The organism is Tolypothrix sp. FACHB-123, from assembly GCF_014697075.1.
Lineage (GTDB): Bacteria > Cyanobacteriota > Cyanobacteriia > Cyanobacteriales > Nostocaceae > Aulosira.
This window is the reverse complement of the sequence record NZ_JACJRE010000063.1, coordinates 1-41,000: the sequence shown is the minus strand read 5'-3', so window position 1 is coordinate 41,000 and position 41,000 is coordinate 1. Positions and strand designations below refer to the sequence as shown.

The following is a 41,000-nucleotide window of genomic DNA, read 5'->3' as shown; positions in this document are numbered from 1 at the left end:
TTTTAGCGATCGCTCTCTTCACCAGTTATATATAGTTCTCTTGTACTACTCAAAACACACCTCTACTTAGCACTTTTCTCTATTTAGATGCGTTTGCCCTGAGCAATGAATAATGCCACCAGAGAATCCTTGATTGCTAAAGAAGAAATTACACGGGCTTTTGCGAATAAAAATTACTGACAAGGACTCCAAGCGCAAGATAAAAGAGCAATCCTTAATGGCTGCGTTAAAAAAATTTGCGTAGATGGTAACTTTGTCATAGCCATTGAGTATCGTTACTAAATTAACATGAGTTTGAGGAAACTAAAAAATAGTAGAAGTAATCAATATTCACTTGGATTACTTGGCTTGGATTAGGAATTTTACAAATCGGAACACCTTCATTCTATCTATTAATATGGATATTCGGTAGTAAAAACCTAAATACATATCAACTATTTAAATTGGTCGATCTGAGCCATTAATCATTAAAGCTGCTCTTTTGCCCGTTACCAACAATACCTAAAATATTTATCGAAGAAAGTTTCAAGTGATCTAAAGCCTGTTGTATTTTTGAAGAATCTGTTTTATCAATCCTGGCTACTAATAAAATGCCATCAGTATTTGGTGCTAGTAAGCTAGCGTCAGCTAAGCCCACAATAGGTGGTGTGTCATAAATTACTAGATCAAAGGTATTATGGAAATCTGCCATCATGCGCTTCATTTTCTTAGACGAAAGCAACTTTGTGGGATCAGGAGGTACGGGTCCAGCTGTGATTACAGATAATTGACTCATAGAAGGAAGTTTCCGAATTACTTCCCCTGGTGGTAAATTCGTAGAAATTAAATTACTCAATCCCCAGAGGTTATTTAAACCAGAAAGGCTGTCAATCACAGGTTGACGCAGATTTGCATCTATAAGTAGTACTCTTTGACCCATTGCTGTAGCTATTTGAGCCAGATGGAAAGCAACTGTAGATTTACCATCACCAGACATTGCTGAACTAATAATGATGGAACGCATTTGGCGATCGCCATTGAGAAGTTGAATGTTACTATAGAGTACCCGTAAAGCTTCCAAAAATTTTACAGAATGGTTGCTGTAGTCTTGATCCGGTATGACTGCCAATCCAGGAATAATGTTAGGTGGCAAATCAGGTATCCTTACTAAAGGAATATTTCCTTGGATAGTAGTGGATTGAGTAATTTGGAGTTGCTTTTCAAAAGGAATATTTCCTAATAATGGAAGTTTCAGCTTTTCTTTAAGATCATTGGCACTATGGTATGTACTGTCAAATTTCTCAACTAGTAAAGCAACGCCGATTGCCAATACTAAACTTGTGGCCAATCCCACTAGTAAATTTCGGGCGGTATCAGACGTGGTTACAGGTTGTTCAGGGTCAAAGGGCTTTTGAAGCAATTGCCATCCTAACTCTGTCTGGGATACTCGAATTTGGAGGTTTTCACGGGTAGATAGAAATTTATTGAGACTATCTGTAGTCAGCTGTAATTTACGTTGCAGTGCATTATACTGCCTTGCTAGTGCTGGCAGTATCTTACGTCTTTGTTGAAGTTTTTGTATAAGTTTGTCTATCTCTTGTCTTTGCACTTCTAGAGTCTGGACTTGAACCGCAGCCTCTGAAAGTTTTACATCCAAAAAGCGTTGTCCTTCATTGTGTAGCAAGGGTAGTAAACTTTCACGTTTATCCTTCAATGCTTGGAGAGTAGGATTATTTTCTTGCAGACGTGTTGACTCTTGGGCAATCTGAGCATCTAGTTGACGAATCTGGGACAGTACCTGCTGATATAAATTGCCATTATTCATAACAGCCGCAGATCCATCTTTTCCCTTTAAAATATCAAAGTTAGAGCGAGTTCGTCCTAACTCCATCTCAACCTTTTCTCGTTGCTCAGATAAAGCGGCGATTTGGTCATCAATGCGCTTGGCCTCGACTTCTGGGTCGTTAAATGTGTAATTTAGCCGAAAAGCTTGCAATTCTTTTTGAATCTGATCAACTCGATTTTGCAACAAGGGCAGTTGTTTTTCAATAAACTGAATTCCTTGACGTAATTTAGTTTGGCGTCTTTCCTGGCTATAATCTATAAATTCCTGAGAAATTTTATCTAAAACAGCTTTAGTTTTCTTGGGATCTTGACTCCGATACCTCACTTCTATAATCTTAGTTTCACCTAAGCGATTAATCTGCAAAGCATTCATGATATCGTTATAGGTGAGGTCTGGATAAGAGACTTGCAACTGTTTAATCAGGCTACCCATAAGTTCAGGGCTTTTAAGAACCTGAATTTGGCTATCATAATCTAGTCCACTGGTGTTGTTTGATTTAGGGTCATTGACGACATCCACTACTTTGCTGTCATCGTTCACAGGTTCCACTAATAGCTGAAAACTGCTTTCATATTCTGGTTGCTTCTGGTTCAACTTCAGATTGACGCTATTAATTACCATCACAACAGTAGCTACTCCAGCAACAACTAGCGCTCGCCTTCTCAAAAGACTGAGAAAATCATCAACACTCCAATCATTTCCCGAATCTTCAGTTTCCAAAAAAGGTTGTGACTGCTGAGATTTCGGTACAGCGTTCATATTCCGGTCATATTCTGAGAATTGATTAGATTGATTCTTCATTGTGTTAAGACTTAGTAATTAGTATTTAAAACTTGCTAATTGATCAGTTAAGTATCGAATAACAGCCTAAAAAACTATGTAATGATGCAGCAACTAACAGTTTAATTGATAGATAAACGAACGTTGGCTTAAATTTAGGCTTTTCCAAAAATTAATAATTTTCTCAGGGTCTTGACCACAGATCTACAAGAGTATGGTTTTTAGCGAGCACCAGTATATTTAATGAGGCAATATAGGAAATAGGGCTGATTATTAGCTGGTTGATTGAGCTAGTTTGATAGAATTTTTAAGTAAAATGAAAGATAAAATTATAAATCACTAACATCTAAATCAATAATTTTTTTTAATATCATTGATCCCTAGCGAAAAGATTACTTTACTATCTAAATTATCCTGTTTCTCTTATAGAGCATTTTTGTAATTCTACTACATTAATAGTTAGTCCAAAAATATTTATTTATATGTCCTTCGGCTGGAAATTGCTACACAGCCTTCTAAAAGGGGATTTTTACGTTACTTATTCTTAAAGGTAAGTTTAAAGTATTCTATTTTACATATAGGACTCATACTTGATTTTTGAAATATATGTAGGGGAGCCACTGCTCCCTTACAGGTTTCCTGGCTCTCTCAGTAGCGTTGGGTAATGCCCACTGAAACCCTGAGTATGGTGGGCATTGCCCAGGCTGTTGACTTTGTTGGTTTTTAGTAAACTTGTACCATATCTATTCATTTTTGTTAAAAGCCTTCTCAGTACGGGGTTTCAGGCATGATGAAAGATCAGAAATTTTGCATGAACAATACCCAAAAAAGGCAGAGAGTGAACACCATAGGCATTGCTCACCCTACAGATACGGATATTTTTTCAAAAATCAAATTGGATTATTACATAACCTATTTGTATAACGTTAAGCAAGTAATTTATCTTACGCAAGTTTGGAAGATACTTAAGCTAACTCATTAGATTTTAGCTCCTAATTGCAGAGTTTACATAAATACAAGTAGTAAATATTCAAATATAAAGTATATAAAAATACTAAACTCATTTTTGAATTTAAGCAAAAACATTTAAAAAATATTTGCATTTTAAAAAAGAATAATGAAGTCCTGACAAAGCTGCCATTAAATAAAGATCATATGTAGTATTTTTCCGAAAATATAAAGTTATGGTAAAGTACGCATATACACTGGAAACATGGTATTTTAATTGAAGATTGCTTGCCATAAACATATAAGTATAGAAAAACTTTATGTTCCTATGGCTTAATAATTCCTTGTTAAAACCAGTACACCAAAAAAGGTGTTTTTGTACGTTCTATATCAGTGTGTAAATACCCGTTTCGCAAATTGTAACCAACCGAAACTTATCAATTAGAACTACTAATATCCATTGTGAAGAAATCTAAACTGAATTTTAAATCCTACACAACTCCAGGGCGAACGCACTGGAGTTCTGAAACTCCTGCTGGATCAAGATATTGACGAAAAAATAGGCTAAATCATAAAATGCCGAAACCCTTACTGTTAATGAATTCTTACCCTTTAGATGCGTTTGCCCTGTACATAATTCCTAGTGAAGTAAAGATAATCAAAAGCTCAGAGTATTAAAGACTAAAGCCGAGTTAACTTCTTTACCAGGTAAAGATTTTGTTTTAATAATCAGATTCATCCGACTTAAATAATTGTGTTCCCTTAGCTGCCTCGATTTTTCATATCTTCTGTATCAGTTAAGTCAAATAATTCTGTCAATAAGTTTGAAAGCCTTGTTGTTCAACAATAATAGGCTTTATTCTTAACATTTAAGTTTTAGAGTTTAAATTGACTATAATCGCCTAAAAACCTGATTTAATGGCAAAATCATTTAATTTTATGAAAATTTCTGCATAAAACTGCTGAATAATCAATTTTTTATTATATAATTATTCGGTAAACCTTTTTACTAAACTCTATAGTAAAAAGACGAATAGAGTAATATCTATTGTTTTGGGTTTTTGTAAATTTGCGTTTTGCTAATTATATTTTTGAAAGAAGATATAGCAGTATATAAGATGACGCATTTACTAATAAATACATCTACGAAAAATAAAGAAAAATTGGCTATTTATCTATGCAAATTAGCATAGAAATTCAAATGTTTTCATTAGCATCTTCGGCAACATTTATACCAAGGAATATAGGCGATGAGACTTAATGAATGGATTAATCAGAAATTGTTGTCATCCATTTCTAATCAATTAAAATCTAAGCATCAGAATTCTTTTGAGGCTCCAAAATCCTTACAATTGTCTGTGATCACCCAGTTCTTCCCCCCAGATTATGCAGCTACGGGACAGTTAATTGAAGAACTAGTAAGGCACTTAGGACAGCAAGGAATAGGTGTTGAGGTTTTTACCAGTCAACCTGGATATGCGTTTCAATCAGATACGGCTCCATCTGTTGAGCATTTAGGTCGAGTGCGAATTCAGCGATCGCGCACGGCTCGACTCTGGCCGGGACGAATTCGTGGTAAGGCGATTAATGGTGTCTTATATACTTTGCGTGCAGCACTTTATTTAATTAGAGGCTGGCGTCGCAGTAATTTATTGTTGCTAACTACAGCTCCCCCATTTTTACCAATCGTCGGATATTTAGCTCATACCTTTTTCCGGCTTCCTTATGTCTGCATCCTCTATGACTTATATCCAGATATTGCGATCGCTTTAGGAGTCATCTCTAAACATAATTGGATGACACGATTGTGGCAGAACCTCAATAAACAGATTTGGTTGAACTCCAAGGGGATCGTAGTTCTCAGTCCGGCTATGAAACAACGAATAGTGGCAAACTGCCCACAAATAGCCAATAAAGTATCTGTGATACACAGTTGGGCTGATCCCGAATGGATTATGCCAATTGCCAAACATAAAAACTGGTTTGCTTGGAAGTATAATCTCGTTAAAAAATTTACCGTACTTTACTCCGGTAATATGGGTCGCTGTCATGACATTGATACCATACTGCAAGCTGCTCAATATCTGCATGATGAGCCAATTCAGTTTGTCTGCATTGGTAGTGGAGCAAAACGTAGCGAGCTGATGGAGGAAGTGAAACTATTAGGATTGAACAATTTCTTGTTTCTACCCTATCAAGATCAGCAAGTGCTTCCCTATTCCTTAACTGCTTGCGATCTATCACTGGTGAGTGTTGATGCCTCTACAGAGAGCTTAGTCGTCCCTAGTAAGCTGTATTCAGCCTTAGCATCAGGACGACCAATAGCAGTAATTTGTTCACAGGAATCATTTTTGAGAGAGATGGTTGCAGAAGCTAATTGTGGTGCCACTTTTGATAATGGCGATGGCCATAGTTTAGCTCAGTTTATTCGCTTACTTCGTAACGATCGGCAATTAGGGGATCGCATGGGTAAGGCGGGTCGGCAATATTTGCGATCGCATTTCACACCAAAAATCATATCTAAGCAATACCTTGATGTTTTGCAACAAGCAATATTGCCTGAAAGTGTGGCAACTATGTCGCAGAACCATAGAAAATGAAAGTTTCTACTTTCTACAATTAATTAGCTAATTCAATCAGTTATTCGCTTCTTATTAGCTGAAACTCAATATTTTTTCTGTCGTACTCATGCTTGATTCAGTAAAAATCGTGAATTGGAACGCTTTGCCTATGTCATAAACATTTCAATAAAACTACTGCTAGATATTAGAGTTAAAAGGAGGTTAATTTATCATTCTAAATACGCAAAAATAATCTCTATAATTGCGGATTTTTTAAATTTTGAGTTTTAGCGTTTGTACAATTGCGTGAGCTATTGTCAACTTAAAGCTCATAATAGAGGTTGTTAGCTAGATACATTTTAAATTCTAATTCAGTTCTAAAAAGCAATTTTAGAGCTTGTTTTTGATGACTAAAAATTAGAATTATTGAGTTTAAAAAAAATTGTAAATTAGGAAAATCATGTTATATTTATATGTGGTAACAAACAAGAAATATCACTCTAATTTAATGTTAGCCAGTTATTTAGTAGTAGTTCATCAGTTAATTTAACCTTTTATTAACTTAATTTCCATAATTTGATTTACAAAATCAATTACCCAGGAAACTCTGAGCACAGAATAACTAAATAATTTATTGTTTATGTAGGAGATGGGCTTTGATGGTCTTATTGATCTCAGTCCCTCCAAACCTAACCTTCCTGATTGTGTTGTCTATTTACTGATATGGGAGGTCAAATTGCAGAGAAGGTGTGACCGAAATCGGAAACGTTCAAAAAGACGTGCTATCTACTGTCCATATCACGGCTGCTATCTCGATAGTGTCAGTCAAAAATATAAACTGTTTGCCAATCAAGCTGGACAGTTGCAGCAACGAGGTATGAATCGGCGGAATGCATTGATGTTGGTAGCAAATCACAGTGCTGTACCTATAGAGGGAGAATGGTTAGAGGCTTTTTGGTGTGACCAGTGCCAGCAAACAAAGTGGTATCACGTCCATCGGTGCGGTGAGCGTACCTATAATCTTTCTCTAGCACCACTAGAGCTTTGGCAGCAAGTAACAGGAGTAATAAATCCTGAGGGGAACCCTTCTGTAGGAGAGTTTACTCGCAGACAAGCAAGAGTACTTGGCGATAAAAGCATCAAAGATTTTCATTTTGTAGGTCAGCATTAACCTATCTCACGTAATTTTACAGGTGGCATCGTAATTTTTTGTATGTCATTAAGAGTGAAGCAAAGCAATCACAAAATCTCTACCTTAGAGTAAGTTCATGCGATTGTTATTATGCACTAAAGCTATGCAAACTTCGTGCCTCCACCCTGCGGAAAGTAAGCAAAAACTACTAAATTAAAATCAACTGTAATTATAATTATTTACCCGTATACAAGACATAGAAATTTAACATATAAATAAAGCCCATTAAATCATGAATATGAATATGAATTTGTATGATGCTGAAAAAAACTAAAGTTGTGTATCGACCTGAAAGTCGAATCAGACATCCGCTACAATTATTTCGAGAAATGTGGCGAGACTTATTAGCATCACGAGAGTTAGCTTGGCGGTTGTTAGTTCGTGACATTAGTGCTCAATACCGTCAATCTTTATTAGGAATTTTCTGGGCATTTATCCCGCCAGTAATTACAGCAGCTGGTTTCACTTTGGCAAAAAACAATGGGATTGTCAACATTGGTAATACAGAACTACCCTATGCAGCCTATGTAATGTTTAGCATGTCCCTGTGGCAAACCTTTATCGAAGCTTTAAATGGCCCAGTCCAAGCAGTAACAGCAGCGAAGGCAATGTTAGCGAGAATTAACTTCCCTCGTGAATCATTGATTGTTGCTAAATTAGGCGAAGTATTTTTCAACTTTGCCATCAAGCTCATCTTAATTGTCGGCTTATTTATCTGGTTTAAAATTCCCGTAACCTTGAGTATAATTTTAGCGCCAGTAGCATTAATTCATTTAATATTTCTAGGAACATTTATCGGGTTAATTTTAGCCCCAATAGGCACTTTATACCAAGATGTGACCAAAGGGTTAACACTAATTACTGGATTTTGGTTGTTTCTCACACCCGTAGTTTATCCAATACCCTCTGATGGTATATTTGGCGGTATTGTGAAGCTAAATCCTGTGACTCCTTTGTTAGTGACGACGCGAGAATTAGCAACAACAGGTGTTGTCTCAAATCCAATAGGGTTTTGGGTAGCGAGTGGAATTGCATTAATTGGTTTGCTAGTAGCCTGGGTTTTTTATCGACTGGCAATGCCGTTTATTGTGGAGCGTATGAGTTCTTAAGATGAGTGACGAAGTCTTAGTCAAAGTAGAAAACGTTTCCAAGAAGTTTTGCCGTAGTTTGAAGAAGTCTCTGTGGTATGGGGTGCAAGATATTGCGACGGAAATCACGGGACGTAAGTTTGATCATTCTCTGCGACCAGATGAGTTTTGGGCAGTGAATGATGTATCGTTTGAACTACGGCGGGGAGAAGGTCTGGGACTAATTGGCCGAAATGGGGCAGGTAAATCAACATTGTTGAGAATGCTCAACGGTTTAATTAAGCCAGATAGGGGCTACATTGAGTTAAATGGCCAAGTAGGCGGATTGATTGCTTTGGGAGCAGGATTTAACCCGGTGCTAACGGGGCGAGAAAATATTTACGTGAATGGGTCAATTTTAGGACTGAGCAAAAAGGAAATTGACACTCGATTTGATGAGATCGTTGCCTTTTCTGAATTAGAAGAGTTTATTGATGCGCCGGTGCAGGGCTATAGTTCGGGGATGCAGGTGCGTTTAGGCTTTGCAGTGGCGGCGATTTTGTTGAAGCCGGATATTTTGCTGCTGGATGAGGTACTGGCGGTAGGGGATATTGGATTTACGATTAAGTGTTTAAATGTGATGCGGCAGCTTGCTGATCAATGTGCCGTGATTTTTGTCACCCACAGCATGCAGTATGTATCTACCTTTTGTAATCGGGTAATGGTGATGAAACAGGGGCAACGTATTGCTGAAACACGAAATGTTGGGGAGGGAATTGAAGCTTATCTAGCCTTGTTTGCGGTAGATAAAAATGTGGCGGGGACTGGAGAAGCTTCGATACCGTTGGTTTTGCTGAAATGCCAGGAAACCAATGAGACGGGTGTTGACGGGGTGCGGGTTCCGCATGGAGCATCTCTGCTTTTGGAAGTTGAGATTCAGACTCATCGCGAGGCGCAACTTTGGATTCAGATTGATACCCAGGGGTTTGTGCCGGTTATGGCATCAAGGGTTTTAGATGAGCAAGGAGATAATTTGCGTTTGCCATCTGGAAGGCATCGGCTCAAGTTAGACCTGGGCAAGATCGAGTTCAATGCGGGGCTATACTCAATAGTGCTTGGTGTGAGCGATCCAGTGACCCGAATTAGCCTTTGCCGTCATCAGGGAATCGCATCTTTTCAGGTTGTTTCCAACAGCGTGGAGTGGGGATATATGGTGCGGAATCTTACAGCAACTATCACAGAAAATTCCAATGAAGAATAAAATTAAGCCGCAAATTATTGGAAATATGATTGCTATAAATTTCGACATTAAAAAAGATAACAACTTCACTTATAAATAACCCTGGATTTTCTCATAGCGAATGTTAGATAGGGCATGTGGCTATTGAGCAATTTACTGTTGCTACCTCAAGTTTGGATAGCTATCTATAAGACATGATAGGCTATTTTCCTGAGTACAGAAAATATTTAACTATCTCAATATTATAAGCAATGATTAAAAAAACTTACGTAAAAGATTTAGCAATCTTTGGCGGAATTCCTGCCTTTGATGAAAAGCTCTATGTAGGTCGTCCTAACATTGGTAATCGCGATCGCTTATTAGAACGTATCAACGACATGCTTGATCGCCGTTGGCTTTCCAATAATGGTGCTTTTGTTCAAGAGTTTGAGCAGCGGGTCGCTGACTATTTAGGCGTCAAGCACTGTATCGCTGTATGTAATGGCACTATTGCTTTAGAGTTGGTGATTCGGGCACTAGAGCTTAAGGGGGAAGTGATTGTTCCTTCGTTTACCTTTATTGCTACGGCTCATGCACTGCAATGGCAAGAAATCACACCTGTCTTTTGTGATATTGACCCTAAGACACATACGCTTAATCCTTGGCGGATCGAGTCTCTGATTACACCTCGCACCACGGGAATCATTGGGGTGCATGTTTGGGGACAACCTTGTGATATTGATAACTTGAGAGAAATTGCTGATAAACACCACCTCAAACTAATGTTTGATGCCTCCCATGCCTTTGGATGTTCTCATAACGGCAGAATGATTGGCAACTTTGGCAGTGCTGAAGTGTTTAGTTTTCATGCAACTAAATTTATTAATAGTTTTGAAGGAGGAGTGATTGTTACCAATGATGACGAGTTAAATCAAAAAATTCGCCTGATGAAAAATTTTGGTTTTTCTGGGTTTGATAATGTTATCTACCTTGGTACTAATGGGAAAATGCCTGAGGTTTCTGCGGCTATGGGTCTTACTTCTCTGGAGAGTTTGGAGGAGTTTATTAAGGTCAATCAGCATAATTACAAATGTTACCAGGAAGGCTTGGCTGGTATACCTGGGGTATCGTTGTTTCCTATGGATGTCTCTGAGAAGCGTAACTGTCAGTATGTTGTGTTAGAGATAGATGAATCTCAGACTATGGTTAATCGAGATTTGTTAGTTAAAATACTCCATTCTGAAAATGTAATCGCTCGACGGTATTTCTACCCGGGTTGCCATCGTATGGAGCCATATCGCTCTTACTTTCCTCATGCTGGTTTATTGCTACCAGAAACAGAAAAGCTGAGTCAAAAAGTTTTGATATTACCAACAGGAACATCTGTTTCAGAAACCGATATTAGCCAAATATGTCAAATCATCCAATTTGTAGTTAAAAATCAAATCACAAATTCTAAGTTAAGCATTAATTGAATTAATGTTATGACTGATAAAAGATAGTTGTTGATAGATTTTAACGTACATGAATGTAGCATTAACTGCAATTGGGTCTATGTCATCCGAAGCTGTCATCAGCTCATTGAGAAAAAACCATTTCCATAAAATTATAGGTTTTGATATCTATCCTCAAGACTGGATAGCTACTTCAAAACTAGTTGATTTATTTCATAGAGTACCTTTAAGTAAAGACAAAGAATATATAGAAACAATTTTAAAAATTTGTTTGCAAAATCAAGTAGAATTTCTTATTCCCTTGACCGATCCTGAAGTAGACATTTTATCTGTTCATGTCGAAAGATTTAAAGAGAATGGAATAAATCTATGCATATCAAATCAAGACTCTGTAGCAATAGCGCGAGATAAACTAAAGGTTTTCAACTTTTTCAAAGAAAGTAATGAAATATTAACCATACCAACTTTTGAAAAATTAGATGAAATTAATACAAATATTTTTAAAGATGTCATTGCAAAGCCACGCAGAGGTAGAAGTTCTGAAGGAGTTATAAAGTTTAGCAAAATAGATAATCTGAAAAATTATCTCTTTGATAGAGATGATTATATTTTTCAGCCTATTATTGAAGGTACTTTTATAACGGTTGATACTATTAGGAATGACAATGGCAATCATGTTTCTATTTCACGCAAAGAGTTATTGAGGACGAAAAACGGTGCAGGTATAGTTGTAGAGCTTTTTAGAGATAAGCAATTGGAGAAAATAGTTAATAATATTACTGATTACTTAGGCATAAGTGGTTGTATAAATATAGAGTTTATTTTATATAATGGCAAATATCTGTTAATGGATATCAATCCAAGATTTTCAGCTGGAATAGGCTTTTCTATTATTGCTGGTTATGATTTTGTAGGAAATCACCTAAAATGTTTTCAAAGTATTTCCATAGATGAAGAAGTGAATTATGAATCAAGAATCCTGTCAAAAAGATATGTAGATATCATAAACAATTAAATAGATCGTAAATAAGTATAAATTGAGGATGCAATAATGGAATTATTAAGTAATAAAAAATATTGGAATTTGGAGTGGGAAAAAATTTTTGATCGTTACCAAAACGATCCGAGATTTGCATATTATTTATATGCAGTATTAGAGGATAACGAGAAAAAAATTTTGGAACTTGGTGCTGGCAGTTTTCGAGATATGCAAAAACTAAATAAATGGGGACTTGAATGCTATGGTATTGATTTTTCTGATAAATCGGTTGAAAAGGCTAAGAAGCAATTTCCAGAATACAGTGATTTAATAATTCAATCTAATGCTTTTGACTTGCCTTTTGATGACAAATATTTTGATGTTTCCTATCATAATGGATTTTGGAGTTGCTTCTCAGATAACGATATTAAGTTGTTGGCATATGAGCAAGCAAGAGTTACCAAAAAAAGAATGATTATAGCTGTACATAATGCTCATAATCCTGCTTTTATAGAGTACTTTAATAGACTAAAAGTAGATGATCCACTTTATTCTGCAAGATTTTTTACCATTTCAGAAGTTACTTCTATGATAGAGACTTGTTGCTCTGAGATTCAAATTATTCCTGTTGGAAAAGGAAAAAAATTTTATGAAGATTACTTGATTAATTTAGGCTTGGGAGCACGAGATAACTTAAGAAAGTGTTTCGAGTATCATAAAATGGATTTGCTAGAGACAAGTGAAAGATTGCTTTGTATTGGAAAAGTAAAGTAAGAATTAATTATATTATGTCTGTAACTTTAATATCTGAAGAGGAAATTCTATCAAGTTGGGGGGAATATTCTACTCCTTTAGTCAGTATATGCTGTACTACTTATAATCATTCAAGGTTTGTTCAAGATGCATTAGAAGGTTTTTTAATGCAAAAGACAACTTTCCCCTTTGAGATAGTTATTTTTGACGATGCCTCAACTGATGGTACACAAAAAATAATTGAAGAATATATGGAGAAGTATCCAAATTTATTTGTGCCTTTTTTACAGAAGGAGAATTTATGGCAGGGTAAAGGTATTTCTGGTACATTTACTATTGCTTTCCCTAATGCACGAGGTAAATATATTGCCTTGTGTGAAGGTGATGACTACTGGATAGATCCCTACAAGCTGCAAAAGCAGGTATATTTATTAGATAAACATCCTGAATATTCAATATGCTTTCATAATGTTACAGAAGTTTATGAAGATAAAACTCAAGAACCCCAGAACTCTATTTGCTGTTATCCAAAACAAATATTAGATATTGAGGATTTATTGTATCAAAACTTTGCTTATACATGTACAGCAATGTTTCGTAGAAGTTTATTTAGCAAACATAAATTTCCAGATTGGTATTTGCGACCAGGCTTAGTAGAAGCAGCAGATTATCCCCTTTGGATTTTTAATGCTGAGCATGGTAAAATTGCCTATCTTCATGAGGTCATGGCTGTTTATAGACATCATAGTGGAGGATTTTGGTCTACAAAAGATAAAATTCACCAACTGAAAAATACAATTAGAACTAATCAGTATATAAATAAATATTTAAATTTTAATTATCAAAAAATTATTAAGTCTAAAATATCTTATTTTTATTATGAAATTGCTTTAGAATACCAAATAAAAGGCAATATTGCACAAGCAAGAAAATATTTTATTAAATGTTTGTTTGAATTTCCTTTTAATCGAAGAGTTTCAAAAAAACAATTACTAAAACAAATTATTTGTTGTATAAATAATAAAAATATGTTTTTGATATTTAAAAGCGGTATCAAAATTGATTAAATCAATAATCATTATAATAAATACGCAAGAGTAAAATTAGAAAGCGTTGCTAATTTAATTATGAATGTTAAACCTTTGATATCCGTAATTATGCCATTTTTAAACACTCAAAAGTATATTCAAGAATCTATTGAGAGTGTTCTGGCTCAACACTACACCAATTGGGAATTATTATTGATTGACGATGGTTCTACTGATGGAAGTACAGAAATAGCCAAGCAGTATGCTCAACAATATCCCGAAAAAATACACTATTTAGAACATGAGGATCATCAAAATCGAGGAGCCAGCGCTTCTCGTAATGTTGGTCTTCGCAATTCTAAAGGCTCTTGCATTGCTTTCTTAGATGGTGATGATATTTGGTTACCGTTCAATCTAAGTCTTTTGGTTGGGCATTTGAATTCCCATCCTGAAGCAGCTATGGTATACGGGCCGACACAGTGGTGGTATAGCTGGACAGACAATTCTGATGATATGGCTCATGATTATGTTTGCGATTTAGGTCTTCAAGCTAATATTCTGTACAAACCACCAGCATTATTTATTCCTTACTTTCTAAAACAATCAGCTATTACACCTTGTACCTGTAGTCTTCTAATTCGACGTGAGGTAGTTGAGGCTATAGGAGGATTTGAGGAAAGTTTTCGATACGTTTATACTGACCAAGCATTTTACGCAAAGGTTGCTCTGAAATCAGCAATTTTTGTAATTAGTGAATGTGGTGCGAAGTATCGACAGCATCCTAATTCAAGCTGTGCTGTTGTAGAAAAAACGGGAAAAGCTTTTGCTGCTCGGTCAAAGTTTTTACATTGGGTTGAGAAATATTTGTCCGAACAAAAGGTTGAAGAGCCTCAAATTTGGCAAGCACTCGAAAAAGCTTTATGGCCTTATAACCATCCATTTCAGAATAAATTAATAACATATGTACAAGATGGTGTTAGTCAAATAAAGATGCTGGTGAAGTCTATAGTAAGGAAGACATTACCTGTCGAAATCCGTAATTGGTTACGAGTGCAATGGCAAGAAAAAGGGTAACTAATTAATATTAGTTTTTAGATCAAATAATTTTAATTCTGCACTCATAAAAATTAGACGAATAACATGAAAGATAAACTCATTCAACAAATCCAAGATAAAACCGCCGTGATTGGTATTGTGGGTTTAGGCTATGTTGGATTACCTTTAATGCTTAGGTTTGTAGAAGCTGGTTTTCATGTACTTGGTTTTGATATTGACAAAAATAAAGTTGAGCAACTGAATAAGGGCAAAAGTTATATAAAACATATTAACCAAGAATTGATATTTCAAGCTCAAAAAGCAGAAAAATTTGTAGCAACTTCTGATTTAAGCCGCGCACATGAACCTGATGTGTTGATTATGTGTGTCCCCACACCACTTGGAAAACACCACGAGCCTGATCTATCCTTTGTTATCAATACTATTAACTCTTTAATTCCTAGTTTAAGAGTTGGGCAACTATTAAGTTTGGAAAGTACAACTTATCCTGGTACTACAGAAGAAGAAATTCTACCAAGAATAGAAAAGCAAGGATTTAAAATTGGTGAAGATATCTTTTTAGTCTACTCTGCTGAACGTGAAGATCCAGGCAATAAGCACTTTTCTACTCAAACTATTCCTAAAGTTGTTGGTGGTACAACAAAGTCATGTTTAGAAGTGGGAGTAGCCTTATATGAAAGTGTGATTAACAAAGTTTGTCCTGTTTCTTCTACAAAAGTAGCTGAAATGACTAAGCTACTAGAAAATATTTATCGTGCTGTAAATATTAGTTTAGTAAATGAGTTAAAAATTATTACCGATCGAATGGGAATTGATATCTGGGAAGCGATTGAGGCTGCTGCAACAAAGCCCTTTGGTTTCACTCCATTTTACCCTGGGCCTGGTCTTGGTGGTCATTGCATTCCCATTGATCCTTTTTATCTAGCTTGGAAAGCTAAGGAATATGGAATCAACTCTCACTTTATCGAGTTAGCTGGTGAAATTAATATTAAAATGCCTGATTGGGTGATTGGTAAGCTTGTAGAAGCGCTCAATAATCAGGGTAAAGCTTTGAAGGGTTCAAAAGTTTTAGTATTGGGAATAGCATACAAAAAAAATATTGATGATACACGAGAGTCGCCAGCAGCTGAGTTAATGGAAATACTAAAACAAAAGGGAGCTATTATTTCCTACTCCGATCCTCATATTCCAGTTTTTCCTCAAAAAAGGGATTATCAGTTTGATTTAAAATCACTTGAAATTAATGTTGATACTTTATCTCAAATGGATTGTGTTTTATTAGCTACAGACCACGATCAGTTTGATTACGATTTTATTCAAAAGAATAGTTCGCTTATTGTTGATACCAGAGGACGTTATCGTCATCAATATTTTGCAAATGTAGTTAAAGCATAAAATTTTCTCCATATTCTGAGAAGTTGACGTTCTTAAATTGGGTAGAGAAATATTTATCTAAACAAGAAGTTAAGGAGAAAAAAGTCTGGCAAGCACTCAAAACAGCCTTACTTCCTTACCATTATCCTCATCTGTATTACATCTCAAAACGCCTTCACTATCTAAAGGGACGTATGAAAGCAGTTATAAAATCAATTGCCAGACAGACATTACCTGCCTCTGTTAAGGTCAAACTAAAGTCTCAGTTGCAAGGAGTAGAATATACTCCTCCAGTAGGAGAGGTAAAATTTGGTCATTTGCGACGGGTAAAACCTATTAGTCAGTACTTCGGTTATGATCGAGGTCTGCCAATTGACCGTTATTATATTGAAAATTTTCTTTTTCAGCAGGTTGAAGATATTCGTGGACGTATCTTGGAGATAGGTGATAATTTTTATACTACAAGATTTGGAGGCGATCGCGTTACCAAAAGTGATGTGCTACACGTCAAAGACGGTAACCCAGATGCAACTATTGTTGGTGATTTAGCTAATGCTGAAAATATTCCTTCAAATGCATTTGATTGTCTTGTACTAACACAAACTCTGCATTTAATTTATGAGCTCCCGGCTGCACTCAAAACCATCTACCGCATATTAAAACCAGGTGGTGTGGCTTTAATTACCGTTCCCGGAATTACCCAGATTAGTGTTGATGAGTGGAAAGATTACTGGTGTTGGAGTTTCACTGCTATATCTGTGCAAAAGCTGTTTGATGAATTCTTTCCCCAGGCAAATGTGCTGATTAATACCTATGGCAATGTACTAGCAGCAACTTCCTTGCTCCAGGGATTAGCAGCTGAGGAACTGCAAAAACAAGAGTTAGATTATCACGACCCAAGTTATCAAGTTTTAATCAGTGTTAGAGCAGTGAAACCAGAATAAACGCTATGGGAATACGTGGATTCGGCAGATTACAGCAAGTTCGGCAACGAATTGCATCAAAGGCGCTGATTTTAATGTACCACCGTGTTGCTGAAGTAGATTTAGACCCTTGGGGACTATGTGTAACTCCTCACCACTTCGCTGAACAACTGGAAGTTGTGCAAAAATATGCTTATCCTTTGAGCCTGAAACAGTTTGTGCAAGCTTACCAGAATGGCAAGATTCCAAACCGAGCAGTTGTGATCACCTTTGACGATGGTTATGCAGATAATCTCCATAATGCAAAACCCCTATTAGAAGAATACAACACTCCAGCAACAGTATTTGTCAGTACTGGTTATATAGGACAAGAGCGTGAGTTTTGGTGGGATGAGTTAGAGCGACTACTGTTGAAACCGGGTAAATTACCAGAAAAGCTTTCCTTGACTATTAACGGTAGTGTTCATCAGTGGGAGTTAGGTACAGCAGCAGATTATAGTTTAGAAAAATATCAGCGCGATCGCACTTGTAAAGCCTGGGAAGCTGCGCCAGGTTCACGAATGCATTTTTATTACACAATTTGGGAAGTATTGCGACCTTTAAGTGACAGTCAGCGGTTGAAAGCGTTAAAAGATATCCTTACTTGGAGTCATGCTCAACCTACTGCACGTCAAACGTATCGTCCGCTGTTTCTTGAAGAAGTATCTACATTAGCTGATGGAAAATTAGTAGAAATTGGCGCACATACAGTTACCCATCCCTTTCTCTCAGCGCAATCAAAAGAATTGCAACGATATGAAATCGAGCACAGTAAAACTTACTTAGAAAAAATTTTAAATCGTTCAGTCACCAGTGTTTCCTATCCTTTCGGCGATCGCACCACGGAAACCATTGAACTAGCTCGCTGTGCTGGATTTGACTGCGCCTGCTCTACTGCTCAAGGTCTTGTCTGGTACAAGAGTAACCGCTTTGATTTGCCTCGGTTTGCCGTTGAAAATTGGAATGGAGAAGAATTTGTTAAGCAATTACTGAGGTGGTTTCATGAGTGAACAGATAAATAAGAAACCGTTAGTTTCTTGCATCATGATCTTTTTAAACGCTGGGGAAAAGTTCTTCATCGAAGCCATAGAAAGCGTTTTTTCCCAATCCTATGATAATTGGGAACTTTTGCTAGCAGATGATGGTTCAAACGACGAGAGTACTGCTATTGCTTGGCGATATGCTCAAAAATACCCAGACAAAGTGCGCTATCTAGAGCACGAAGCTCATCAAAATCGCGGTATGAGTGCAACACGCAATTTAGGTATTCGCCATTCTCAAGGAGAGTACATTGCTCTTCTAGATGCAGATGACATCTGGTTACCACAGAAACTAGAAAAACAATTAGCAATCTTGGAAGCACAGCCTGAAGCCGCTATGGTCTATGGCTCTACTTTGATGTGGTTTAGCTGGACGGGTAATCCTGAAGATACTCAGCGGGATTTTGGACGACGTTTAGGTGTGAAACCTGATACGTTGGTACAACCGCCAAAACTTCTTAAGCTCTTCTTAGAAGACAAAGCATCAACACCAGCTACTTGTAGTGTACTCATGCGACGTGAGCTAGTCAAGAATGTTGGCGGTTTCGAGGAGTCCTTCCGAAGTATGTATGAAGATCAAGCCTTTTTTTACAAGGTCTCTCTTCACGCACCTGTCTTTATTGAAAGTAGTTGTTGGGACAGGTATCGGCAGCACTCAAATAGCTCTTGTTATGTCGCACAAGCTTTAGGACAGTACAATCCCTCACAACCTAATTCTGCCCATTTATCTTTCCTAAATTGGTTAAAAAACTATTTATATAAAAAAGAAGTGAAGGATAGTGAAGTTTGGCAAGCTTTGAATAAAGCTTTGTGGCCTTATAATTACAAAAAATTGTATGAATTGTCACAATTTTATCAACATATTAGGCAGTCTGTTAAAAAGAAGATAAAACAATTTATCAAGCTGCCATTAAAAATGAATTCAAAACTGAGAGAGAGTAATTTTTGATAAATTTATTGAATATACATATGAAATTAATCATTAGTGTTATCATTTGCACTTACAATCCCCGGCGCGATTATCTTGACAAAGTGCTAGCAGCACTAAAATCACAAACGTTGTCACTAGAGCAATGGGAATTATTGTTCATTGATAACGCAAGTGATCAATTTCTTTCTTCAGAAATCGATATTACCTGGCATCCTAATGCTTATCATATTCGAGAAGAACAACTAGGTTTAACACCTGCTCGGCTACGTGGAATTAAGGAGGCTAAGACCGAAATACTAATTTTTGTAGATGATGATAACGTTTTAAATTCTGACTACTTAGAAGTTGCTTTACAAATTAGTAAAGATTATCCCTTTATCGGCGCTTGGGGTGGACAAATTAGACCAAATTTTGAAATTGAACCACCAGAATGGACTAAGCCATATTGGCCAATGTTGGTAATTCGAGAATTCGAGCGAGATAAGTGGTCGAACTTGCTACATCAGCATGAAACAACACCCTGTGGTGCTGGACTTTGCATTCGCAAATTTGTAGCTGAAAAGTACGCTGAATCACTATCTATTCAAACTGAGAGAATTAAATTAGATCGTCAAGGTAAGCAATTAACTTCCGGTGGAGACTCAGACTTGGCTTTTACCGCCTGTGATATGGGTTTAGGCACAGGTCAATTTACAGCACTCAAAATGACTCATTTGATTCCAGCTTTCCGCCTGCAATTGGATTATCTTGAAAGATTAGCAGAAGGAATGACTTACTCTCATACAATTGTTAATTCGATTCGAGGCCAAATACCCAAAAAACCGTCTTGGCGAAAGAAGCTGTTTCAATATTATATTCGTTGGCGGTTAACTCCTAATCAACGTCGTCTTCACGATGCCTCCATCAGAGGTCTAGATATGGCTTTGAAGTCCCTAACTTCTTGAGTGTCGTAGAAGGAAGCCTAGAACTCCAGGTGCGCGAAGCATAAATATTGTAGGGTATTACACAAATGAAGAAATTACTTGTCACTGGCTCCTCAGGGCTGATTGGTTCTGAGGTTTGTTTATATTTTGCTAATCAAGGCTGGGCAATTTATGGTGTTGATAATAACCAAAGAGCCGTTTTCTTTGGTTCTCAGGGAGACACTCGCTGGAGCCAACAGCGGTTACAGTCCTTAATTAAAGGATTTGTGCATTATGAAGTGGATATTCGCGATCGCCAAGCTATCCTAGATCTCATTGATAGCCTCAGACCAGATGCGATCGTCCATGCAGCAGCACAACCTAGTCACGATCTCGCAGCAACAATTCCCTTTGAAGACTTTGACACCAACGCTGTCGGTACATTAAATCTTTTGGAAGCCACTCGTCGATTTGTTCCAGAAGCGCCTTTTGTGCATATGTCTACCAATAAGGTATATGGGGATGCACCTAACGAGATTCCAATGGTGGAGTTGGAAAAGCGCTGGGACTACGCTGACCCAATTTATCAGTATGGTATTCCCGAATCATTGCGTATTGACCAATCCAAACATTCCCTATTTGGTGCTTCCAAAGTTGCTGCCGATATTATGGTACAAGAGTATGGCCGATACTTTGGTCTCAAAACTTGCTGCTTGCGTGGTGGTTGTCTGACAGGCCCTAATCACTCTGGCGTGGAATTGCATGGATTTCTCAGTTACTTAGTTAAATGCAATCTTGAGAAAAAGACTTATAAAGTATTTGGTTATAAAGGCAAACAAGTTAGGGATAATATCCATTCTTATGATGTAGCACATTTTATCGAAGAGTTTATCCAGACTCCTCGTAGTGGTGAAGTTTACAATCTTGGAGGCGGTAAAGAAAACACATGCTCAATTTTAGAAGCATTTGATATCGTTGCTTCTCTAACTGGCAAAAATATGGAGTATGAGTATGTAGACAAAAACCGTGAAGGTGACCATATCTGCTACTACAGCGATTTACGTAAAATGAAAACACACTATCCTAACTGGTCGATAACCAAATCACTACAGACAATATTTACAGAGATTGTAGCAGGCTGGTTAAGCAGAAATCAGTAGTTCTTCAAAGATAGTTAAAACTAACGATAAATGAGTAACTTGCCACGACTTTTAATTGTTAGCGAAGCAACTCTTAGCTTAAATGGCAAAGGAGTAAACCGCACGCTGGCTAATCTATTTGATAATTATCCCTCTGATCGCTTGATGATATTTGCTCCAGCAGAACAAATGCGAAATGAGCCAACTGCACCACAATGGCAACAGCAATCTTGCTCTTTCCGCGAACATTATATTTCACCCCTACGTAATAGATTTGGCTTTTTAGTGAAGTCATTTATAAATTTCATAAATTTGCAACTGCTGGATTGGTTACCAATTCCTAATAAAGTAAAAATAGCAAAATTTGCGCCAGAAGCAATTCTTATCTGCCCTATAACACCTTTATGTCTCTTGATGGGATGGAAAATTAGCAAGCAATTCCAGTGTCCATTTCTAATTTATTTCATGGATGATTGGGTGGCTGATGATAATACTCGTTGGTTATCAGGAAGTGTACAGAATGTCACTGCCCAACTTCTGAGAAACTCAACTGGGTGGCTGATGATTAGTGAGCAATTACAGGAGAGTTTAGTTAGTCGATATCAAGTTACACCGAAGAATTCCATCATTGTGCATAATCCTGTCGAATTATTAGAACAATATGCTCCTGACTTTAATGTTATTGAAGGAGAACCTTTCAGAGTAGTTTATGCTGGCTCAATCTGGCAAATGCATTACGATGCAGTCGCTGTTATGGCAGAGGCTATTTTTCAATTAAGAACTGAGGGTAAAGCCATTGAGCTTATTTTACATACCGACCAGTCTTTTTGGGATTGGTATAAAGAAAAATGGGAGCTATGGCAAGTAACTAATGGTGATTTCATTCCTTATGAAAAATTGAACAATGCTTTAATTAAAGCAGATTTACTACTAGTTGCTTCGTCATTCTTGCCAGATTATTATCATATGACTCAGTGTTCAGTGCAAACAAAAATAACTGACTATATGGCATCAGGTAGACCTATTTTATCTTGTGGACCTACTTACTCTGCCTGTAATCAATTTGTCAAAAAATGGAATTGTGGTCTTGTTTGTGAAACCAACAACGTTTCGGAAGTTAAGCTTTTTGTGGCAGAACTAATGGAAAATCGAGACAAGAATCAAAGATATGCAAAGGTAGCATATGATGTTTTAAAACAAAACTTTGAAAAAAATAAGGTTAGTAGTGAGCTATATCAGTGGATTTCTAAAACCACTCTAAAGACAAGCAAAGAAATTACTCGCATCTGAGGAAGTGAGTATATTGGCGCATACAATTTTTTATAAAGTTAGTACATGTATGAATATAAAAACTACATTTTCAGTAATTATTCCTACCTATGATCGCAATGATTTACTAGCAAAATGCCTAAATTGTCTTGCTCCATCTGTACAAACATTGCCCGCAGATCAGTATGAAGTCATTGTCACAGATGATGGCTCCCAAACTACTGCTGAGGAAATGATTCGGCAACAATACCCTTGGGCAAAGTGGGTTGCTGGTCCACGCAAAGGCCCAGCTGCTAATCGCAATAATGGGGCTAAGTATGCTCAAGGGAAATGGTTAGCTTTTACTGATGATGATTGCTTACCCGACCCTCAATGGCTAGAAGTTTATGCTAAAGCTACAGTGGCTGAACCCTCTTGTTTAGTTTTTGAGGGTAGGACTTATGTTGATCGCCCCAAAAAAACACTAAGTGAAATCTCTCCTGTGAATGAAACAGGAGGATATTTATGGTCATGTAATTTTGCAATTCAACTGCAACTATTTCAGTCTTTAGGTGGTTTTGACGAGCGATTTCCCTACGCGGCTATGGAAGATGTGGATCTGAGACTAAGGCTCACAAAGATAGAGCGCAAATTTATTTTTGTAAATTTAGCCTCGGTATGCCATCCTTGGAGAACTAAAGGTGGCTGGAGAAAGCTCAAACAGCATCAGGAATCAGTATTAATTTATCTATATATTCATCCAGAAGAGTTAGTTAATATTAATTTTAAAACTTATTTAAAGAATAATTTATATAGTTTTATAAAATTTACAATACCAGAATCTTTAATATTTAAAGGACATGGAATTAAAGAAGCATTTTTAGAACATATAGCCAATTTTCACATGGCTTTTAGATTATACAAACAGTTTCACTTCAATACAAATAAAATTAACTAAATTATTAATTATGCGAAACAATAAAGCGTCTGCTAATTCTATTAATAGACCTTGGTTAATGAATGTTAGACCCTTATGGTTAAGAGAAACTTTATTTTGGAAGTTGTATGCAAATACTACAAATACGAAATATTTAGACTTATTTAATAAAAGTAATTTAGAATTTTCTCCTCATATCTTTTTGCACTTAATGCCAACAGATATAGCTCATAAATCTATTGCCTTCTTGGGATTTTATGAATTACCTGTTTCTAGGCGTGTGATAGAACTAGCAAAGTCTGGAGGTTTAATGATTGATGTTGGTGCTAACTATGGTTATTATTCATGTCTTTGGGCTGCTACTAAAGATAATAACAGAGTGATTGCATTTGAAGCATCTCCCAAAAACTTTGAGGCTTTAAAATTGAATTTGCAAAGTAATAGTATTATTCATCAAGTAGATTTACAAGAGACAGCTGTAGGCAAAGAGAGTGGAAGTATAAAATTCGATTTGGGACCTAATGATCAAAGTGGATGGGGAGGGATAGTTTTCCAATCCCAGGATCGAACTATTGAAGTCCCGGTTGTTTCACTTGATGATTTTTTACTCAACAATGAGTGCCAACACATCGATGTTCTAAAGATAGATACAGAAGGTGCGGATACTTGGGTACTCCAAGGAGCAGAAAAATTATTGCGATCGCACAAAATTAGCCATATTTTTTTTGAAGAGAATGTTGTTCGTATGTCAAAACTCGGTATAAAACCTGGTGAGGCACAAAAGCTTCTCCAAGATTACGGTTATTATATCGAAAGTTTAGGTGGAAATGAGTGGTACGCAAGAATTTAGTGAGAAAACGATTCAGATTTAATAGATTCATTCAAGACGGTAAAAAGTGACGCTCAAAAATCAACCTATCAAAATTATCCAAATTGTTCCACAATTGCCGCCATCCATTAATGGTTTAGGTGATTATGCCCTGAATTTAGCACGTCAGTTGCAAAAAGACTACAAAATAGAAACGCACTTTGTTGTTGGCGATCGCAACTGGAATGGCCCAGTAGAAATTGAAGGATTTCCTGTGAGCAAAATTAGTGATCGCTCTGCTGATGCATTGCTAACTTTATTGTCAAGCGATCGCACCTCTGCTGTATTGTTGCATTATGTAGGTTACGGCTATGCCAAGAAAGGCTGTCCGGTGTGGCTGCTTGAAGGTTTAGAACGTTGGAAAACCAACTCTGCTAACTCTCGGTTGGTAACTATGTTCCATGAAGTCTATGCTTCCGGTTCACTTTGGACAAGTGCTTTTTGGTTATCTCGTTTGCAAAAAAATTTGGCTGTCCGATTGGTTAAATTAAGCGATCGCTGTCTAACTAGCAAAGTAAGTTATGCTGAAATTCTCTATAAACTTGCACGGGTTAAACAAGGCTCTATTACTTCACTCCCTGTATTTTCCAATATTGGAGAACCAGAGTACGCTCCACCTCTAGCTGAACGTACTTGCCGGCTTGTAGTGTTTGGTAGCCGCAACTCAAGGCTGCAAGTATATCAACAATGCCGTGCAGGTTTGGCATTAATATGCCAAGCTTTAGAAATTCAAGAAATATATGATATCGGTGTTTCTACTGGTTTAGATCTGTCTGAGATCAACGGTATTCCTATTGTGGAAAAAGGAGTTACTCAAGCATCAGAGATTAGCAAGATTCTACTAAATTCTGTAGCAGGCTTTTTAAATTTTCCCCTACCACCATATTTAGCAAAATCAGGTATTTTTGCTGCTTACTGTGCTCACAGGCTTATTCCTTGTATGGTTTCTTTCAGCACCACACCAAGAGATGGTCTTCAAACAGGTAAACATTATTGGTCTGTTGATAGCCAAAGTAAGCATTTATGCTTAGAAATGGCACAAGAAATTGCAAACAATGCTTATGCCTGGTATCAAACCCACAGCCTGACCGTGCAAGCAAAAATTTTTAAAGATCAGCTTAATCTTCCACTTCAGCAGAAATTAGATTAGCTCAAGTAGTAGTTTTATCCATCGCTATGAATTTCTCTAATATTTCCAATAAAAACCTGCTAGGTCAGTTATTGCGTTTTCCTTTGAAAGTAATTCCACCTGCAACAATCATGCCTATTTTGCAGGGAAAACTAAGGGGTAAAAAATGGATTGTTGGTTCAGGTCAACATGGCTCTTGGTTAGGGAGCTACGAATATGACAAGCAAATTCTCTTTCAACAAATAGTTACACAGAGAAGTGTAATATACGATATAGGAGCACATACTGGCTTCTATGCACTCTTAGCATCAGTTCTAGTTGGAGCTAATGGAAAAGTAGTTGCCTTTGAACCAGATCCTCGTAACCTTTTTTATCTTAAAAAACATTTACAACTCAACCAAATTCAAAATGTAACAGTTATTGAAGCAGCAGTTTCAGATTCCTGTGGAAAAATGTTCTTTGAAGGAAGCACTTTTCTCGGACAATTACCATCTCAGGGAAATATCGAAAGTAGTTTTCTCGGACGATTATCATCTCAGGGAAACATCCAAGTTAAGACAGTTGCTATAGATGAATTGATTAATAAAGAGCAAATTCCGATACCAAATTTCCTCAAAATTGATGTAGAAGGTGCAGAACTGTTAGTTCTTTCTGGAGCCAAACAAACTTTGAGCAAGGCTCACCCAACAATTCTTCTGGCAACTCATGGAGCAAAAGTTCACCAACAATGTTGTGAATTTCTAAAATCACTAGATTATAAGTTAGAAGCAATTAATGGAGGAAGTATTCAGGAATCTTGTGAACTCATTGCTTACTTCAACAACTAAAAAGCAGTAAAAAACTTATGAATGTTCATAAATTCCGCGTGTTAGTCATAGCTTCTCATCCTGTACCTTATTCAGTTCCTCTTTTTCGGCTAATGGCACAACATCCAAAATTGGATATTTTGGTAGCTTATTGTAGCTTACAAGGTGTTAAAGCAGAATTTGATTCTCAATTTGGTGTAGAGATTGCATGGGACATACCATTACTAGATGGTTATCCTTGGATTCAAGTCCAAAACAATTATGGTAAACCCAGACTGGGTAATTTCTTTGGATTAATAAATTTAGGGCTATGGAAACTTATAAGTCAAGGAAGTTTTGATGCTGTAATTTCCTATACAGGTTATTCTTACGCCAGCTTTTGGATTGCTGCAATAGTAGCTAAATTGAACAGAATATGTTTTATATTTAGTACAGATGCCAGTACGATACAACCTCGCGATCGTAAACAATGGAAAAATTCTTTAAAGAAACTTTTACTACCATCTATATTTACACTGGGAGATTTCATACTGGTTTCTTCAACGCCGGGGAAACAGATGGTTCATAGCTTAGGAATTCCTGAAGATAAAATCGTATTAACTCCATCTTCAGTTGATAACGATTGGTGGAGTTCCCAAGTTACCTTAGTAGATGTAAAAGCCATACGGGAGCAGTGGAATATTCCAGAGAATGCACATGTTATTTTATTCTGTGCTAAACTTCAACCCTGGAAACGCCCACATGATTCTTTACGAGCATTTGCCAAAGCTAATGTTTCTGGTAGTTATTTAGTATTTGCTGGCGACGGTCCATTGCGCTTAGAACTGGAAGCAGAAGCGAAAGCTTTAGGAGTAGCAGAGCAAGTTAGGTTCCTTGGTTTTGTCAATCAGTCCCAGTTGCCTTCTGTATATCGCTCTGCTAATTTGTTTGTCTTTTCTTCAGAATATGAACCTTTTGGTGTTGTTGTTAATGAAGCAATGCTCTGTGGTTGTCCTGTAGTAGTAAGCGATCATGTCGGCGCACACTACGATTTGGTAGAAAATGGAGAAACTGGCTTCGTTTACCCTTGTGGCAGTATAGATGCACTAGCTGAGATATTTCAGACAGTACTACTAGCAGACAACAACGAACTTTTAAACAAGATGAGTGCTGCTGCTGTTAAGAGAATGGAGTCTTGGTCACCACGTGAAAATGTAGCAGCTCTAGTACAAGGATTAGAAAGATCTGTAGCTATCAAACCCACACTTCCTTCTTCATGTCAATAACTCAGTGTGAAACTTGTCATACACAAACCAATAAAATTAATTGTTCAAATTCAGATTACTGAGTAAAGAATGCTAAATCACCAATTATTAGAACGTACAATTTCAGGGCTACATGATAACCTATCGCGCTCGCTTCCTACACTCAATCATGATACACCAGTTCTTGATATTGGTTGTGGTACGGGTGCTTGGCTGGAACGTCTAGCGAGCCTTGGCTTTAGCCAACTACATGGAATTGATCTAGAAATTGAACAATTTAGCACAAAAAAAGCAACTTGCTCACAAGCCAACATAGATTACGATGACCTGGGCTTGGGATCAAGAAAATTTGGCTTAATTACCTCTATTGAGGTTATAGAACATTTAGAAAACCCTGGTCGTCTTTTTTATCATGTAGCTAAACATTTAGACACAAATGGATTTTTTCTACTGACTACTCCAAATATTCACTCAATCAACTGTAGATTAAAATTTTTAATTACTGGGAAGATGGCATCATTTGATGAAAAAGGAGATCCAACCCATATTTATCCAGTTTTACTGCACAGCTTGTCTAGAATTCTGGCACGTTATTCCCTAGAGATTGTAAAACAGTGGAGTTATCCAGATAAAGGCTCTTTGATTTATCGATCAAAAACACAAATGATATCCACTATTTTGAACTTATTTTTACCAAATCAGGTGCCTGGTGATACTTTGTGCTTACTACTACAAAAAAATGCTAGCTGATAATTTTATATAAAAATTTATGAAAATTCTTATATATTCTCCTTTATTTTATCCTAGCGTTGGTGGGTTAGAAACAATAATTTCAACTTTAGCTCATGAATTTACCTATCAGGGACACCAAGTCAAGATAGTCTCACAAACTCCAGCAACAAACTCAAAAATTTTTCCATTTGAAGTCATCCGAAAACCTAGTTTACAACGAGTATTCAACCTGATTAATTGGTGTGACGTTTATTTTCAAGGCTGTGTAAGTTTAAAGGGTCTTTATCCCCTAATATTTGTCCCTCGTCCTTTGATAATAACTCATCACGCTTGGTATCAGCGTGTCAATGGAAATCTAGGTTGGCAAGATTATCTCAAGAAGTTTGTTACTCGTTTTGCGACTAATATTTCAGTAAGTCATGCTTTAGCTGCAACTATACCAGCACCATCCAGTGTAATTCCTAATTCTTACCAGGAAGATATATTTTATGAAATCCCAGAAATTATTCGCAACCGAGAACTCGTTTTTTTAGGGCGGCTAGTTTCTGATAAAGGAGTCAATTTACTACTGGATGCATTATCTCAACTCAAATCGATGGGACTTTCTCCCCAATTAACAATTATTGGTAGTGGACCTGAAGAACCTATATTACGCCAACAAGCAAAAGACTTAAAAATTATAGAGCACGTTAGTTTCGTGGGAGTTAAAGTTGAGCATGAGTTAACCCAATTATTAAATGCTCACCAAATTATGGTAGTTCCATCTATCTGGAATGAGCCTTTTGGCATTGTTGCATTAGAAGGCATTGCTTGTGGTTGTGTGGTTGTGGGTTCTCAAGGAGGTGGTCTAAAAGATGCTATAGGTTCTTGTGGTGTGACATTCCCCAACGGAGATGTACAGGCATTAACACAAATTCTATTTAATTTATTACAAAATCCTGAGCAACTTGCTACCTACAGAAATAATTCGCCATCTCACCTTTTACGGCATCAGAAATCAACAGTTGCTACAGCTTATCTAGAAGTAATTGAGGCAGCAATTCGGTGAAAGAGTACGTCGGAATTTTAGCTCCCTTTGCTATTATACTTATTGTCTATCTCTCTGTTCAAAACTGGCGGACTTCTATAAAAACTGTACTGGTGTTGGTGATACTTGAGGGTGTTTTGCGGAAATGGGTTATACCCCAAGCCAGTCAGTTCATCTATTTTTTAAAAGATATTGTAATTATAGGGGCTTATCTTCGTTATTACTTTTTCTCATCTACTGAAAAAACCTTTCGTATCAAAGGCAATTCGGCAGCTGAAGCTATTGCTGCGATGATGTTACTATTAACAGGTTGGTGTATTTGGCAATGTTTTAATCCCAACTTGGGTTCTCCTATTATCGGTATTTTCGGGATTAGAGGCTACTTGTTATACATTCCTTTAGTATGGATGTTGCCCAAACTCTTTCGTTCTGAAGAAGAATTATATCGATTTCTGCGTTCTTACCTGCTGTTGGTCATTCCGGTGGGGCTATTAGCAGTAGCACAGTTCTTTAGCCCCCCCTCAAGCCCCCTCAACGTCTATGCCCAAGATTTGAAATTAGATGTTGCAACCTTTGGCGATGGAAATTCTACAAATGCTCGCGTAACAGGAACTTTTTCATACATAGTTGGCTATTCAGTTTATGCAATTATTTCCTTTGGATTTTTAGTTCCCCTATTAGCAGTTCAGCAATCCCGATGGTGGCGCTGGGCAACAATTGTAGAGTTAATGCTAATTATTGTTACATCGTTCATGAACGGTTCCCGAACTCTTTTTTTCGGTGAAATTTTGTTTTTAATTGGTTATTTTGGCGCACAGTTAATAACTAACCTAAAAACAGGAGTGGCCTTGATTAAAAAGTTTACTGTACCTTTTATGATTACAGCTATTGCGGTTGTTACTTGGTTTCAATCTGCTCTCAATTCTATACTATTCCGTATCAATGCTAATAATGATATATCTGCTCGCACTTCGGGAGGCTTTATTGAACCGTTTGAATTTATGAAGTTAAAAGGACTGGATAGCTATGGTGTAGGCGCAACCCACCAAGCAACTTCAGCATTACGTAGTATCTTAAATTTACCTCCTACAGAGACTATTCCTGTTTACTATGAGTCGGAAATGGGTCGAATAGTTTTGGAGATTGGTCCTACAGGCTTTTTTCTGTGGTATCTGCTGAGACTCATACTCATTTATTTACTGTGGCACACATTCCTTAAATTAAAGCGCCCTCTGCTGCGACAGCTAGCGCTGTCAGCTTTTTTGATTCATACGCTTCAATTTAATGCTCAGCTTGTGTTCAATCATACTCTCCTAGTCTACTACTGGTTCCTAGCAGGGTTTATTTTCCTTCTACCCCGACTTGAGCAGATAGAGAATTGGAAACAACAGGAATTACTTGAATGACCCAGCTACCTCTCGCCCTAACACACCCTACTGGTAATCCTTTCGCCCGCAATGCTGCAATCTCATTAGCAGAAGCAGGTCTACTTCAGGAAATAATTACAACGATCGCATACAACCCTCAAGGAAGTATCAGTTACTACCTAAAACTGCTTCCTGAGCAAATTAGTCATTCTATTACTAATGAACTAGGGCGGCGTACCTGGTTTCCTCCAAAAGGTGTAGCCTTACGAACCCACCCTTGGGGTGAAGCATTGCGGATGACTTTAGTTAAAACTGGACTTAGTAGATATTTTGGGTTTGGCCCTCAAGGCCCCATCGATTGGCTTTATGCTTCTCTCGATCGCCATGTTGCTAAACATCATCTCCAGGGTTTGGCAGCAGTTTATGCTTATGAAGATGGTGCAGCTACTACCTTTGAATTTGCTAAGGAACAAGGTATTTTATGCTTATATGACTTGCCCATACTGTTTTATCGCATGGCACGGGAGATTCAACAAGAGGAGGCTGAGCGTTTTCCAGCATTGGCAGCATCACTGCAAGCAGTAAAAGAACCTGAGTGGAAGTTGAGACGCAAAGAGCAAGAAATTGCCCTAGCCGATTATATCTTTGTTGCCTCATCAATTACTCAAAAATCTCTACTCAGAGAAGGAGTTAGTTCAGAAAAAATAACAGTCATCCCCTATGGTGCACCGATTGATTATTTTCGACCTCAACCCAAACTAGATTCTACCTTTCGTGCATTGTTTGTTGGTCGTGTAGGACCTCGTAAAGGAGTTCACTACTTATTACAAGCATGGCAAGATCTGCAACTTCCACAGACAGAGTTAATGCTAGTAGGTGTTAACGAATTTCCAGAAAGTTGGCTTTCCCAAATTCCTCATGGAGTTCATTACATTCCCTCAGTTCCCCATACTACTCTTAATCAATACTACAGTAATGCTAATGTATTTGTTTTTCCTTCCTTAGTAGAAGGCTTTGGACTGGTACTTCTAGAAGCGATGGCTTGTGGTATTCCTGTAATTACAACCCCAAACACCGCAGGAGCAGACATTATCATTGATGGTGTAGAAGGCTTTATCGTTCCTATTCGCGATCCAGAGGCTTTGAAAGAAAAACTTGAGTGGTGCTACTCCCATCCTCAAGAATTAGCAGAAATGGGAAGAGCAGCTCGTTGTAAAGCAGAACAGTTGACGTGGGGTTTGTATCGTCAAAAATTAAGTACTAAAGTCAAAGAAATACTGAGAATTCGATATTAAACGTTACAATCACAAACATGATTATAAAAATATCATAATTAAGCTAATAAATTTATTACTTCAATAAAGATAAAGTATAATTGTATACATGGTATATATGTTATGAAATAATGTTTACTTTATCGTTTTTAGACATAAGTAGTAGCCAAATAGTTAATGAGCTTAAAAGCAACGGATACTTTATTTTTGAACAAGCATTAACTGAACAGTACGTTGAGCAACTATTGCAAGAGGTAAATTTTCAGCAAATTCTAGTTAATACCAATGATGTCGGTGTAGTTTATGCTTATAACCAAAAATTTTTAACCCATTGCTTGGCTAGCTCTAAAAAAGCTTATGATGTTATCACTTCTCAAAAAGTTTTAGATATTTGCCAAGAATATTTTGATGCTAGTTATAAGCTAACTAATCATAGGATTTTTCAAAATAGTAAACATGCACATATGCCTTGGCATACAGACAACAATCTCCAGATTGGCAGTAAGATAGTTGGCAAACATAATATGCCAGGGCTATTATTTCTATTTTATCTGTCCGATGTTACTAAAAATGCCTTTCAATATATTCAAGATTCTCACACTTACTCTCATAAATATAATAATGAAATTTATTTGAGTGATAGTTTTATTAATGGAAACTATAAGAAAGATATACTAACATTTCCTATGTGTCGAGGAAGTATAATTATATGTAATATTCATGGAATACATAGATCTGAACCTTTTCAGGATAAAAATTATAGCAGAACAAACTTACTGTTCCAAGTTGATCAGATTGGTAGTGAAAATATAGGGCATGGTGAAAAAAATCTAGTTAATACTGAGTATCTTGATAATTTAACCCCAGAATTAATGGATTACTTGGGATTTAACTTTAAGAGAAATTACCCGCCATTTCCTAGCACGTCAGTTGCAACTATGACACCTAATGATATCTTGCTACTGCAAAAGCAGTTGCTACCGCAAACATTAAACGCTTTTGCAAAAAATATAGTCAAACATATTTTGCCCAATGAGCTAATAACTAATGGTAAGCGAATGCTGTGGCATCTGAAATCAAATCGGTTAAATATCAGTAAATTTTCTAATAAGCAATGAAGGTTCTGTTGATAGGCAATTATCAACCAGATCGTATCAAAAGTATGGATCTGTTTGCTTCTATGTTAATAAATTACTTAACCCAGTTTGGCATTCAAGTAAGTGTAATTCGCCCAACTCCCTGGTTAGGTAGTCTTTGTCAATCCTCAAATGTATTGAGCAAATGGTTAGGTTACGTCGATAAGTTAATTTTTTTTCCACCAAAATTACATGAAGCATTATCATGGGCTGATGTCATCCATATATGCGATCATGGTAATGCTATTTATACAAAATATTTGCAGAACATACCTCATGTTGTAACTTGTCATGATTTATTAGCAATTCGTTCTGGTTTAGGGGAATTTTCAGAATATAAAACAGGATGGACTGGTAAAATATTACAGCAGATGATTGTGAGGGGTATAAATAAAGCTCAGAAAGTTGCTTGTGTTTCAGAACAAACAAAAAGTGATTTAGTACGTCTGAGTTCTTTGAAAGAAAATGCTATATCTGTAATTCCAGTGGGTTTAAACTATGCCTATAGTCCTATGCAACCCCTAGAAGTTAAGCAATACTTGCAAGCTTTAGGAATTCCTCAAGATTGTCGTTTTCTGATGCATGTAGGGGCAAATCATTGGTATAAAAATCGCTTGGGAGTTTTATTTATCTTTGAGCAATTGATGCTTAAGCTAAAAGAATCAGAATTTTATTTGGTGATGGTAGGCAAACCCATGACTAATGATATGCATAAATTTATTCAAACCCATAATTTAACTCAAAAAGTAATAGAGCTTGTAGAGGTTAAAAATGAAGATTTACAAGCTCTTTATTCTGCTGCTACTGCTTTAATATTTCCTTCACTACAAGAAGGTTTTGGTTGGCCTATTATAGAGGCTCAAGCTTGTGGTTGTCCTGTATTTACATCCAATCGTCCGCCAATGAATGATATAGGGGGAGAAGCAGCTATATATATAGAACCAGATAATCCTGAGCAAGCGGCGGAGAAAATTATTGACTATCTTCCTAGACTAGAAACATCTATAGTCAAAGGATTTGCTAACTCTCAAAAATTTACAGCAGAGAAAATGATTAGAAGATATATAGAACTTTATCGGCAAGCGATCGCGGAAAGAAATATACAAATATGATCACAAATAAACGCTTCTAAAAAACTTACTTATTTAGATACAATCCAACCTCATTTATTCGCTTATTTTTCCTTTTTTAAGGAAAAATAAGAGTAAATTGTTGTTTTTTGTGTTTGTCTATCAAATCAAAAATCACAAAGAATGAATGTTTTGGTTGCTAAATTGCAGTAGTCTGTGCATCTACCTGTGTTGCTGAAATTATAAATGATCGTGCTAATAACTAATCTTACTAAAAAATGAGTCTGTGAAATTGGATCTATTTTAGGTGTGCATAACTAATAGCTAAATATCCTAATTATTATTAATTGGATTTTATTTACTCGCATATTAATTATGCGAGTGGAAATTTACCATGTCAACAATATTCTAGACTAACAGAATCAATCTCATCATTAATTAGCCAGGGAGCATAAATGATCAATTTTAAGTTTGTTAGTACATCAAAAAGCGAACAAAATGGAGTTTATAAAAATTCAAATTATCAGAAACATCGGCATTTACATTTATGGTTTCCTAATATGTTTGAATTTAAAGGTGGAATTCAAGTTTATTCATCGTTTCTTTTAGAAGCATTACAAGATTTATATGTTAATAGTAAATATGATGTATTTCTAAAACATGATACTTGCTGTTTATCAAATTTTGATTTATTTCCTAATACCAAATTTCACTTTGCAGGAAAGTGGAATCAAACTTTACGAACGCTTGCCTTTGCTAGTCAAATTTTAGGGCATGGATTTTGGCAGCGCCCTAGCTTGATTATCTCTTCTCATTTGAATTTTACGGTAGCAGCCTATTTGCTCAAACAGCTAACTGGCATTCCTTACTGGGCTGTTGCTCATGGTGTAGATGCTTGGAATATCACAAACCCGGCGCTAAAAACTGCTCTGTTTCATGCCGATCGCATTTTGGCAGTTAGTGAATATACACGCGATCGCCTCTTGAAAGAACAAAATCTTGATCCCGCTAAAATTTCGCTTTTGCCCAATACCTTCGATGATAGTAAGTTCCGCATTAAACCTAAGCCAGAAAAACTGTTGCAGCGTTATGGATTACAAGCAGAACAGCCGATAATTCTTACCGTTGCTAGGCTTGACATTCAAGAACGATACAAAGGATATGACCAAATTCTCCTAGCTCTACCGGAGATTCGGCGTCATATTCCTAATGTTCACTATTTGATAGTTGGTAAGGGAAGCGATCGCACTCGGATTCAACAGTTAATTACTCAACTGAATCTGCAAGATTGTGTGACATTAACTGGATTTATTGCCGATGAAGAACTTTGCGATCATTACAATCTCTGCGATGTCTTTGCTATGCCAAGCAAAGGTGAGGGGTTTGGCATTGTTTATCTAGAAGCATTAGCTTGTGGCAAACCCACCCTAGGAGGCAATCAGGATGGAGCCATTGATGCCCTTGCTCATGGTGAACTGGGAGCTTTAGTTGATCCCGATGATGTAGAGGCGATCTCCAAAACCCTGATTCAAATATTGCAAAGGATTTATCCACACCCAGTCATGTATCAACCTGAAATTTTACGTGAGCAAGTGATTGAAAAATTTGGTTTTGAAACCTTTCGCCAAACTCTTGCTGATTTAATGCAAAACTCTCTGTTAGAAGGTGGAGTATGAAAGTTCTACATGTTATTCCTTCAGTTTCTCCGGTTCGTGGTGGGCCAAGCGAAGTTGCTTTGAACCTTGTCAAGATGTTGAGAACCATTGGAGTTGATGCTGAAATTGCCACAACTAATGACAACGGGCCGGACGATATTTTAGATGTACCCTTGAATCAGAAAGTTGAGTATAAGGGAGTACCAGTTTGGTTTATGCCTCGGTTTTCACCACCAATCAAAGAGTTCCTATTTTCTGCCGATTTCTCTAACTGGCTTTGGCAACACATTCGTGATTATGATATTTTAGATAACCACTATCTTTTCTCCTATGCTTCTACTTGTGCTGGTGCGATCGCCAGATTGCAGGGAGTTCCTTATACAGTTAGGACAATGGGTCAACTTGCTCCTTGGGCATTAACTCAAAGTCGCTTGAAAAAGCGTTTGTACTCACTGCTAATTGAGAAGCATAATCTGAATCAAGCAGCTGCTATTCATTGCACCTCAGTCGGGGAAGTGGAGGATGTTCGTAACTTTGGCATTCAGACTCCAACAATAAATTTACCTTTAGGTGTGCCCATACCCCCAACTTTGACTGAAGCTAAGCAGAAGCTACATCATATATACGGCATACCTATGGAGACACCTATTATATTGTTCCTCTCTCGACTCCACGAGAAAAAACGCCCGGACTTATTACTCCACGCACTCAGCAAACTTAAGGCTCAAAACTATGACTTTCACCTAATTTTGGCAGGCTCAGGAGAAGCAAATTATGTCAATTACCTAATTAATTTAGTATCATCCTTGGGTTTGACAACTCAGACATCGCTACCAGGATTTGTTGTCGGTGAAGACAAAAATTTGCTACTACAAGGCTCAGATATGTTTGCTTTGCCATCCTTCTCCGAAAATTTTGGTATAGCTGTTGCAGAAGCTATGGCTGTGGGATTGCCAGTGATTATTACTCCTGAAGTACAAATTGCACCAGAAATTACAGCATCATCCGCAGGTATGATTATTGAAGGAGAAGTAGATACGTTAGCTGCTGCGATCGCACAGTTGCTGACCTACCCAAAATTACGAGAGCAATTGGGTACAAATGGCAAATCGCTTGTAAGTAATCGATATTCCTGGAGTGCTGTCGCTCAAAACCTGACCTCTAGTTATAGTGCGATTATTAAAGGAAAACTTTTGCCAGAATTTATTGTAGACTCAAGTGCAAAAGTCTAAATTGGCAAAATCACGCCGTTTTATTTGTTTGGCAATCTTAAGTTGCCTGTTAGTATTGTGCAGCATTATTCCTCTACGAATAGAGCTAGCCTCTCGGCAAGCCCCTCGTCCTCAAGCAATCTTTACCCTCGGTGGTTGGCGCGATCGCGAAGAATTCACAGCTGAATTTGCTAAATGGTATCCATCTTTGGAAATTTGGGTATCTTCAGGGTCACCACCAGATGTCGCATACAAAATTTTTCAAACCGCAGGTATTCCTAAAAGCAAGCTTCACCTGGACTATCGCGCTACTGACACTCTTACTAACTTTACTACTTTGGTTTCAGATTTTAAAGAACGCCAGATTCACCATCTTTTCTTAGTTACCTCTGACTATCACATGCCCAGGGCTAAGGCGATCGCGTTTTTCGTCTTGGGTAGCCAAGGGATCACCGTTACCCCACTTCCTCTAACATCTAATCAACCCAAAGAACCACGCCTTCGGATTCTGCGAGATATTGCGCGTTCCCTATTGTGGATTTTCACAGGTTATACGGGAGCAAAACTCTAATATTCACTTTGCATCTATAATTATGCGCCTAGATCAATATACTGTCGGTACTTATACCCCAGGTGCACCATACTGGAAACAACTTCTCTGGTATTTTATCGGGTCGCCTTTGGTTGAGAGTTATTGGCTTCCCATGTCAACAATGAAAGTTTGGATACTGCGGAGATTTGGTGCCAGCATAGGTCAAAAAGTCCGCATTAAACCAGGGGTTAAAGTAAAATTTCCCTGGCGCTTAACTGTTGGAGATTTTGCTTGGATTGGGGAAGATACTTGGATTGATAACCTTGCACCTGTAGTAATTGAGAATCATGTTTGTATATCCCAAGGCGTTTATCTCTGCACTGGCAATCATAACTGGAATTATTCTGATTTCAAACTTATTCCTGCGCCAATTTGCATTCAAGAAAGTAGTTGGATTGCAGCCAAATCGGTAATTGGCCCAGGAGTAACAGTTGGTAAGGGTGCAGTGCTGACCTTAGGTGGAGTAACTGGCCGTTCTTTAGATCCAATGATTGTTTATGCTGGTAATCCTGCTCAGCCTATCAAGAAAAGATTGAATTTTTAATTAAAAAAATAGCAACAGCACAATAACAATTTTCTGAAGGAAGCGTACCAGTATCTACTAGTATATTCATGCAAAAAAAATTGACATCCACACTAGCCAATGGCTATATTTTAGATTTTTTTAATTTTTGATCGTCACTTAATTTTAGATTAAGAATTAATCTCTCCTTGTAAAAAAGATTCTCGAATATGGTTTTTATTTTCTTTTATATCATTCATTTTTTGATTTTAAATTAACAAAATAATCGTAAAATCACGCATTTTCTCACTCATTATTGATATTTAAAAATGATATTATTTTTTTGTAATCAAAGAAATTTTGGTTATGTAATATATCTATTAATTTAATATAAATTTATTGTAAACTTTGGTCAATAAATACTAAAATAAATCAGCACTGTAGCATAATAAACATGATACTTAAGTAAAGAAAATTACTTAATATGAAACAACCGTTGAATGCATTGTTTGTGTTATCTGCAATGGCATTGGCACCTATTGCTATAGGTTTAACCCAAACACCTGCTTCCGCTCTATCATTACAATTAAACAACATCAATTTTGTTGATGGTGGTACAGCAACAGGCTCCTTTGACTACAATACAGCAACAAACACAATATCAAACTGGAATATTCAAACTACAATTGGTAGCGTTTTAACGTCAGGATTTAACTATACAGGCTCCACCAGTACAGCGTCGGCTCCACCTCCAACAGCATTTTTTAATGCTATAAATGATCGCGTTTTTGTCTTCTCTGGTAATGCACGCGTTCTTGCCATGGTCTTATCTAATCCAGTAAACAATACACCTGGAGCGAGTTTTCAAATAAAGACTCTTGGTGAGGGTAATATTTCCAACGCTAATATTGCTACTCTTTTTAGCGGAGGAGCTATCCAGTTTCAGGGTGCCGGACAAGGAAGATTAGCTGAATCTGGCGGTACAGTTAATGGTGTTCCAGAGCCGGAGGATATAATGGGTCTTGGAGTTGCTTTAGGTGCTCTATTTTTATTGGGTAAGACTTACTACAAGAAGAAACAGATACGGCCTGTTTCAAATATCTGATTCAAACATCTGAATCATATCTGCTGGAAATTTGATTTCCTTGAGATGCATCAACACCCTATTACCTGAATAGGTTGAGCTTGATCATATCTTAACGGTCTTAACATTTAATGGTGAGGTGTGTTGAGTATATTTTTGTTTGATAGCTAGGTTAATTAAGCTATTTTTAACCTAGCCTTATTCTAAATATAAGAATAGCATATTAATCATGAAATCTCCATTACTTGAGCGCAGTTTTATTAAAAGATTTAGCAATTTAAAACTTAACCAATTGTTAGTATTAGGAATAGTATCCGGTTTAATTGCTATTCATTTGAGCCTAACGATTCATCATGGAATGAGCCTATTTCTTTGGAGTATTTTATTTTCGTTAGCGATATTATTTTTAATTGGGCAAAAACGGTCTCAATTAAATGTAAGTAGTAATATTTTTTGCACTTTATTAGGGCTATCTTTAATTACAATAACTCTTGTTCAACTTTGCTTATCGCCCAGTTATTTATTTCTAGGTTTTTCGCCTTTAATCTCAGCATTGGGTTTAATATTGATGGCTTCTGGTTATCAAGGATTAAAACAGTACAAGCAGGAATTAATATTACTATTTTTTTGGCAAATTCCTTTTTTCTTCCTGAGTTATGCTATTGATATAACTAGTTTTACAGTCAAATTTGCAACCTATATATTATGGTACTTCGGATACCGAGTAACTATTCATGGATTTTATATTGTACTGCCTGCAGGAAGTATAAATGTTTATGGTGGTTGCTCAGGCTGGGATACTATCCTTAGTTTGCTAAGGCTTTCAGTAGTATTTTTAATACTCTTTCCTCTAGCAGGTATAAAAAAAAGAATTATAGTGCCTTTGATATTTATGCTGATTGGATTTGTGATTAATGGATTTAGAGTTGCTTTAATGGCAATTTTAACGGCTGCTCAAAACCAGCAAGCGTTTGAATATTGGCATACAGGTAAGGGTTCTCTGATTTTTTCAATGATTGGTATCAGTCTATCTTCTTTATTTTATTATTTATTAATTTTACGAGAAAATCCAGAAACTAAATTGCCATATTTAGAAGGTTTAGATAGGTAGTCTTAATATAATGGACTGGAAACAAGCGCATTTTTGTATTTTAAATCTCACCTTTTTAGGAGTAATATTGGTACTTTTAAAATCTATATTTGCTCCAGGAAAATTCCAAATAACAGCTAAAACTTATAGTTTTCCTGAAAGTGTTATTTTACCAGAATGGCAGTTTCAATCTAGTTACCCGCTGTCAAACTTAAGAGGGAGAATTTACCAATATAAGCGCGACAAAATTAACTTACAAATTGAAATGCAGTATGAGTTTGGCGCTAACGAAGAACTATTTCGTCAATACAATCCCAAAATTAACTCTGCCAACAAAACGGCTGCAATTATCCGTGAAAAAAATAAAATAGGCGCATACAGTTTATCAATTGAAAAAAATCGCGCATATTTACGTTCTTGCATCAATCCTTATGCTCCCGCTGTTATAACTAAAGAACAGTTTGTCTATAATCGTTATACTTTCGATTTACGGTTAGATCGTCTGCTACCAGTATTTTTACAGCAGGAGCCAGTACTGAATAGACAGTGTTTTTGGGCACACTTATCTGTTCCTGTTCAAAATTCATCTTCTGAAAATGCCTACCAAGTTTTAGAAAATGCTTGGATTTCCTGGTATCCTTATTGGCATTCTCGGTTTCCTTAAGTTTTGAATAACTATTCAATAGACTAAATCCATTTTATTAAATTAATAATATTTTGGTTCTTCAGTAGCTATTATGCCAAATTATTAGTTATAGCACTCATATAAACACAAAAAAAGCATCTTTATTTTGCCAAAAGCCTTATATGTATTGACA

Annotated in this window: 35 protein-coding genes; 34 read left to right on the top strand and 1 reads right to left on the bottom strand. The window is 36.8% G+C overall.

Annotated features, from left to right (window positions below):
- Nucleotides 1-460 precede the first annotated feature (460 nt).
- Entirely contained in the window at nt 461-2,626 is a 2,166-nt protein-coding gene (locus H6G41_RS28235) for a polysaccharide biosynthesis tyrosine autokinase (RefSeq protein ID WP_190750842.1), read from the bottom strand.
- Between the two features lie 2,177 nt (nt 2,627-4,803).
- Here H6G41_RS28235 and H6G41_RS28230 point away from each other — a divergent pair.
- The 34 genes from H6G41_RS28230 (at nt 4,804) to H6G41_RS28065 (ending at nt 40,846) form a co-directional block, all read left to right on the top strand.
- Nucleotides 4,804-6,153, top strand: coding sequence for a glycosyltransferase family 4 protein (locus H6G41_RS28230; protein ID WP_190750840.1), 1,350 nt, complete (start codon nt 4,804-4,806; stop codon nt 6,151-6,153).
- A 697-nt stretch (nt 6,154-6,850) separates the two neighbouring features.
- Nucleotides 6,851-7,285, top strand: a complete 435-nt coding sequence (locus H6G41_RS28225) for a hypothetical protein (protein ID WP_190750839.1) — start codon at nt 6,851-6,853, stop codon at nt 7,283-7,285.
- 275 nt (nt 7,286-7,560) lie between these two features.
- Entirely contained in the window at nt 7,561-8,415 is an 855-nt protein-coding gene (locus tag H6G41_RS28220) for an ABC transporter permease (protein ID WP_190750837.1), read from the top strand.
- A gap of 1 nt (nt 8,416) precedes the next feature.
- Nucleotides 8,417-9,634, top strand: a complete 1,218-nt coding sequence (locus H6G41_RS28215; RefSeq protein WP_190750834.1) for a polysaccharide ABC transporter ATP-binding protein — start codon at nt 8,417-8,419, stop codon at nt 9,632-9,634.
- A gap of 230 nt (nt 9,635-9,864) precedes the next feature.
- Nucleotides 9,865-11,067 (top strand): DegT/DnrJ/EryC1/StrS aminotransferase family protein, encoded by a 1,203-nt coding sequence (locus H6G41_RS28210; protein ID WP_190750832.1) that lies wholly within the window; start codon nt 9,865-9,867, stop codon nt 11,065-11,067.
- A 79-nt stretch (nt 11,068-11,146) separates the two neighbouring features.
- The gene (locus H6G41_RS28205; RefSeq protein WP_190750830.1) at nt 11,147-12,061 is read left to right on the top strand and encodes an ATP-grasp domain-containing protein; all 915 of its coding nucleotides are present in this window, start codon (nt 11,147-11,149) and stop codon (nt 12,059-12,061) included.
- A gap of 36 nt (nt 12,062-12,097) precedes the next feature.
- The gene (locus H6G41_RS28200; protein ID WP_190750828.1) at nt 12,098-12,799 is read left to right on the top strand and encodes a class I SAM-dependent methyltransferase; all 702 of its coding nucleotides are present in this window, start codon (nt 12,098-12,100) and stop codon (nt 12,797-12,799) included.
- Between the two features lie 14 nt (nt 12,800-12,813).
- A complete protein-coding gene (locus tag H6G41_RS28195) occupies nt 12,814-13,845 on the top strand; it encodes a glycosyltransferase (protein ID WP_190750826.1) in 1,032 nt (343 codons plus the stop codon).
- Nucleotides 13,846-13,905: 60 nt separating this feature from the next.
- The gene (locus H6G41_RS28190; RefSeq protein WP_190750824.1) at nt 13,906-14,880 is read left to right on the top strand and encodes a glycosyltransferase family A protein; all 975 of its coding nucleotides are present in this window, start codon (nt 13,906-13,908) and stop codon (nt 14,878-14,880) included.
- 66 nt (nt 14,881-14,946) lie between these two features.
- Complete coding sequence (locus tag H6G41_RS28185) at nt 14,947-16,257, top strand: nucleotide sugar dehydrogenase (protein WP_190750822.1); 1,311 nt, start codon at nt 14,947-14,949, stop codon at nt 16,255-16,257.
- Between the two features lie 23 nt (nt 16,258-16,280).
- Nucleotides 16,281-17,180, top strand: coding sequence for a methyltransferase domain-containing protein (locus H6G41_RS28180; protein ID WP_199316356.1), 900 nt, complete (start codon nt 16,281-16,283; stop codon nt 17,178-17,180).
- A gap of 5 nt (nt 17,181-17,185) precedes the next feature.
- Nucleotides 17,186-18,208: a polysaccharide deacetylase family protein gene (locus H6G41_RS28175; RefSeq protein WP_190750820.1), complete on the top strand. Its 1,023-nt coding sequence runs from the start codon at nt 17,186-17,188 to the stop codon at nt 18,206-18,208.
- Nucleotides 18,201-19,187: a glycosyltransferase family A protein gene (locus tag H6G41_RS28170; RefSeq protein WP_199316354.1), complete on the top strand. Its 987-nt coding sequence runs from the start codon at nt 18,201-18,203 to the stop codon at nt 19,185-19,187. The genes H6G41_RS28175 and H6G41_RS28170 overlap by 8 nt, the downstream gene beginning before the upstream one ends.
- A gap of 20 nt (nt 19,188-19,207) precedes the next feature.
- Nucleotides 19,208-20,113, top strand: a complete 906-nt coding sequence (locus H6G41_RS28165) for a glycosyltransferase (protein WP_190750818.1) — start codon at nt 19,208-19,210, stop codon at nt 20,111-20,113.
- 65 nt (nt 20,114-20,178) lie between these two features.
- Nucleotides 20,179-21,231, top strand: coding sequence for an NAD-dependent epimerase/dehydratase family protein (locus H6G41_RS28160; protein ID WP_190750816.1), 1,053 nt, complete (start codon nt 20,179-20,181; stop codon nt 21,229-21,231).
- Nucleotides 21,232-21,261: 30 nt separating this feature from the next.
- Nucleotides 21,262-22,500 carry a glycosyltransferase gene (locus H6G41_RS28155; protein ID WP_190750814.1) on the top strand — a complete coding sequence of 413 codons (1,239 nt, stop codon included), beginning with the start codon at nt 21,262-21,264 and terminating at the stop codon, nt 22,498-22,500.
- Between the two features lie 49 nt (nt 22,501-22,549).
- A complete protein-coding gene (locus H6G41_RS28150; protein ID WP_190750812.1) occupies nt 22,550-23,416 on the top strand; it encodes a glycosyltransferase family 2 protein in 867 nt (288 codons plus the stop codon).
- Between the two features lie 10 nt (nt 23,417-23,426).
- Entirely contained in the window at nt 23,427-24,245 is an 819-nt protein-coding gene (locus H6G41_RS28145) for an FkbM family methyltransferase (protein WP_190750811.1), read from the top strand.
- A gap of 46 nt (nt 24,246-24,291) precedes the next feature.
- Entirely contained in the window at nt 24,292-25,413 is a 1,122-nt protein-coding gene (locus H6G41_RS28140) for a glycosyltransferase family 1 protein (protein WP_308796612.1), read from the top strand.
- Between the two features lie 26 nt (nt 25,414-25,439).
- Nucleotides 25,440-26,219, top strand: coding sequence for an FkbM family methyltransferase (locus H6G41_RS28135; RefSeq protein ID WP_190750810.1), 780 nt, complete (start codon nt 25,440-25,442; stop codon nt 26,217-26,219).
- A 17-nt stretch (nt 26,220-26,236) separates the two neighbouring features.
- The gene (locus H6G41_RS28130) at nt 26,237-27,463 is read left to right on the top strand and encodes a glycosyltransferase family 4 protein (protein WP_190750809.1); all 1,227 of its coding nucleotides are present in this window, start codon (nt 26,237-26,239) and stop codon (nt 27,461-27,463) included.
- Nucleotides 27,464-27,532: 69 nt separating this feature from the next.
- The gene (locus tag H6G41_RS28125; RefSeq protein WP_190750808.1) at nt 27,533-28,192 is read left to right on the top strand and encodes a bifunctional 2-polyprenyl-6-hydroxyphenol methylase/3-demethylubiquinol 3-O-methyltransferase UbiG; all 660 of its coding nucleotides are present in this window, start codon (nt 27,533-27,535) and stop codon (nt 28,190-28,192) included.
- 19 nt (nt 28,193-28,211) lie between these two features.
- The gene (locus H6G41_RS28120) at nt 28,212-29,222 is read left to right on the top strand and encodes a glycosyltransferase family 4 protein (RefSeq protein ID WP_190750807.1); all 1,011 of its coding nucleotides are present in this window, start codon (nt 28,212-28,214) and stop codon (nt 29,220-29,222) included.
- Nucleotides 29,219-30,607, top strand: a complete 1,389-nt coding sequence (locus tag H6G41_RS28115; RefSeq protein ID WP_190750806.1) for a hypothetical protein — start codon at nt 29,219-29,221, stop codon at nt 30,605-30,607. Before H6G41_RS28120 ends, H6G41_RS28115 begins: the two co-directional genes overlap by 4 nt.
- Nucleotides 30,604-31,863 carry a glycosyltransferase family 4 protein gene (locus H6G41_RS28110; RefSeq protein WP_190750804.1) on the top strand — a complete coding sequence of 420 codons (1,260 nt, stop codon included), beginning with the start codon at nt 30,604-30,606 and terminating at the stop codon, nt 31,861-31,863. The genes H6G41_RS28115 and H6G41_RS28110 overlap by 4 nt, the downstream gene beginning before the upstream one ends.
- Nucleotides 31,864-31,973: 110 nt before the next feature.
- Nucleotides 31,974-32,960, top strand: coding sequence for a phytanoyl-CoA dioxygenase family protein (locus tag H6G41_RS28105; protein WP_190750803.1), 987 nt, complete (start codon nt 31,974-31,976; stop codon nt 32,958-32,960).
- Nucleotides 32,957-34,090, top strand: coding sequence for a glycosyltransferase family 1 protein (locus H6G41_RS28100; RefSeq protein WP_190750802.1), 1,134 nt, complete (start codon nt 32,957-32,959; stop codon nt 34,088-34,090). Before H6G41_RS28105 ends, H6G41_RS28100 begins: the two co-directional genes overlap by 4 nt.
- A gap of 518 nt (nt 34,091-34,608) precedes the next feature.
- Complete coding sequence (locus H6G41_RS28095) at nt 34,609-35,724, top strand: glycosyltransferase (protein ID WP_242038079.1); 1,116 nt, start codon at nt 34,609-34,611, stop codon at nt 35,722-35,724.
- A complete protein-coding gene (locus H6G41_RS28090; protein WP_190750800.1) occupies nt 35,721-36,935 on the top strand; it encodes a glycosyltransferase in 1,215 nt (404 codons plus the stop codon). The genes H6G41_RS28095 and H6G41_RS28090 overlap by 4 nt, the downstream gene beginning before the upstream one ends.
- Nucleotides 36,922-37,485: a YdcF family protein gene (locus tag H6G41_RS28085; RefSeq protein WP_308796608.1), complete on the top strand. Its 564-nt coding sequence runs from the start codon at nt 36,922-36,924 to the stop codon at nt 37,483-37,485. The genes H6G41_RS28090 and H6G41_RS28085 overlap by 14 nt, the downstream gene beginning before the upstream one ends.
- Before the next feature lie 22 nt (nt 37,486-37,507).
- Complete coding sequence (locus tag H6G41_RS28080; RefSeq protein ID WP_190750799.1) at nt 37,508-38,050, top strand: WcaF family extracellular polysaccharide biosynthesis acetyltransferase; 543 nt, start codon at nt 37,508-37,510, stop codon at nt 38,048-38,050.
- Nucleotides 38,051-38,492: 442 nt separating this feature from the next.
- The gene (locus H6G41_RS28075; protein WP_190750798.1) at nt 38,493-39,113 is read left to right on the top strand and encodes a hypothetical protein; all 621 of its coding nucleotides are present in this window, start codon (nt 38,493-38,495) and stop codon (nt 39,111-39,113) included.
- 208 nt (nt 39,114-39,321) lie between these two features.
- Entirely contained in the window at nt 39,322-40,203 is an 882-nt protein-coding gene (gene crtA / locus H6G41_RS28070; RefSeq protein ID WP_190750796.1) for a cyanoexosortase A, read from the top strand.
- Nucleotides 40,204-40,213: 10 nt separating this feature from the next.
- Complete coding sequence (locus tag H6G41_RS28065) at nt 40,214-40,846, top strand: cyanoexosortase A system-associated protein (RefSeq protein ID WP_190750794.1); 633 nt, start codon at nt 40,214-40,216, stop codon at nt 40,844-40,846.
- Nucleotides 40,847-41,000 lie beyond the last annotated feature (154 nt).

Excerpts from the sequence above, each read along its gene's own strand:
- H6G41_RS28230 (WP_190750840.1), top strand. The coding sequence starts at position 4,804 with ATGAGACTTAATGAATGGATTAATCAGAAATTGTTGTCATCCATTTCT.
- H6G41_RS28100 (WP_190750802.1), top strand. The coding sequence starts at position 32,957 with ATGAAGGTTCTGTTGATAGGCAATTATCAACCAGATCGTATCAAAAGT.
- H6G41_RS28065 (WP_190750794.1), top strand. The coding sequence starts at position 40,214 with ATGGACTGGAAACAAGCGCATTTTTGTATTTTAAATCTCACCTTTTTA.
- H6G41_RS28170 (WP_199316354.1), top strand. The coding sequence starts at position 18,201 with ATGAGTGAACAGATAAATAAGAAACCGTTAGTTTCTTGCATCATGATC.
- H6G41_RS28205 (WP_190750830.1), top strand. The coding sequence starts at position 11,147 with ATGTCATCCGAAGCTGTCATCAGCTCATTGAGAAAAAACCATTTCCAT.
- H6G41_RS28095 (WP_242038079.1), top strand. The coding sequence starts at position 34,609 with ATGTTTGAATTTAAAGGTGGAATTCAAGTTTATTCATCGTTTCTTTTA.
- H6G41_RS28210 (WP_190750832.1), top strand. The coding sequence starts at position 9,865 with ATGATTAAAAAAACTTACGTAAAAGATTTAGCAATCTTTGGCGGAATT.
- H6G41_RS28075 (WP_190750798.1), top strand. The coding sequence starts at position 38,493 with ATGAAACAACCGTTGAATGCATTGTTTGTGTTATCTGCAATGGCATTG.
- H6G41_RS28135 (WP_190750810.1), top strand. The coding sequence starts at position 25,440 with ATGAATTTCTCTAATATTTCCAATAAAAACCTGCTAGGTCAGTTATTG.
- H6G41_RS28090 (WP_190750800.1), top strand. The coding sequence starts at position 35,721 with ATGAAAGTTCTACATGTTATTCCTTCAGTTTCTCCGGTTCGTGGTGGG.
- H6G41_RS28165 (WP_190750818.1), top strand. The coding sequence starts at position 19,208 with ATGAAATTAATCATTAGTGTTATCATTTGCACTTACAATCCCCGGCGC.
- H6G41_RS28200 (WP_190750828.1), top strand. The coding sequence starts at position 12,098 with ATGGAATTATTAAGTAATAAAAAATATTGGAATTTGGAGTGGGAAAAA.
- H6G41_RS28190 (WP_190750824.1), top strand. The coding sequence starts at position 13,906 with ATGAATGTTAAACCTTTGATATCCGTAATTATGCCATTTTTAAACACT.
- H6G41_RS28185 (WP_190750822.1), top strand. The coding sequence starts at position 14,947 with ATGAAAGATAAACTCATTCAACAAATCCAAGATAAAACCGCCGTGATT.
- H6G41_RS28110 (WP_190750804.1), top strand. The coding sequence starts at position 30,604 with ATGACCCAGCTACCTCTCGCCCTAACACACCCTACTGGTAATCCTTTC.
- H6G41_RS28195 (WP_190750826.1), top strand. The coding sequence starts at position 12,814 with ATGTCTGTAACTTTAATATCTGAAGAGGAAATTCTATCAAGTTGGGGG.
- H6G41_RS28080 (WP_190750799.1), top strand. The coding sequence starts at position 37,508 with ATGCGCCTAGATCAATATACTGTCGGTACTTATACCCCAGGTGCACCA.
- H6G41_RS28160 (WP_190750816.1), top strand. The coding sequence starts at position 20,179 with ATGAAGAAATTACTTGTCACTGGCTCCTCAGGGCTGATTGGTTCTGAG.
- H6G41_RS28125 (WP_190750808.1), top strand. The coding sequence starts at position 27,533 with ATGCTAAATCACCAATTATTAGAACGTACAATTTCAGGGCTACATGAT.
- H6G41_RS28220 (WP_190750837.1), top strand. The coding sequence starts at position 7,561 with ATGATGCTGAAAAAAACTAAAGTTGTGTATCGACCTGAAAGTCGAATC.
- H6G41_RS28175 (WP_190750820.1), top strand. The coding sequence starts at position 17,186 with ATGGGAATACGTGGATTCGGCAGATTACAGCAAGTTCGGCAACGAATT.
- H6G41_RS28150 (WP_190750812.1), top strand. The coding sequence starts at position 22,550 with ATGAATATAAAAACTACATTTTCAGTAATTATTCCTACCTATGATCGC.
- H6G41_RS28155 (WP_190750814.1), top strand. The coding sequence starts at position 21,262 with ATGAGTAACTTGCCACGACTTTTAATTGTTAGCGAAGCAACTCTTAGC.
- H6G41_RS28145 (WP_190750811.1), top strand. The coding sequence starts at position 23,427 with ATGCGAAACAATAAAGCGTCTGCTAATTCTATTAATAGACCTTGGTTA.
- H6G41_RS28215 (WP_190750834.1), top strand. The coding sequence starts at position 8,417 with ATGAGTGACGAAGTCTTAGTCAAAGTAGAAAACGTTTCCAAGAAGTTT.
- H6G41_RS28235 (WP_190750842.1), bottom strand. The coding sequence starts at position 2,626 with ATGAAGAATCAATCTAATCAATTCTCAGAATATGACCGGAATATGAAC.
- H6G41_RS28130 (WP_190750809.1), top strand. The coding sequence starts at position 26,237 with ATGAATGTTCATAAATTCCGCGTGTTAGTCATAGCTTCTCATCCTGTA.
- crtA (WP_190750796.1), top strand. The coding sequence starts at position 39,322 with ATGAAATCTCCATTACTTGAGCGCAGTTTTATTAAAAGATTTAGCAAT.
- H6G41_RS28105 (WP_190750803.1), top strand. The coding sequence starts at position 31,974 with ATGTTTACTTTATCGTTTTTAGACATAAGTAGTAGCCAAATAGTTAAT.
- H6G41_RS28120 (WP_190750807.1), top strand. The coding sequence starts at position 28,212 with ATGAAAATTCTTATATATTCTCCTTTATTTTATCCTAGCGTTGGTGGG.